44 protein-coding genes, 3 tRNA genes and 1 pseudogene (1 of these 48 running past the window's edge) are annotated in these 57,671 nt (G+C 40.6%); 18 read left to right on the forward strand and 30 right to left on the reverse strand.

The features are described from left to right. Positions 1–929: 929 nt before the first annotated feature. From MSG37_RS10890 to MSG37_RS10905, 4 genes are all read right to left on the reverse strand, one after another. A tRNA-Leu gene (locus MSG37_RS10890) sits at positions 930–1,015 on the reverse strand. Positions 1,016–1,136: 121 nt separating this feature from the next. Beyond that, positions 1,137–1,210, reverse strand: a tRNA-Cys gene (locus tag MSG37_RS10895). A 12-nt stretch (positions 1,211–1,222) separates the two neighbouring features. Beyond that, a tRNA-Gly gene (locus MSG37_RS10900) sits at positions 1,223–1,298 on the reverse strand. Positions 1,299–1,741: 443 nt separating this feature from the next. Further along, complete coding sequence (locus MSG37_RS10905; protein WP_248470702.1) at positions 1,742–3,178, reverse strand: glyceraldehyde-3-phosphate dehydrogenase; 1,437 nt, start codon at positions 3,176–3,178, stop codon at positions 1,742–1,744. A gap of 203 nt (positions 3,179–3,381) precedes the next feature. On the opposite strand from MSG37_RS10905, the gene MSG37_RS10910 reads away from it, so the two are divergent. After that, positions 3,382–4,233, forward strand: a complete 852-nt coding sequence (locus tag MSG37_RS10910) for a DUF2989 domain-containing protein (protein WP_248470703.1) — start codon at positions 3,382–3,384, stop codon at positions 4,231–4,233. A gap of 207 nt (positions 4,234–4,440) precedes the next feature. Next, positions 4,441–5,451, forward strand: coding sequence for a type I glyceraldehyde-3-phosphate dehydrogenase (gene gap / locus MSG37_RS10915; RefSeq protein WP_248470704.1), 1,011 nt, complete (start codon positions 4,441–4,443; stop codon positions 5,449–5,451). A gap of 60 nt (positions 5,452–5,511) precedes the next feature. Here the strand turns inward: gap and MSG37_RS10920 are convergent, their stop codons facing one another. The 5 genes and pseudogenes from MSG37_RS10920 to MSG37_RS10940 all read right to left on the reverse strand — a co-directional run bounded on the left by MSG37_RS10920 (position 5,512) and on the right by MSG37_RS10940 (position 9,985). Beyond that, positions 5,512–6,981 carry a sensor domain-containing diguanylate cyclase gene (locus tag MSG37_RS10920; protein WP_248470705.1) on the reverse strand — a complete coding sequence of 490 codons (1,470 nt, stop codon included), beginning with the start codon at positions 6,979–6,981 and terminating at the stop codon, positions 5,512–5,514. Between the two features lie 169 nt (positions 6,982–7,150). Next, entirely contained in the window at positions 7,151–7,426 is a 276-nt protein-coding gene (locus tag MSG37_RS10925; RefSeq protein WP_248470706.1) for a hypothetical protein, read from the reverse strand. Between the two features lie 169 nt (positions 7,427–7,595). Further along, positions 7,596–8,483 (reverse strand): 30S ribosomal protein S6--L-glutamate ligase, encoded by an 888-nt coding sequence (gene rimK, locus MSG37_RS10930; protein WP_248470872.1) that lies wholly within the window; start codon positions 8,481–8,483, stop codon positions 7,596–7,598. An 84-nt stretch (positions 8,484–8,567) separates the two neighbouring features. Beyond that, positions 8,568–8,975: pseudogene (locus MSG37_RS10935) on the reverse strand (ATP-dependent zinc protease); the annotation flags it as partial. A 314-nt stretch (positions 8,976–9,289) separates the two neighbouring features. Continuing rightward, on the reverse strand, positions 9,290–9,985 hold the full coding sequence (locus MSG37_RS10940; protein ID WP_248470707.1) for an SDR family oxidoreductase: 696 nt from the start codon (positions 9,983–9,985) through the stop codon (positions 9,290–9,292). Positions 9,986–10,688: 703 nt separating this feature from the next. Between MSG37_RS10940 and MSG37_RS10945 the strand changes: the two genes are divergently transcribed. Continuing rightward, entirely contained in the window at positions 10,689–11,738 is a 1,050-nt protein-coding gene (locus tag MSG37_RS10945; protein WP_248470708.1) for an ecdysteroid 22-kinase family protein, read from the forward strand. Between the two features lie 257 nt (positions 11,739–11,995). Here the strand turns inward: MSG37_RS10945 and MSG37_RS10950 are convergent, their stop codons facing one another. Further along, a complete protein-coding gene (locus tag MSG37_RS10950) occupies positions 11,996–12,559 on the reverse strand; it encodes a hypothetical protein (RefSeq protein ID WP_248470709.1) in 564 nt (187 codons plus the stop codon). A 1,923-nt stretch (positions 12,560–14,482) separates the two neighbouring features. Between MSG37_RS10950 and MSG37_RS10955 the strand changes: the two genes are divergently transcribed. Next, the gene (locus MSG37_RS10955) at positions 14,483–15,499 is read left to right on the forward strand and encodes a tyrosine-type recombinase/integrase (protein WP_248470873.1); all 1,017 of its coding nucleotides are present in this window, start codon (positions 14,483–14,485) and stop codon (positions 15,497–15,499) included. 145 nt (positions 15,500–15,644) lie between these two features. Here MSG37_RS10955 and MSG37_RS10960 read toward each other — a convergent pair whose 3' ends face one another. From MSG37_RS10960 to MSG37_RS10970, 3 genes are all read right to left on the reverse strand, one after another. Next, a complete protein-coding gene (locus tag MSG37_RS10960) occupies positions 15,645–16,418 on the reverse strand; it encodes an RluA family pseudouridine synthase (RefSeq protein ID WP_248470710.1) in 774 nt (257 codons plus the stop codon). 410 nt (positions 16,419–16,828) lie between these two features. After that, entirely contained in the window at positions 16,829–17,869 is a 1,041-nt protein-coding gene (locus MSG37_RS10965) for a porin (RefSeq protein ID WP_248470711.1), read from the reverse strand. Positions 17,870–17,949: 80 nt separating this feature from the next. After that, the gene (locus MSG37_RS10970) at positions 17,950–19,293 is read right to left on the reverse strand and encodes an FMN-binding protein (protein ID WP_248470712.1); all 1,344 of its coding nucleotides are present in this window, start codon (positions 19,291–19,293) and stop codon (positions 17,950–17,952) included. A gap of 194 nt (positions 19,294–19,487) precedes the next feature. On the opposite strand from MSG37_RS10970, the gene MSG37_RS10975 reads away from it, so the two are divergent. From MSG37_RS10975 to MSG37_RS10985, 3 genes are all read left to right on the forward strand, one after another. Further along, the gene (locus MSG37_RS10975; protein ID WP_248470713.1) at positions 19,488–20,675 is read left to right on the forward strand and encodes an FAD:protein FMN transferase; all 1,188 of its coding nucleotides are present in this window, start codon (positions 19,488–19,490) and stop codon (positions 20,673–20,675) included. 276 nt (positions 20,676–20,951) lie between these two features. Continuing rightward, positions 20,952–22,724, forward strand: a complete 1,773-nt coding sequence (locus MSG37_RS10980; protein WP_248470714.1) for a PhnD/SsuA/transferrin family substrate-binding protein — start codon at positions 20,952–20,954, stop codon at positions 22,722–22,724. Between the two features lies 1 nt (position 22,725). Further along, a complete protein-coding gene (locus tag MSG37_RS10985; RefSeq protein WP_248470715.1) occupies positions 22,726–23,325 on the forward strand; it encodes a response regulator in 600 nt (199 codons plus the stop codon). Positions 23,326–23,521: 196 nt separating this feature from the next. On the opposite strand, the gene MSG37_RS10990 is transcribed toward MSG37_RS10985, so the two are convergent. From MSG37_RS10990 to MSG37_RS11005, 4 genes are all read right to left on the reverse strand, one after another. Then, positions 23,522–23,884: a hypothetical protein gene (locus MSG37_RS10990; protein WP_248470716.1), complete on the reverse strand. Its 363-nt coding sequence runs from the start codon at positions 23,882–23,884 to the stop codon at positions 23,522–23,524. Positions 23,885–24,056: 172 nt separating this feature from the next. Further along, complete coding sequence (locus MSG37_RS10995; protein WP_248470717.1) at positions 24,057–24,812, reverse strand: tRNA-uridine aminocarboxypropyltransferase; 756 nt, start codon at positions 24,810–24,812, stop codon at positions 24,057–24,059. Positions 24,813–24,943: 131 nt separating this feature from the next. Further along, the gene (gene pssA, locus MSG37_RS11000) at positions 24,944–26,257 is read right to left on the reverse strand and encodes a CDP-diacylglycerol--serine O-phosphatidyltransferase (RefSeq protein WP_248470718.1); all 1,314 of its coding nucleotides are present in this window, start codon (positions 26,255–26,257) and stop codon (positions 24,944–24,946) included. 11 nt (positions 26,258–26,268) lie between these two features. Next, the gene (locus MSG37_RS11005) at positions 26,269–26,601 is read right to left on the reverse strand and encodes a DUF1904 family protein (RefSeq protein ID WP_248470719.1); all 333 of its coding nucleotides are present in this window, start codon (positions 26,599–26,601) and stop codon (positions 26,269–26,271) included. 255 nt (positions 26,602–26,856) lie between these two features. Here MSG37_RS11005 and MSG37_RS11010 point away from each other — a divergent pair, with 255 nt between their 5' ends. Both MSG37_RS11010 and dacB read left to right on the forward strand, forming a co-directional pair. Then, complete coding sequence (locus MSG37_RS11010) at positions 26,857–27,036, forward strand: hypothetical protein (RefSeq protein WP_248470720.1); 180 nt, start codon at positions 26,857–26,859, stop codon at positions 27,034–27,036. A gap of 62 nt (positions 27,037–27,098) precedes the next feature. After that, positions 27,099–28,508 (forward strand): D-alanyl-D-alanine carboxypeptidase/D-alanyl-D-alanine-endopeptidase, encoded by a 1,410-nt coding sequence (gene dacB, locus MSG37_RS11015; protein ID WP_248470721.1) that lies wholly within the window; start codon positions 27,099–27,101, stop codon positions 28,506–28,508. Positions 28,509–28,634: 126 nt separating this feature from the next. Here dacB and MSG37_RS11020 read toward each other — a convergent pair whose 3' ends face one another. From MSG37_RS11020 to aroA, 10 genes are all read right to left on the reverse strand, one after another. Next, positions 28,635–30,395 (reverse strand): acyl-CoA dehydrogenase C-terminal domain-containing protein, encoded by a 1,761-nt coding sequence (locus tag MSG37_RS11020; RefSeq protein WP_248470722.1) that lies wholly within the window; start codon positions 30,393–30,395, stop codon positions 28,635–28,637. A gap of 523 nt (positions 30,396–30,918) precedes the next feature. Beyond that, on the reverse strand, positions 30,919–31,461 hold the full coding sequence (locus MSG37_RS11025) for a DUF2058 domain-containing protein (protein WP_248470723.1): 543 nt from the start codon (positions 31,459–31,461) through the stop codon (positions 30,919–30,921). 32 nt (positions 31,462–31,493) lie between these two features. Then, positions 31,494–32,306, reverse strand: a complete 813-nt coding sequence (locus MSG37_RS11030) for an SDR family oxidoreductase (protein ID WP_248470724.1) — start codon at positions 32,304–32,306, stop codon at positions 31,494–31,496. A 128-nt stretch (positions 32,307–32,434) separates the two neighbouring features. Further along, positions 32,435–33,130 (reverse strand): orotidine-5'-phosphate decarboxylase, encoded by a 696-nt coding sequence (gene pyrF, locus MSG37_RS11035; RefSeq protein WP_248470725.1) that lies wholly within the window; start codon positions 33,128–33,130, stop codon positions 32,435–32,437. Positions 33,131–33,187: 57 nt separating this feature from the next. Beyond that, positions 33,188–34,348: a lipopolysaccharide assembly protein LapB gene (lapB, locus tag MSG37_RS11040; protein WP_248470726.1), complete on the reverse strand. Its 1,161-nt coding sequence runs from the start codon at positions 34,346–34,348 to the stop codon at positions 33,188–33,190. A 1-nt stretch (position 34,349) separates the two neighbouring features. Further along, positions 34,350–34,682, reverse strand: a complete 333-nt coding sequence (locus MSG37_RS11045) for a lipopolysaccharide assembly protein LapA domain-containing protein (protein ID WP_248470727.1) — start codon at positions 34,680–34,682, stop codon at positions 34,350–34,352. A gap of 123 nt (positions 34,683–34,805) precedes the next feature. Further along, positions 34,806–35,093 carry an integration host factor subunit beta gene (gene ihfB, locus MSG37_RS11050; RefSeq protein WP_248470728.1) on the reverse strand — a complete coding sequence of 96 codons (288 nt, stop codon included), beginning with the start codon at positions 35,091–35,093 and terminating at the stop codon, positions 34,806–34,808. A 73-nt stretch (positions 35,094–35,166) separates the two neighbouring features. Continuing rightward, positions 35,167–36,834, reverse strand: coding sequence for a 30S ribosomal protein S1 (rpsA, locus tag MSG37_RS11055; RefSeq protein ID WP_028769030.1), 1,668 nt, complete (start codon positions 36,832–36,834; stop codon positions 35,167–35,169). A gap of 97 nt (positions 36,835–36,931) precedes the next feature. Beyond that, positions 36,932–37,624, reverse strand: a complete 693-nt coding sequence (gene cmk, locus MSG37_RS11060) for a (d)CMP kinase (RefSeq protein ID WP_248470729.1) — start codon at positions 37,622–37,624, stop codon at positions 36,932–36,934. A 174-nt stretch (positions 37,625–37,798) separates the two neighbouring features. After that, on the reverse strand, positions 37,799–39,085 hold the full coding sequence (aroA, locus tag MSG37_RS11065; protein WP_248470730.1) for a 3-phosphoshikimate 1-carboxyvinyltransferase: 1,287 nt from the start codon (positions 39,083–39,085) through the stop codon (positions 37,799–37,801). A gap of 436 nt (positions 39,086–39,521) precedes the next feature. On the opposite strand from aroA, the gene MSG37_RS11070 reads away from it, so the two are divergent. Further along, the gene (locus MSG37_RS11070; RefSeq protein ID WP_248470731.1) at positions 39,522–40,715 is read left to right on the forward strand and encodes an amino acid aminotransferase; all 1,194 of its coding nucleotides are present in this window, start codon (positions 39,522–39,524) and stop codon (positions 40,713–40,715) included. A gap of 104 nt (positions 40,716–40,819) precedes the next feature. On the opposite strand, the gene serC is transcribed toward MSG37_RS11070, so the two are convergent. Beyond that, complete coding sequence (serC, locus tag MSG37_RS11075) at positions 40,820–41,911, reverse strand: 3-phosphoserine/phosphohydroxythreonine transaminase (RefSeq protein WP_248470732.1); 1,092 nt, start codon at positions 41,909–41,911, stop codon at positions 40,820–40,822. 352 nt (positions 41,912–42,263) lie between these two features. Between serC and MSG37_RS11080 the strand changes: the two genes are divergently transcribed. After that, positions 42,264–43,415 (forward strand): serine hydrolase domain-containing protein, encoded by a 1,152-nt coding sequence (locus tag MSG37_RS11080; protein ID WP_248470733.1) that lies wholly within the window; start codon positions 42,264–42,266, stop codon positions 43,413–43,415. 82 nt (positions 43,416–43,497) lie between these two features. On the opposite strand, the gene gyrA is transcribed toward MSG37_RS11080, so the two are convergent. Then, positions 43,498–46,215: a DNA gyrase subunit A gene (gene gyrA, locus MSG37_RS11085; RefSeq protein WP_248470734.1), complete on the reverse strand. Its 2,718-nt coding sequence runs from the start codon at positions 46,213–46,215 to the stop codon at positions 43,498–43,500. A 291-nt stretch (positions 46,216–46,506) separates the two neighbouring features. Here gyrA and ubiG point away from each other — a divergent pair, with 291 nt between their 5' ends. The 6 genes from ubiG (at position 46,507) to MSG37_RS11115 (ending at position 53,553) form a co-directional block, all read left to right on the forward strand. After that, complete coding sequence (gene ubiG, locus MSG37_RS11090; RefSeq protein WP_248470735.1) at positions 46,507–47,217, forward strand: bifunctional 2-polyprenyl-6-hydroxyphenol methylase/3-demethylubiquinol 3-O-methyltransferase UbiG; 711 nt, start codon at positions 46,507–46,509, stop codon at positions 47,215–47,217. Then, positions 47,210–47,878 carry an HAD-IA family hydrolase gene (locus MSG37_RS11095; RefSeq protein ID WP_248470736.1) on the forward strand — a complete coding sequence of 223 codons (669 nt, stop codon included), beginning with the start codon at positions 47,210–47,212 and terminating at the stop codon, positions 47,876–47,878. The genes ubiG and MSG37_RS11095 overlap by 8 nt, the downstream gene beginning before the upstream one ends. Before the next feature lie 511 nt (positions 47,879–48,389). Next, on the forward strand, positions 48,390–50,678 hold the full coding sequence (nrdA, locus tag MSG37_RS11100; protein ID WP_248470737.1) for a class 1a ribonucleoside-diphosphate reductase subunit alpha: 2,289 nt from the start codon (positions 48,390–48,392) through the stop codon (positions 50,676–50,678). A 72-nt stretch (positions 50,679–50,750) separates the two neighbouring features. Further along, positions 50,751–51,881, forward strand: coding sequence for a class Ia ribonucleoside-diphosphate reductase subunit beta (gene nrdB, locus MSG37_RS11105; RefSeq protein WP_248470738.1), 1,131 nt, complete (start codon positions 50,751–50,753; stop codon positions 51,879–51,881). Next, positions 51,856–52,260 (forward strand): class I ribonucleotide reductase maintenance protein YfaE, encoded by a 405-nt coding sequence (gene yfaE, locus MSG37_RS11110; RefSeq protein ID WP_248470739.1) that lies wholly within the window; start codon positions 51,856–51,858, stop codon positions 52,258–52,260. Before nrdB ends, yfaE begins: the two co-directional genes overlap by 26 nt. 462 nt (positions 52,261–52,722) lie before the next feature. Further along, the gene (locus MSG37_RS11115; RefSeq protein ID WP_248470740.1) at positions 52,723–53,553 is read left to right on the forward strand and encodes a DUF4437 domain-containing protein; all 831 of its coding nucleotides are present in this window, start codon (positions 52,723–52,725) and stop codon (positions 53,551–53,553) included. A 196-nt stretch (positions 53,554–53,749) separates the two neighbouring features. Here the strand turns inward: MSG37_RS11115 and MSG37_RS11120 are convergent, their stop codons facing one another. After that, positions 53,750–55,765, reverse strand: coding sequence for an NADPH-dependent 2,4-dienoyl-CoA reductase (locus tag MSG37_RS11120; protein ID WP_248470741.1), 2,016 nt, complete (start codon positions 55,763–55,765; stop codon positions 53,750–53,752). A gap of 155 nt (positions 55,766–55,920) precedes the next feature. Between MSG37_RS11120 and sppA the strand changes: the two genes are divergently transcribed. Beyond that, positions 55,921–57,671 carry the 5' portion of a signal peptide peptidase SppA gene (gene sppA / locus MSG37_RS11125; protein ID WP_248470742.1) on the forward strand. The gene runs 91 nt beyond the window's last position, so 1,751 of the gene's 1,842 nt are visible here — the first part of the coding sequence; it begins with the start codon at positions 55,921–55,923; the stop codon falls past the right edge of the window.

The following is a 57,671-nucleotide window of genomic DNA, read 5'->3' on the forward strand; positions in this document are numbered from 1 at the left end:
CACACTTTACCTGAATTAAAATCTCAGTCAATAATAAATTAAATGATTTTATTCAACTGGTTAAAACGCGATCTAACAAGGCGATATATAGCCAATTGCCGCTCGAATAACGCACTAGTTACACTGAATGGGAGAAAAAGGCCTTAGCGAAAATTTTTCCAGTATTAACGATAATCCGGACTAACCGAGCTTTCCGCTACTTACTCTGGCGAAAAATTCTATTGAGCCTTATGAAATTAGTTTGAACAATTTTTAATATGCTAAATATCAATCTGAGAATCAAATTACAACAGCGTTAGATTTTTATAAGCGGGACTATTTTTAGGTAACCTTTTTCACCGCGCCCTGCAAATCTAATTTTCTTTTACACTAGCTTTTAACACTAGCCTCTAGCAATAGACGGTTAAGCATGGCTCAATAGATAACCTGAGTTCGGCAAGGTATCTATCGAGCCTATATGATACAAACTTGAATACAAAAACGCCCCGCATATGCGGAGGCTTTCGTGATGGTACCCGTGGCCTGATTTCAACTGGCACGCACTATTTCAATAACGAGTGCGAGGGATTTACGTTAACTCAAATTTAAAACGTAAAAAAACCAGCTCGATGGCTGGTTTGATTGTATCTTCTAGATGAAGATGTTACCTGTGGCAGATTTGAACTTATTTGAACTTGGATGCCTTATTTAACGAGGTCGATCTTATTAAAAGTAATCCTGCGTACTTTTGTCATAGGCGTAAATACAAAAAAGCCCCCGCTTATGCGGAGGCTTTAATGATGGTACCCGTGGCCCGACTTGTACTAACACACTTATTTCAGCGAGGCAGATCTTATTAAAAATAATCCCTTGTAGCTTACCGCAACTCAAATTTCAGACGTAAAAAAACCAGCACGATGGCTGGTTTGATTACATCTACTAGTTGAAGATGGTACCCGTGGCCAGACTTGAACTGGCACGCTTATTCAGCGAGGGATTTTAAATCCCTTGTGTCTACCGATTCCACCACACGGGCAAACTCTTTGATTTTGATGATACGCATTGTCGGTATCAATACTGCTTACTCACTTGTTATTTAAACTAAAGAGTAAACTCACCAAATTCTTGTTCTTTTCATCATAACTCTTAAAGAGTTATGGAGGCGCGACCCGGAGTCGAACCGAGATCGACGGATTTGCAATCCGCAGCATAGCCATTCTGCCATCGCGCCATCTTATTAAATTGGAGCGACATATCGGGTTCGAACCGATGACCTATACCTTGGCAAGGTATCGCTCTACCAACTGAGCTAATGTCGCATTTCAATCTAATCGGTATTCAAGTTGATGCGTAATTCGCTTCCCCTTGACTACGGAATGGCATTCTACCGATTTACCCATCATAGTCAATCGCAGAAAAACATTTTTATGACTGTTTGATGTTAAATTCATCAAAAACAATAATATTGGCTTACTTTGCTTATATCTTGTTCTAATCTGGTGCTCATTTAGGCTAGCTTTCCTTATAGAACGTTTTAAACCCCCGATTACAGCATGAATAACTGTAACCCAAAATGCCACAAGTTAAGCTATCTCAACGTCCTCAACGTCACAGCCTTATTTTTATATATTGATACTTTAGCTTTGTTCGCGATTGAAGGCTGTTTTGTGGCTGCCCTTACCTATTTATCAACATAAAAAAACGCCTCTTGATTTAAGAGGCGTTTAGCGTAATTGTTTACCTACTGCAATTACCTAAGCAATTAGCCAATAGGTAATGATTGGTAGTTTAGGTTAAGCATTTTCTGCATAACACCAACAACCTGACAGCTATATCCGAACTCGTTGTCATACCAAACATAAAGAATAGTACGGTTACCTTCAGCAATAGTTGCTTGTGAATCAAGTACACCCGCGTAACGAGAACCAACTAAGTCGCTAGATACAATTTCAGTAGAGTCAGTGTAATCAATCTGGTTTTGCAGATCTGACTGAAGCGCCATATCTTTTAGGTATTCGTTCATCTCGTGTTTATTGGTTTCACCATTTAGGTTTAGGCTGATAATAGCCATAGACACATTTGGTGTAGGCACACGGATTGCGTTACCTGTTAGCTTACCTTCAAGTACTGGTAATGCTTTTGATACAGCTTTTGCTGCGCCAGTCTCAGTAATAACCATGTTCAATGGTGCACTGCGACCACGACGGTCAGCACTATGGTAGTTATCAATTAGGTTCTGGTCATTGGTATATGAGTGAATTGTTTCTACGTGACCGTTGACGATACCGTACTTATCATTAACTGCCTTTAGAATTGGCGTGATAGCGTTTGTAGTGCAGCTTGCTGCAGAGACAATTTTATCTTCGTCTAAAATGTCAGACTCGTTTACACCGTAAACAACGTTCTTAATCGCGCCTTTAGCTGGTGCAGTAAGTAGTACTTTGCTTGCACCTGGTGATTTAAGGTGTAGACCTAAACCATCTTCGTCTTTCCAAATACCCGTGTTATCTACAACAAGCGCATTTGAAATGCCAAACTTAGTGTAATCGACTTCATCAGGAGAATTGGCGTAGATCACCTGGATATAAGTACCGTTTGCGATAATTGCATTGTTTTCTTCATCAACTTCAACAGAGCCGTTGAATGGACCATGGACAGAGTCACGACGCAATAAACTTGCACGTTTTTCTAAATCACCTTTGCGGCCACCGCGTAATACAATCGCGCGCAGTCTTAATTTGTTGCTTACGCCTGTTCTTTCAATAAGAAGGCGAGCTAAAAGACGTCCAATACGGCCAAAACCGTATAACACTACATCTCTTGCTTCTTCGGTATCTTCATGGCTGATTGCATCAGCAAGCTCACGGCTCATATAAGCTTCGATTTGGCTTGCATCTTGGTATTCGCGCCAGTAATTAACAGCTAATTTGCCGATATCGACTTTACACTGTTTTACCGCTAACTTACTCAAAGCCTCTACAAATGGGAAGCTTTCACGTAATCTCAGTTTTTCACCAACATGGCGACGCACTAAACGGTGCGATTTAATGATTTCGATAGTAGAAGCATTTAGCAGAGGCTTGCCATAGACGACGACTTCTACACCTTGGTTACGGTATAATTTACCAAGTAACGGCTGCATTGCTTCAGCCATTTCGAAACGTTCTTGCCAACTTTGTAGGTGTTTATCAGCGCTCATTAACAGATCCTTTATCTCACTTTTCTGATTTAAATACAGAAATGTTTGAGTAACAAAAAGAAAAGACCAATAATCTAACGTTATGTAGGGTGTCTTTCCCCGTTTGGTCGGCGCCATTGTAATGAAAAGTTTGCTGTCAGGCTAGTCAGAAATTTTCTGTAACGATGTAATTTTATTAGAGAAAATCGCGTCAGGAGTCATGTTTGAATAAAAATTTTGTAATGTTTACATCATTTTTAGGATTTGTCGGTTTTTTTGGCCTTTTAGGCTGCGAAGGCCCTTCAAATACTCAGGTTATTTGTAACAAAAATCCTGAACTTTGTGCCGATTTGCATAAAGATAGTTGGTGTAGATTTGAAAAAGGCGACTTAATACGCAATCGCTATAAGCTAAAAACGACTCCAACACCTTCCGGCAAGTTAATATTTGACCAGCTGGTGTATTTGGAAGATTACAATAAGTGTGTCGAACTCGCCGCGGGTGTTCAGCACATCTTACATCCAGAGCGTACTAATGACAGAGCAAGAGCTTTTGGCCTTAGTTCACAGTCATTATTTGAACTTCAGCAAACCACGAAAAATAGTCAAGATCCTCACCTCGCCTATTATCATTGGTCACGCTTTAATGATGTCAACGCCGGCGATGTATTGTTTGCAGCAGAAAAAGCGGGTCTGATTAACGATGTTGAACTATTAGCGCAACTTGCAGCTTATTACCTTAGAACTAATCCAGAAAAGGCCAAGTCTCTTTATGCGCAAGTGCTTAATGGCAGTAATAAAGAAAACTTCCAGCCTGATTGGCTACTGGCACTTGCCACACTCTACCGTAACGAAAACAACCCAGAAGTTGAATACTGGCTATCCATGACCAATATAGTGATAACCGATGCGAAATACACACAGTCGCATATGTTAGCGTTACTAAAGGGTAATAAAGCATTACAGTTAAATCTTGATAAAGACGCGAATGAGCTTGCTCAGTTATTGGTTTCTGGAAATTATCAGCAAAGTAAGCTAAAAATGTTGCTGGATAAAGAAACAAACCACGCAGGATAAATTAAAACTGTTTTACCCAAATATTTGGTAAGCAGTAGTTGTTTTATGAAAATTGCGAATATTTGCGTAAATTCGCGATATGTGTAAAAAAATTACTTAATTTATTGCAGTAAATAGGCTTTTATCACCGATAAAACTTGACGAAGGCTGTCAATTTGGTAATTTTACTACCAGATTCTATTTAAACATTTACCAGAGGGATATGAGATGACTATCCGAGTTGCAATTAACGGCTATGGCCGTATCGGCCGCAATGTTCTACGTGCTCTATATGAAAGCGAAAAGAACTATCCTATCAAGATTGTTGCACTTAACGATTTAGGTGACGCATCAATCAATGCACACTTAACCAAATATGACTCTGTACATGGCCGCTTCAACGCTAAAGTTGAACACGCTGATGACGCAATTTTTGTTAATGAAGATAAAATCCTAACCTTCCAAGAGCGTGATCCTTCTAAATTACCTTGGAAAGAGCTAGAAGTTGATATCGTATTTGAATGTACTGGTATTTTCACTTCTAAAGAATCTGTGCAATCGCATTTAGACGCAGGTGCTAAGAAAGTTATTATTTCTGCTCCTGGTAAAAATGTTGATGCAACCATTGTATACGGTGTAAACAACGATCTAATCACTAGTGACATGACTGTTATCTCTAACGCGTCTTGTACTACTAACTGTCTAGCGCCTTTCGCTAAGCCACTAAACGATGAAATCGGTATCGAATCTGGTCTTATGACCACGATCCACGCATACACTAACGATCAGCGTTTATCTGACGTATACCACACTGACCTACGCCGCGCTCGCGCAGCTGCAATGTCAATGATCCCAACTCAAACTGGTGCAGCTGCTGCTGTTGGTTTAGTTGTTCCTGAGTTAGCGGGTAAATTTGACGGTTTAGCAGTTCGCGTTCCAACAGTAAACGTTTCTCTCGTGGATTTATCGTTTGTTGCGGCACGTGACACTAGCGTTGAAGAAATTAACGCTATTATCGAAAAAGCAGCATCTGTTGCGCCACTAAGCGAAGTGTTAGCTGTAAACCACGAGCCTCTAGTATCTATCGATTTTAACCACAATGCCTTCTCTTCTAACTTCGACGCGACACAAACTCGTGTAAATGGTCGTCTAGTTAAAGTGATGGCTTGGTATGACAACGAATGGGGCTTCAGTAACCGTATGCTTGATAACGCGGTTGCATTAATGAACGCTAAGTAATTAGCACCATTTGTAGAAGCCCAGTTTATACTGGGCTTTTTTGTGGATGTGCTTTAATGATTATTGTGCAGTTTTAACTATTTCAAACTCACAACGGTTACGTCCCTGCTGTTTTGCTTTATACATCAGCAGATCTGCTTGCTGCATTAATGTAGAGCTACCTACACATAAAGCTTCACTATGTACCCCACCAAGACTGACGCTAATCGCTATTTCGCCAATATCAGTTTGAAATTTCGTTGCTGAAATATGGTTTTGAATTTGCGTCGCTAAACATTTAGCTTGACTAAGGCTAAGGCCAACATCAAATATACTAAACTCCTCGCCACCAATACGGCCAAACGTCGCGCGACTATTTAATACGCTGTTTACTCGATAAACCACGGCTTGTAATACTTGATCGCCTATATGGTGTCCATACTCATCATTTACAGCTTTAAATTTATCGACGTCAAATATCAGCAAGGTAAGACTGCCTTTTTTAGAGGGCATTTGTTGTTCCAATTCATTCATATAGAAACGACGATTAGCAATTCCGGTTAACGGATCACTGCCAGCAAGCAGTTTTAGCTCTTCATTGGCTTTATTTAGTTCGCGGGTTCTATGTGAAACTGTGCGTTTTAGCTGAAAAACGTAGAAAGACACCATGCTTAGCGCTGTCAGCACCATCAAAGGTAATAGGTAATTTGGATAAACAGTCTCTACATGTAGCCATTTACGTTGGACTCTATCAAAAGTTGCACTATCAACTTTGTTAAAACCAGACTTTATAAAGTCCAATAGATGCGAGTTACCTTTTGCAACCGCGGGCTTTACCGATGCTGTGTATAGATGTTGAATGGGCGAAAATGCATTTTGTTGTTTTGCTGTGTAAAGGTAAAAATTAGCAACTTGAAAGTCAGCAATAAACACATTGATTTTATTTTTGAGTGCGGCACTAACCATTTGTTCATTGTTGTCAAAGCGTTCGAGCTTGGCATCTGGGTACGCAGCTTGGATAAAAGTATCTTCATAACTGCCTTTTATTACGCCTAGAGTTTCTGTTTCTATGATAGTGCTTACATCAAGGTTTAGAAGCGACTTATTTACAAAAAGCTGGCCATCTAGTTTGGCTAAATTATTACCAAAATCAAAAAACGCAGACCGCTGGCTAGACCATAATAAACCGGCGTGAACATCGGCTTTGCCCTGTCTCACTAGATCAATAGATTCTTCCCAATCTGTGAGTAAAAAGGTAATTTGAATATGGTTTGCGTTACCGAATTCATTCCACAAATCGATAAGCAACCCACTAGGCTGTCCGTTATCATCGATATATGAAAAAGGCTTCCACGCCTTAGAGTTAGCCACAACCAAAGACAGCGAGGTATTGGAAAGATTTGAATTAGATTCATCTGCCTGGGCAAATGTACTGATAGAGATTAAGATGAAACTGCACAAAAAGCTTAAATTAATCATTAAGCGGATGCATTGATTAGGACCCGTAAAGCTAACATTAAAACTATGTTGATCTTCGCTAATTGAAGCCACGAAATACAGATCCTTTGTGAATTCGTTGAATGGCTAAAAATACCATTATTCACAAAACTGAGCCATCGAAAGCCACGATTTGCAGTTCGGTTCAACCAAAGGTATTAATTTAAATTAAAAAGTTGACAGTACAAAGTATAGAAGTTTTTACGGTCAATTCTGAGTATCATTAACTGCGCTTGATCCTCACAACTTTAAAGATATCCATTTCAAATCCAGCAATACCCTGTTTATCTGCGTAATATGTCATATTGACGCTAGCCCCTGACAAGCTTTTATATTTTTTGGTTCGTTTAAAGGTAAATGGCGTATCGCAGTTATCTATCATAATGGTATGAAGCACCCAATCATCTTTCATTCTTTGGGTATGTGAGCAGACTTTGACTCCTTCAGAATGGATCAGTTGGTCGTGTTTAACTAACATTTTATCGACGTTGCTTTTCACTCTTCCCTCCAAGGCACCAAAAAAACTAAGCCTTAAAAATAGCACATCAGCGCTTTTGAGTAAAAATGATCACTCGTAATTATGCTCGACCGATATTTTCGGCATAAAAAAAGCGCTTGGTTATGAATAAGACCAAGCGCTTTTTATTTATAGAAGTTACCTATTAGGTTTAAGCTTCAGCTGTCCAGCCTAATTTCTTTTCAATTGATTCGATCATCGCGCCCGCAATGTCGATACCAGTAGCTGACTCGATACCTTCTAATCCAGGAGAAGAGTTGATCTCGAGTAACAATGGACCACGGCTTGAACGAATAATGTCGACACCAGCAACACGTAAACCCATAGTTTTTGCAGCTTTTATCGCCAACTGTCTTTCAGCAGCACTTACAGACACAATAGATGCGCTACCGCCCATGTGAATGTTTGCTCTAAACTCACCAGGAGCCGCTGTACGCTCGATTGAGGCAACAACCTTACCGTCAATCACAAAACAGCGTAAGTCTTTACCTTGGGCTTCTTTAATGAACTCTTGCACAAGTAGGTTAACGCGTAATGATTTAAATGCGTTAATAACACTTTCAGCAGCTTTAGTTGTCTCTGCAAGAACAACACCTTTACCTTGAGTACCTTCAAGTAACTTAACGATAAGTGGCGCGCCGCCAACCATATCAATTAGATCTTTAGTATCAACAGGTGAGTTAGCAAAACCACTTGTTGGAATATCAAGGTTGTTCTTTTGCAATAACTGTAAAGAGAACAATTTATCTCTTGAGCGAGTGATTGCATCAGAAGTGTTTAACGCTTCAATGTTTAGGCTTTCAAAGTGACGTGTTAACGCACAGCCGTAGAAAGTCATACTTGGTCGAATACGTGGGATTACCGCATCAACGTCGTTCAACACGGTACCGCCACGGTAATGAACTTCCGGAGAAGACGCATCTAACTTTAAGTAACACTGGCTGATATTTAAAAATACCATTTCATGGCCACGCTGTTCACCGGCTTCGATGATACGTTGGTTACTGTATAAGTCTGGGTTACTTGCTAGTAGACCGATCTTAAGACCGCTCTTCTTCGCTTTTTTAACGCCATATAGAGCTTCAACTTCATTATCGTTTTGCTCACCTAAACAGAAAGACTCTGATGGATCGACTAAGGTCTTGTTGCTCATCGCTTCACGACCAAGAAGCATACGGTATCCCATGCTATCGCGATTAGTCAGCGTAAGTTCAACTTCCCAAGCATGACCACCTAATTGAATAACAGAGGCAATCACATAACGCTTTTCAGACTCACCGTTTGAGCTCTTAACACTACGGCGGTCAACAACCTTGCTTTCACATTTTAGAATGATCTTGCGACTGTTTTGTATCGGGTGAAGTTCAAATGAAACCCATGGCTCCCCTTCTCTTTTAAAAGGACGGATATTGACGGCATGGATTGATGATGTTCTGGCGCCAGAGTCTACTCTAGCTTTAATTGCAGGAACACCAAGAGCAGGGAATGCACACCACTCTTCACTTCCGATAATAAACTTATTGTCGCTCATTACAATTCTTCCAGTTAAGTTAAATTAAGGAGCGCGAAAGTACTCCTTTTTTCAGCAGATGCAAACTAAATTTTAGTTATTTTCTACAAACGGATAGGATTTTGCCTAAAATCCTGAAAACTGAGACCTCTGTCGCCATTTTTTAGACGTATAAACGTCTGACAGCACAATGAAAACAGCTTGAGATTTAGCCTACCAAAAATATTGAAACTACAAAAGTTTGCGCAAAAATAAGCCAAACATTCAAGGTAAAAGTCTATTTGGTAGTGCTAAGTGTTGTTTAACAAAAATCAGGTCTAATAATACTAGTACAGTTACCAAGGGATCGTCTTACCTTGATAGTCGATAAAGTTGCCGCTTTGTTCAAAAGATAGCCTATCTATGACTTGCATCATTCCTTGTACCGATGTTTCTGTATCAACAAGGGCATGAGGTCCGCCCATGTCTGTTAATACCCACCCAGGATGCAAAGCAACCGATTTTACGCCATCAGCGGCTAAATCAATTGATAAACTTTTCACCACGGAGTTTAACGCAGCTTTAGAGGAACGGTAGTAATATCCACCACCGCTGCCATTATCCGCCATGCTCCCGACTTTAGATGAGATGAATGCTAACGTGCAACCTTGTGCAAGATTGAGTTGTGGATAAAGTAAGTTAGTGATAAACAAAGGCCCGAGTGTATTTATCTCTAATACTTTGCGCCACTCCACAAGATTTACCTCACCAAAACTAACACCTTTAGGGCCATAGTAACCTGCGTTATGAATAACAAGATCAAATGATTCTTCGGGCAGGTTTAGTGAATCGAGACTAATTTCATCAAGCTTATTTAAATCCAACTTAACAATGCTAAGCTTTTGATAAATAGTTTTAAGTGATACTAGCTCATTGGCTTCATTTGGCGTTCGGCAGCAGGCTGTTACTTGCCATCTGGCCGCTAAATAGGCTTTTACAAAAGCAAGACCAATGCCTCTATTGGCCCCGGTAATTAAAAGGTGGTTTGTCAAAACTAAACTCCTTTTTTACTCGAACATCAATTGATATCAAGTCCGTTTCGATTCTACTAACAAGATATAGCGCTAGACTTTATCTTATTTAAATTAATGTTACCTAGGTTTACTGTTACAAGATTTTTAACTTTGCCAATATCTTATGAAGTGTGTTGGGAAACGTAGGAATATGACGCCAAGTTCTAGCACATACCCTCATTCAATTAATAGATTGAGACCCTGTTTCGACTATGTTGGTTAAGAGCTCAAACAGAGTGATAAAACATTAGTTGCAACCTAATAAGTTTCTGATATTGCAAGCATAAAAAACTTGGTAACATCCTTGCGTTCAATACCTATAACCGAAACATAAACCACTTAGTAGTTTTAATGAATAGATTGTATTCATTTATAAAACTTTTTAAGAAAGGACTGAGCGCTAAAACTGATTGAGACTTGCGCCATTTCACTTGCTGAATTTTGATGTTGGCTTCAAATGAAAACATTAATTAAGATAAAGCGCATATTTAACGATAGCCCAAATGAACTGGATCATATGATAAAACAAAACAGTGCTTAAATGGTGTTGAAAACGGTGCAGGGAAAACCATAGTGTGGAAAACTCCGTAAACTGTATTTGGTTGATTTGCTTTTTATATCCTATATAGTAAGCAGCTATCGGTAGGTAATAAAAATAATTTTGTAAGGCATTGTTATCGCGATGAAAAAATTCGACATGGACGCCACAATCACAGATATAATTGGGTCAGGTATTTGTCGTAGGTCCGAGAAAATCCAAACGCTTTGGTCTGGATACGGAGAAATATCTCGTTATATCTGGGAGCCAAAACCAAGCTCATCGCCCTCTTCCACTCAATCATTCATCGTTAAAACGATTGCTCCTCCAGCGAACATTAATCATCCACGCGGTTGGGCTAATGAAATTTCTCATAAACGCAAACTACGCTCCTATGAAGTAGAGGCGAACTTTTATCGAAATTGGGCTCAGCAGTGTGATACTCACTGCCCCGTACCAAAGCTTCTTGGAGAATATGGTTTTAGTGTGGCCACACAGGAGAGACCTCCCTCTAAAAATACCAAATTGATAATAATGAGTGATCTAGATGCTGATGGATTTTCTAACAGAGCTGATACATTATCCGTCAAACAGACCAAGGTTGTTTTAAGTTGGCTTGCGCATTTTCATGCAAAGTTTATCGAATGTGACGATACCAAGGAACAGCATGATTTGTGGCCTATTGGTAGCTATTGGCATCTCGATACCAGAAAACAAGAATTCGATGCGATGCCTGATTCAGATTTAAAACTTTTAGCGATTAAAATCGATAAGTTACTGAATAGATGTAAGTATAAAACAATTATTCATGGTGACGCTAAGGTTGCTAACTTCTGTTTTAGTCGCGATTACACCCGTGTAGCTGCGGTCGACTTCCAGTATGTTGGCAGTGGCATTGGCGTTAAAGATGTTATTTATCTACTTGGTAGCTGTTTAACTGAAAATCAATTAGTGAATAATTTTGACACGTTAATGAATGAATATTTTAATTTTCTCACCCTGGCGATTCAGTTATATCATCCGGATCTCAACACAAATAATGTTGTAGATGAATGGCGTGGGCTTGTTGATATAGCATGGGCAGACTTCGAAAGGTTCTTGGTTGGCTGGGCGCCATCGCACCCCAAAAGAAATTGTTTTAGCCAAACCATTACCAACAGGGCATTAGCCCAAATAGCAGATAACCATCTTTAAACCTGAGTGGCTTTCATTCAATTCAGCCTAAAGAAAGTCATACAATCTATACGATTAAAAGAGTTGTATTATTTGATTCGCTAGTATAAACAATTGATTTCCCAGCATAGCTTTAACAAGTTCGCTAACTTAGGTAATCAAATGCTTAACTTAACCCTTATTTAGCTTTATAAGGCGCATTAAGCCAAAAAAGTTTAAAATAAAATCATTACTATCTGTTAGATAACACGTAAACCTTTATTGTTTACATAGTAACGTTATGAGTCGTACATATCAGCAGCATAACCGGCTTGATCACTTAACAAGCTATCGATAGCTTGGTCAAAAGTATCGATTTGGTTAATGGCCATATACTCCTTTAAACGGATTACTAAATCATTACTGATCTCAATGTGGGATTTTTTCTTTCTCTTTTTTATTTGAGAAAGCTCCTTCCTCACCATTCGCCAACCATAGTCGCTAAAATATAAATTCAATAGTTTGTTGGTATCGTTAAGTTCTGTTGCAACTGGTGAGCTGTGTTTTCTTTTTTTATTTAAAACTGAAAGGCTTTCACTTAGGCTAATGTAAAGCTGACTACGCTGCTCTTCACTTGGCAAATCCACAAACCAATCACGTCTAACTGAAATTTCAGTCAATGGGATCAATCGATAAATTAATGGTAACGCCAAAACCAATTCTTCAGTTTCGAGCAGTTTCAGCTTTCGCCCAGCCTTTGGCGCTGATAAATGGTAACACCAGTTATTATCGAACTCCTTGCAAGTAGCGTTTTCATTATTTAATTGTGCAAGTTCTACATCTGAAGTATCTACCTGGTCCATTAGCGTGTTCTACTCTTATTTTGTTTAAATGGTTACACCATATATATTCGGTATTATTTCAAAATTAAATTGAATAGTCTAGCTAAGCGTTTAAAAGTTAACAGTTTTAATTGAAAAGGGATTTTTCGAATTTTCACTTATATAAAATGGTTTAACCATTTATCTAGCTACACGATCAAATACTGATACCGCTAACCAATTCACACGCTAATTTCATATTGTGGTTTATAACTATCAGAGTCAAATTTCCTGATTACTTTGGAACAAGTTAAAGCTTTTTAAGATAGCGAGTTCTTATATAAAAGTAATTTTTGATGACGTCATCCTTCGCTGTGGATGTTTGGGTGCTTACTAATACGCTAAGTTTGATAAACTGCTAATGTCTAAACCGGTTCTCAGCTCTCAGTTCTTTTCTGTATGCCCATTTTAATCCTAGCTTTCACAATTGATTTAGCTCTGGATTTACCCTGCCCTTTTTTAGAGTTTTGACCTTCTTAGATTTAATTATTAGTCTTTAAAGATCTAGATAGAACATCACACTCAGTCAGGTTATTGCGGACCGACCTTTACCATGGTTAAACCATAGTTAAATAGTTTAATTTTATAAGTACCAATGACACCAACTAGGAAAATAAACTGTGATACTTTAAGTACGAATATCAAGCACATTTATACAATAATGTTTGTAACAACAGTAATGACTCGCACTAAGGCTAGCAAATTATTATTGCAGGAATTGCGATTACCAATTAGCTTGTGATCTATACAGTAACTTTATCCATTGAGTTAACGTAAAACGCTGTTCAACATTATTACTCTAAACATTTTGAAATAACTTTTTTGTTAAATTGATATGTACGCGGGCCATAATATTTTGGGTGTAAGTTCTTACTTAACAACTATGTCTAGTGCTATAACAGTCTTAATACGATAGTTTTAAATAGACTAAAAATGCGCTTGGATTATCCAATGCAAACGATGATCATCAAAGTTAAATTAACACTCATAAAACTCAATCGCGCTAGGGTTTTATTTGACAGCTGCTCTTATAGTAGAGATATGCTTCCTTCGCTAAAGTTTGCATGAAAAACGTCCAACCACCCACTTTAAAATGGTATAACCATAATTAAATTATTTGCAGTTAATGCGAGTATTACCCTGAATATCCTCATAGTAACGCATTTAAAAATAATTTAAACGTCAAAATTCCGATGAAAAAATAAGCAAATTCTTTTCATCGACTCTAAAGTACAGATTAGTATGGTATAACCATTTTACTTTGATTGTTGTTTGAGACTCAATCTTATTCCCAATTAGGAGGAATAACCAACTAAACAATTCCCAAATTTGTCGATAAAACCATCTCACTTTAAAGATTTAAATGAAGACTGATTTGGTTCAATAAATCCGACAAGCCAAATTTTTAATCGGCAGCGCGTCTAGCAACTCATATTTTGTATGAATATCACTCGAAAAGAGTCGTATTTATTAAATAGCGGCCTCTACCAGTGATAATGACGGTTATCACTGGTAGGAATAGGCCATTTTAAGTAAAATATCGGCTAGCGATAAGCAACTTACCGCCGAGTTTTACTAAAAATTTGGGGATTTTGCCCGTCAAAAAATAACCATCCTATATAAGAGTGGCTATTCGAATAAGCTCAGATCGTAAAAAACCAATTATCTGTAGATTTATCGCGTTCTTGTTCAGTGTTAAAAACGCCAAGTCTTAGTTTAAGTGGCAAGATCTAACGAAAGTATTCAGTGCTATTTTCAATGTATATGCAGGTAGCTTGATTGTCCTAAACGACTGAAATAGGCCATTTAACTTTGTTTCACACATTGGTGAAAAGCTAGTAGAGCAAAATTGTAAATAGAAAAGGCAATATGAACGAACTGACTCAATTTAATAGTGCATTAGTCATGAAGCAAGAATCAACACATGACGCTAATGAAAAGTTTTTCCAAGAAAATCAGTTACCCGTATCTATTCTTGATGATTACAAAAGTGCTGCCAGTGAAACTCAATATGAGATCTCGGCAAATACGCGTCGAGCCTACCAATCTAGTTTTGCTATTTTTAAGAACTATTGTGACCAACATAACCTGAGTGCCCTACCCGCTGATCCTCGAAGTGTTATTTCTTTCATCGGTCATCAAAAAGAGATTTATCAAGAGAAAAACGGCCACCAGCTTTCAAAGCAAACAATCAACTCGCGATTAGCAGCGATAAGATTTTTCCATATTCAAGCGGCGCATCATTCACCGACTGAACACCCGTTAGTGGTCAGGGTGATGCGTGGTCTAATGCGTAATCAATATCGACATACATCTGATTATGATCAGCAGCCGATCACTTATGATGAATTAGAAATGTTGCTCGCGATAATCGATCAGCAACCACAAGAGCTAACCCGATTAAGAGATAAAGCAATTTTACAGTTAGGTTTGCAAGGTGGCTTTAGACGTTCAGAGTTAGCAGAAGTAAAAATTGAACATATTAGTTTTCTAAGGGATAAGTTAAAAGTTCGGGTTCCCTACTCAAAAAGTAATCAACAAGGTCAGCGCGAATGGAAAGATCTTCCCAAGCATGAACTTTTTTCAGCCTATGATGCGGTACAACTTTGGTTAGATGCGACCAAATTAAAGCAAGGACATCTTTTTAGATCCCTTAGTCGCGATGGTAATTCCATTCGCGATTATCAAATTACTCAAGCTAGAAACGGTAAGGGATTTTTGAAAGGCGACGATATTTATCAATTGATTAAAAAGTATTGTGACAAAGCTGGGTTAAACTCCCGATTTTTTGGAGCCCATAGTTTACGAAGTGGCTGTGTTACCCAGCTACATGAAAATGATAAAGACCACTTATATATCATGGCAAGAACTGGCCATACTGATCCACGTTCCTTACGTCACTACTTAAAACCAAAAGACTAAATCATTAATATTAATGATTTAGTTATGCGCGGCCTCAGCCGATGATTACAAAAAACGAAAAAAACATAACTTTATTCGCGTGCATGTTTGTCTTACCAGCTAGATTAATGCTTACATTAGTGATGCAAATAAGTCTTGCCATAGCTTAAAAGGGACAAGGACTATTTCCAAAAAAACGTTCGCCAGTAATGGGATGGTCAAACTCTAATCGCGTAGCATGTAGCATTAGTCGAGGTGCAAGTTGATAAGAATAAGCGTCACCATATAAGTCACAACCAATAATTGGATGACCAATACTGTGAGCGTGGATCCTAAGTTGGTGAGTACGGCCAGTTTCAGGGATCAACTCAACCCGGCTTATAGTTGCTAACTTGTTATCCCCTAGCCTTTTTTCATAATGATTTTCTGGTAGATTATTCAATTTATTTTCAGAATTTTGGTTAGCATAAACCTCTTCACCAATTAGCCGATAAATGGATTTGGCAGGTTTTCCCTCCAAAGGACAGATCTTCATCTTCGGAAAATTAGGCTTATCTTTAGCAATTGGGGCCTCGATAACTCCTTGTTGTTTTATAAGTTTACCTAGCAAGAGTGCGGTATAACTTTTATCAACGCTTCGCTGGCTGAACTGTTTACTCAATAACGCATTGATCTGTTTATTTAAGGCAATCACCATGATCCCCGAGGTCCCCAGATCTAACCTATGCACTAAAGTGCAACTAGGAAAGATTTTTACCAGGCGGTGATGAACAGAATCTATGTTTGCTGGGTGCTTACCTGAGAGTGACAACAGACCAGAAGGCTTATTGATTAATAAAATATGTTCATCTTGGAACAAGATTTTTATTTCTTCAAAGCAAGAAGGCGCAATAAAGTCATCTGCCACTGAAGGAAAATAGGATTGATTAGAGATAGACACGAATACAAGCTCAAGCGAATAAGACTGCGTATCATACCTGAAATTGGTAATTTCAACGAGTCACAGCAAAGATAAACTAATGGGATAATGATGAAAAGTTCACTTAATAATTTCCACACAACGACTGAGATTATAGCTTTCAGATTAATTAAAACGGGGATTATCACACTCAACTAGACCTGTCTTGTTCGACTGGTGCTATTCATTGATATTGCATAAAAACTTAGAAATAAAAATGTAATCCCGAGATATTTCTAATCAAACTGCATACCTAGTTTAAAGTATGAATAAATAGGTGGAGGAAATTCAAGTTGTATAATAACAATTACAATGGATAACGTACTTCCGTGTACGCTCCATGGGGGCAAATCTTGAAACTAGAAATGAAAAGTCACAAGAAATTTTAATGCTTAAAAATCAATTCTAAAACCAATGCTGGCGATAGTGTCATCAAAGTCAGAGTATTGCTTAACATCAAACTGACCAATTTCGGTATGCACACGAGTTGACTTTGATAAGCGATATTCTGCACCAACAGCCCAAGTAGACACTTCTGGAACTTCAGTTGCTGCAGCACCTAACTTGTCATAAATACGATTGGCAATGACACCAGTACCCGAGTCATCTTGTCCGTATTGCGCTTTTAAGGTCAATTTATCTATTTGATATTTAGCGCTAATGATAAAGCCATCGCCATCACGTTGCTGCCAATTATCTTTATTTGGATTTACGATTTCAGAAGTTTGGTACATAGTACCAAGCATCAGGTTGTTATATTTGTATTGTGCAACAAGACGAGTACCTTTGATGTCTTCAACACCATCGGTATAAGCAGCAGCTAAATATAAGTCTCCGGTTTTGAATAACTTATCGCCATAGGTTAATGCAACTTGATAGTTACCATTATCACGACGAACATCATCTTCACCATAGTAGTTATCTTCTAGAATGTAGCTAGCACCGAATTGCAGCTTATTCCATTTTACTGTTTTATATTCTAGCGAGTCGCCCCAACGCTTATCGCCAGCAAACAAACGGTCATGCTTTAACGAATACATGTCCATCGCATCAGATGTACCTTTAGCCATCTTAAATACTGGATCGATTCGACCTGCCGCAAGTTGACCTACAGTTGAATGCTTTATCCCTAAAAATGTTGGTCGTGCAGAAAAAGGATTATTGTTCTTACCTTCGCTAGCTCCGTTAACACCCACTTCGATTTGGTAAAAAACGGTAAAATCTTGATTAAGTGCTGCGTTGCCTTTAACACCTAGACGACTCCAGTTATTTTCTAGAATCGTGCCGCTCTTACCACTATGAGTTGCACTGCCACTATCTGAATTGGTAACTGAGTAATCAATACGACCATAAAACTTATAAGCATCAGCCATAACACTTGGTGAGGCCATAATTGCAGCAGCAAGCAAAGTTAGTTTAACTGTTTTCATCATCTATTCTCTTAATATATAAAACTTAAAAGTAAGACGACTCCCTAATACTTCGACATCTGGGAGTCGTGCATTAGGGCTATTTATTGTTTTTTATGTTCTAGGATCATGCCGTCCTGGCGCATTTCTTTATACAAAACCTCAGCTAAATTTAGGTAGTTATCCCAAGAGTTTGAGCGTTTTGTAAAACCTGTTGCGGCGTAACTGCCAGTGTCGCCAGTTGCAGGTAGATCATCAATCATGAAAAGTGAGCCACCTTGTTGAAGGTGCGCATTTAGCCCATCGATCATCACGTTAAAACCGATACGAGCTGGCTCTACATAATTAATAGATTCGTACTTTGATTGACGATAGAATTTCTTTTGTGATGCATCTTTAATTTGAGCCTTTTCATCAGCGAAGATTTCATCATAATGCGCTTTGGTGATTTGCTTAGTGTCGGTATCAACAACAATACGTAGCATCGCGGTTACACCGGTCCACTTGCCTTTAGCATCCATTAACTTTTCAGCTTGTTGATAGAATCTTTGATTGCTACCTTCTCCATTAATTTTTGCATGGATCTTTGCAGTTAATGGAACCATCGATTGTTGAATGCTGTTTGATGCACCAGCCACAACATCAATACCTAAATACTTAAGGCGATTTGGCTCTTTAAGCTTGTTGCCTAACTTAGCGTCGTATTCTGGATTTAGGTCAAAAGTTAACTTGTCCTGCTCAACCATTAACTTTTCCATGGTTAACGCTGACTGAACCCAGGCCGTTCCCTTTTTCTTACCCATTGAAAAATTGTATTCAGACATACGCTTAGGCACGTTTTGGTATAAACGCGTGTAATAATTTGGACGACCGCTTTCGTTAAACTCAGCAAAAATCACGTTTTTAGCATTGTTAAGTTCAGTAACTATTGCGACACTGCCCATGTGGCCTTGGCGGAAGCGCGCTTCTTCGTAGTAGTAGTCGCCTTTGATTAAGCCTAGATCCGGTTGAATAGACCACTTAAGTTTAAAGTTATCGTCAGCACTTTCTTCTTTAGCACCAACCGCAACGTATTCTGGTTGACTACCATTTGCTCTTGGTAAAGAGTTAATAGCTTCTAAAATACCGTTTGAAGAATAGGTTGCGCCAGATACCGCATCAATTCCCTCATGGCCATTTTTTGCAACGACCTGAGACAATAAACGCTCTGCGTTTAAATACAGTGATTCTGTTTCGTTATGAGATTTGGTTTTTATATCTACGATATGACCATTTTCAACTTCAACGGTTAAGGTGATCAGGCCTTTCTTGCCCTTAGCTGACACATCGTGAGTACCATCAGCATACTTGCCCTGCTCCATTGTTGTTGAACAACCAGCCAGAGTCATGGTGGCAAAAAGTACAGCGCCACTAATTATGGATTTATTGAATGTTTTTAAGCTTTTCATTTTGTCAGCCTTAATGGGTTATTTCATTAAGGCCAGAATATAAGGATTAAATTTCTCCACAATTGCGGAAATCCGCAACTGGCATATCTAAGTTGCAGTTTTTTGACTTGGTTAACAATTATTAATACCGCAGATTATAATTTTAGATAATTATGTTATTCATCTAACCCATAATGTCATTGTTAACTTTTATTATGAAGCTTACCTCCATATTCATTTTAGTATCTAGTTTGTCTTGTGGGTTTATCTACAACGCTCAGGCTTTAGAAAATAAAGATTTACCTGTAGCACCAGACTTTGAAGTTATCAAAGTCGATACCAATGGGCAGCCGTACCAATGTAACAGCAATGCTATAGTTAGCACTAAGAATGGTGTATCTAATTTAACAACGCTGAAGTACTTTGGTACATCGATTACGATTGATATCTATGACAATAATATTGATAACCTTGATAAGGTATTTTGCAATAGCTTAAATGTTATTCAGGAATATCACTACTTAGCATCTAATTATAGTACTTACCCTCATGTTACAAATATAAAGTCGATTAATAATGCGCCAGAAAAATTACATCATATCGACCCTAAGTTAACCGAGCTAATTGAAGCAAGTATAGATTGGCATGCCAAGTCTGATGGTTATTTTAATATCGCACTTTCCCCTGTTATTGATATTTGGCGTAGTTATCGAGCTCAGTGCAAGGGGCAACGCAAGCTAGATGATAAGTGCGAAATTCCAACTAAAACTGAATTAAGCTCAGTCAAGCATTTAATAAATATAGATAATATAAAGTTAGATACAGTTAACAACACCATACAAATGCAAGCAGGAATGAGTATCGATTTAGGCGGTGTGGCTAAAGGCTGGATGGCTGAAATGGTATATCGTCAGCTAAAAGCTGATGGTATTAACAACTTTATGATCAACGCTGGCGGCAATATTCGCCATTTTGGAGTACACCCTGAAGGCCGAAATTTTACAACAGCTATCGAAGATCCAATCTGCAAGAAGTTTAATAACTCTTTAAGCCAATGTTTAGATTTTAATGGCCAATACCATGAAGTAGTGACAGGACGAGATATAAGCTTGGTCTCTAGTGGTAATTACTTACGCTATTATCGAGTACAAGGAAAAGAATATCACCATATAATCAATCCAAAAACGCTTTTTCCGAAAGCAACTGGTGTTGCAACAACGGTTGTAATGAATAGCAACCATATTTATGCAGATATTATTTCTACAATGCTATTTTTAATGCCACTCGAAAGCGCCGTTAAATATGTTAACGAACATGATGAAGTTGAAGCTATTTGGTATTTGAATGATGATGGTGACAAAGTCATTAGTAATAACTTCAATAAATATAAACTTGAACTGTAAATGCCTTATTATTTTTATATTTAACTTTCCACCACGGCTGATTAATACAAATCAGCCGTGAAATATAAAACAAAATTATATCTATCACGATTAACAGCAAGTAATAAGAAATATAAAATCTGCTGTAAGATTATAATTAACATTAAATATTTATCCTGTAGCGGTTTTCCGCAACACTTTCAATTTTGTGACTCGCTTCACTTAGCACGCTGTTTATTTCTACAAACTTCTATAATGAAGTCATAATACACAGGTATTTTCTCGATAAAGCCACAAATGATAAAAACTTATCCTAAATCTATCGCTATCGCATGCCTTTCGTTATTTGCATTCAATAGCTACGCCTTAGCTCAGAGCGATCCTATTCGAGTGGGCGTATTGGCTTTTACCCATACAGACAGCGTAACTCAGCGCTGGCTTCCTACAGTTGCTAGAATAGAAAAAGATCTTAATAGACCATTTGAGTTAGTTGCATTAACGCCAAGCGAATTAGACTCTAGCGTCGCTGAAGGAAAACTCGATTTTTTAATCACCAATGCTTTGACAGGTGTAAGCTATAAAAAGGATTTTGGCACCACGAGTTTGCTGACATTAGTCCCGCAAGGAAATAACGAGCCAACACGCTCGGTTGGCTCTGCGCTTATCACACGCGTTGATGAGCAAGTAAACAGTTTTACCGATCTAAAATCATTAACCGCAGTTTCTACTGACAAACAAGCTTTTGGTGGCTTTCAAATCATGGCCGGTGAAATGGCGCACAATCAGCTCAACCCATTTAAAGATTTTAAGAGTCTTGAATTTGTCGGTTTTCCACAACAAAAATTATTACAACTGGTTATTAGTGGCAAAGCTGATATGGCGATTTTACCAACATGTGTATTAGAGCAAGCACTAAGCAGTGGATATATTCCAGCTAATAGCCTCAAGGTAGTACTCACTAAACCGACTACGAGTTTTCACTGCCAAACTTCTAGTGAATTATACCCCTATTATTCATTTTCTAAGTTAGGCAAAACCGACCACCGCCTAGCCACTGAGGTTATTAAGTCACTGTTAAATATAAAACCTAGCGACCAAGCTGCGGTAATTGGCCGTTATGAAGCCTGGTCTGCTACCGTAAATGATAGCCATGTATTTACACTGTTAAAGCAATTACAACAGTGGCCTTTTGTGACCAATTGGACCTCTATATTCAGAAGCGCCATGCCTTGGGCAATCGTCATTTCAATTTTGCTGTTTTTCGGCTACGTCCACCACCTACGCGTGAAAAGAATGGTGGTTATTCGTACTCGCGATCTACAGCAAGAAATCACTCAACATACACAAACCCAAAAAGCATTACTTGAGCAAACCAAGCAGTTTTATAAAGCTCAACGTGTTTTGTTAACCGGGGAAATGGCTTCAGGCATTGCTCACGAGTTAAATCAGCCTTTAGCTGGGATCCGCTATCTCACTCAAGGATGCATTTACCGTTTATCTGACGAGCAAACAGAGCTTAAAGAAGCGATGAACAAGGCAATACAACAAGTAGATAGAGCCCAGTCAACGATAAAGCGCTTTAGGCATTTTTGTCAGCAACCTAGTGTTATGACTGAGTGCAACTTAAACCTAGTGTTAGAAGAAACACTTAGTTTGATGGCACCCGAGTTTCTTAGAATGCATTTGACGCCCAAGCTTGTCAGTGAGCCGGTGGATTTAATTGCCGACCCTAGCCTGTTACAGCAAGTATTTGTCAATATCATCCGTAATGCATTAGATGCTATGGCTGACGCAGAACAACCTTATCTTGCAATAAGTCTGATAAAGCATCCTCACAAGGTCACTATCGCTTTTGAAGACCATGGTACTGGTTTAAGTGAAACCGCGTTAGAAAGGCTCTTTTTTCCGTTTGAAACCTCAAAAGAGAATGGCTTAGGTCTCGGCATGATAATTTGTAAACGGATTATTGAAGAGCATGATGGTGAAATCTACGCAGTAAACAACCTAGATGAACACCAGCAGGTTACAGGGTTAACCATCTCTATTTCTTTACCGATCAAGGAGTCTTAAATTGACCCAACTGTATCTTGTTGATGACGATCAAGCAGTGCTAGATTCTTTAACTTGGATGTTAAACGGCCTCGGCTATCAACCTCAAGGTTTTTTATCTGCCGATAATTTTTTAAAGCAGGTTGATATTCATAGCGAAGGTATTGCAATACTTGATGTGCAAATGCCAGGTATGGACGGTAGCGCTCTACTCAGTCATTTGACTAAGTCACAAAGCCCTATCGCAGTGATCATGTTAAGCGGTCACGGCAATATCGCCATGGCAGTACAAGCGATTCAAAAAGGTGCGTTAGATTTTTTAGAAAAGCCGGTTGATGGTGACAAACTAGTCAATTTACTTGAACAAGCAAACTTGCAAACCAAACTTAATGTACAGCGCAAAACCGAGCGAGATCTCCTCAGTTGCAAATTGGCTACGCTAACAGCCAGAGAACTTGAGGTGATGGAGAAAGTACTTGAAGGCAAGCTTAATAAAGTGATTGCTGCAGAGCTGAATATTGCCCAAAGAACATTAGAGTTACACCGTCAAAAAGTGATGCAAAAGATGCAGGTCAGCAACGTAGCTGAACTTGCCTTTTTAATGGGTAAAAATGTCGAATAAAAAGCAGTGCCTACTTTAATAATGCAATCGATTTGTGTATAAAAAATACATTTGAGGCCGAGATTTAGTGCTTTAGTTTTAATAACTTAGATTTAGTCGCTTAGATTTAGTAGCTTAGTTTTAAAGGGCGAATTTGAGAACTAAATTCAAAAACAGTAAATCAAACCGACCAATTTAAATAAGCACATACGTTAAATTAAGCAATACGACTGCCTGGGCTACGAACTAAGTTGGCCCAGGAAGCACAAAACTCCCAACCTTTATCCTTGCATACTAAACCCGCTTTATAACGACTCTTCGCGTAAGTAGCATCACTTAGGTTAATGGGCTGCACCTCATGGCTTAATTGGGCTATATGCGTATCTTGGTGTTCTGAGGTCGATGCTTGCAGCCAGCTATAAATGCCGGCGATAAGTGCAAACGACATAGTCAATGTAGGCAAAATTAAGCGATAAAAACTCGGCTTTGCGTGATTTGGTTCAGCCAACCGCATGTTAAGGCTTACAAATATTTTGCCTTGCATCCATTCGTTGAGCATTTTCGCAGTCATTGACGGCATTAAACATCCTTTTATTCGCCTAATTAACAACCATAATAGCGTAAATTCGAGCGAACTCAACTTGTTACACTAATTGATAATGTTATCGTGCCTCCTAGGTGAACCAATAACTTAGCTTTGTATAAAGAAGGATGGCTCCCTCATATACATTTTATTTGGTTTTTAAGGGCGACTAGTCGTTTTTCAGCGCCTTTAGCATTGCATCATTATACACAGAGGTTAATTGCTCTATTGCGCCAGCTTCTCGCACATTACGGCTCCGGCCTTTCAATGAAGATTCAACAAACAAGGCAAACCATGCTTCAAGCGCTGCACCGTTGTGTGGCTCTCCTGCAGCGCTCAAGGCAAGTGCTGCAACCTCTGCTGTACCAAGTTGAAAATCACGTGCACCTTTTCTTAATGCATAAGAAGCGGTGGTTTCAGGTGAAAAGGAAAACAACGGCAAATGGTGTAGATATTCGCTTTTTCTAAACATTTTAATGGCTTCACGCCAACTGCCATCTAAGATAATAAAAAGCGGCTTTTTTCCACCAAGACAATCATCTTTTGAAACCTTGTTAAATACCGCTTGGCCATCAACAGCATATTCAGCCGGAAAAATCACAAAAGGCTGATACTGTGGATCGTTAATAATTGACAGCATCTTTCGGTTTGGATCGTTTCTTGACCAAATAAAAGCATGGGTATCAGGCACTAGATCAGCAATAAGTCTGCCGCTGTTGCTTGGCTTTAACACTTCATCGTCATACATCACCAATAAAAACGCCAGTTCACTATTAACTTGCTTACGCTTACTGCAGGTACAAAGGTGTTCTGCTAATAAGCAAGATTGACAACGAATGACGTTTTTACCTCTTGCCGTAAAAGGCCTAGAGGAAATCGCTTTTCTGTATTCATACAAGTTATGTACTGCATGTTTTGGCAACATCTTTGGGAACCTAAATTTTAATGCTTAAGTAAAACATTAACCTATAGCAAATTAAATTTGCCCGGCTATCGTTAGTGTTTGTAAAGCAAAAAGCCTGCACGAGGGCAGGCTTTAAATTGTAAACATTAAAGCTACAAGATCCGGCGAAGCAAAAAGTCTGCTTTTAAACGTTTAATCCGTTTCATCAATTTACGAACCGGAGCTGGATAATTGTGTAATGTTTCTATTTGGCTGTAATGGAACAAGCGCTCTGTGTGCTCAAGAATATGTTCTTGTTCATCTTCAAATGGCTTCTTCCAGCACTCGCTCTCATCTTGCAATAATAAACCATTTTCTAGATCAAGCGCCCAAGCTCTAGGGTTTAAGTTACTACCAGTAATTAAGTGCTTTTTACCGTCAGCGCTTATACCTTTGAGGTGGAAACTGTTACGGCCATCTTTCCATAAATGAATATTCAATTGTCCGTTTTCAATCGCCCATTGTTGACGTTTAGCAAACTTACGCAATGATTGCTCATACATATATGGCAAAGCACCAATGGTGGAAAACTCTTCTTCTGGCGGAATATAGAAATCATTGGAGGTCTTATCGCCCACTACTATATCTATTTTCTTGCCTTTACGAAGATGTTTAGCCAATGCCCGAACTAAAATATATGGCGGGTTAAAATAAGGCGTACAAATAAACAGCGCGTCTTCAGACCCTTCAACTAAAGAAACGATAACCTTATTTAACTTGTTCTTTTTACGGCCAAGACCTACGAGCGGTGTCACACGATTGCCAATCTTGGTTTGGCTGTATGTGTATTCAGCTTTAGACAATCTATGCTTAAGGCTGCTCACTTCCGCTTTTGACGGTAAGTGTTCCGATTCTTTTGGCTGAGTTAACGAACTCACCGCTACATCATGAGCCAAATACTTTTGGATCATCTCGCGCATACTACGTGCAAGTTCAGCAGACTCAAGTACATGGTAACGGTCGAAACGGTATCTATCCGCTTGGTGTAAGTAGATATTATTGATGCTAGCGCCGCTATAAATCACTGCATCATCAATGATAAAGCCTTTAAGGTGTAACACGCCCATAAACTCACGAGACTTTACAGGAACACCTAAAATATCAATTGGGTACTCAGCTTCTTCATTGACCTTGCGATACATGAAGTAGTTACCGCTATCACCTTTGTGACCGATTAGGCCTCGGCGAGCACGGTGGAAATCAACAAGCACTTTAATATCAAGCTCTGGATTGCGTTGTTTAGCATCCATTAACGCCGCTAAGATCTCTCTGCCCGCTTCATCATCTTCTAAATAAAGTGCTGCGATATAAATCGAGTGCGTCGCATTTGTGATTCGAGATAACAATTCAGTTTTTAACGCTTTTGGCGTTAACAGCCATGAAAGCGAGTCTGGTTGTAGCGGTATGCCACCTAGCTTATTCAGCAAGGCTTCTCTCCTTAATAGTGCTGACCATCTTTATAATATGTGCTCGGTGCTAACTGCCTAAACATAATAATGACTTGTTTAGCATTCGGATAAGCTTTTAATACAGCTTCACGAATAACCTTTTCGGCACGATGGTGTGTTTCAGGATCTTTGGGAAACCATAATACTTCGACTTGTGCAATATCGTCGATTTTGACACCGTGACGATATTGGCTAGTGCTGATCCAGTCGAGTATAAAAGAGTCTGGTTTTGCCTGACAAACGTCAGCTAATGCCTCGAGTAAACTCTCACTGAGTTTCGCGACTACTAACTCCGGTAATCCGCTGACTCTTATATGTGGCATTAAAGATCCTCCTAGATAAGGGCATAGAAATTACCGATTTAAGCGCCTTTGGGCAAGGTTTTTCTATCAATATCGCTCTCTAGCGCTAGTTTTAGCTGGGTTCTTGCGCTGTTAGGCAGTTATTTGTCCATATACTAAGGCAAATAACACCGGTAAATTTTGTGATCTAGCGCTAATTGTTTACCCTAACTTGCAAAGATCACCGCGCTGTTGTTTGCTAATATAAGAGTTTATTTTTACGAGTGTGAGACATTCATGAATTTCAAAATACTCCTGACTCTTGCCGCTGTCTTATTGAGTGCTTGGGCTATTTTTCACTTTAAAACTCAGCTTGGCATTTTTGTTGTGCCACTATTTTTTGGTTTAGTATTTTTTGTCACTTTACGCCTATACAGACTAATGGAAAAAGACGAGCCTAGCGATAATCGCGACTAAGGTTTGTGCAACGATTATTACGCCCTACTCTAGATAACATAAATATAAACAAGGACGAACTTTTGGGAATACGCTCAATCACTCCACGTATTTTTTCCGCCCTACTCGCAGTTTGTCTTGCTCCATCAATATCGGCTAATGAATATTTAACCAATATGATGGCGGCGATAGCACCTAAAACCTCTCAAACCGCCGTTATCCTAAGCACTGAACTAGACGGCACTTTTCGAGTAAATGATCAGCAACTGTTTACTCCTGCAAGTACAATGAAGCTTTTAACCGCGGTAGCTGCGACACAAGCTTTAGGTGAAAACTACACGTTCAAAACCCAAATAGACTCCTACGTGAGTATTGCCAACAATCGAATTGAAGGTGATCTGTTTATCCGCTTTGATGGCGACCCGACACTGTCATCTCGTGATTTAAATCGACTTTTAAAACAACTTAAAAGCCAAGGTTTAGATCATATCGATGGCAATGTTTATCTCGTTGGTAATCAACAAGAAGCAGTAAAAGCACCAGGTTGGGTTTGGGATGACTTAGGGATTTGCTACGCGGCGCCAGTTTCACGTTACGTCATTAATAATAATTGTATTAAGGCCAAACTAGAGCCAAGACTGGCAGATGATTTAGGTAAGCTGTCTTACGACAAGAGTCAACCGGTTACCATTACTAGTACGGCTGTTTTTGACAAAACCGCTACTAAAGAGTTTTGCGAGTTAGCGCTTAATAGAAGCGATGATAATCAATTTAGCCTATCAGGCTGCTTCCCAAGCAAAAAGCCGCTTAAACTGGCTATTGCTATTTCAGATCCTGCGCTTTACGCGCAAAACATCATTAGCGAGCTGCTTGAACTCAACCAGATCTCGATTAAGGGTGAGGTGTTGCTGACAAACAAAAGGCCTGCCAATACCCTACTAATAGGCGAGCACCAATCTAAACCGCTCAATAGTCTAGTGGGTAGTATGTTATTGCATTCAGATAATCTGATAGCAGATAGCCTGTTAAAACGGATGGGCCAAGTGAAGTATGGCGTTGCAGGATCATTTACTAACGGCAGTAAAGCGATGATATCCATATTAACTGAGCTTGGTATAGATCTCGAGTCTGCCAATATTGTTGATGGTTCCGGTTTGTCACGCTATAACCTGTTAAGCGCAAATCAGCTTTACCAGGTATTACAGCTTATTGAATCTGAAAAGCGATTTAATCACCTTATCGAGCTACTGCCTATTGCAGGTGAAACTGGTACGCTGCAATACCGTAAAGGATATCGTTCAGCGCCACTTAAAGGCCATATTTTTGCAAAAACAGGCTCTATGCTTGGTGCAGTTAATCTAGCAGGCTTTATTAAGGACAAGGATGCTGACTACCGTCCGTTTGTGATCTTAGAAAACGGCCATAGCCCAGCAGTGAAACAAAATGAGGTAGCACCATTTAGCGTACTACTTTTGCAAGCTATCGTTAATTAATGTCACTAAAACTCAGGTTAGCCATTCGCTATTTATCCGACATAAAAAACGCCACTTAATGTGGCGTTTTTCGTTTGTGCAGATGCATAGTGAGCTAAGACTTTAAGCCTCTTGCAAATTCTAATCTTAGAATAAGTTTGCATCCATTTGCATAATAGAGCTGTCACCTTTGCTTACTTGAGATAAATGATACTCAGCTTTAGCAAGTAACTTATCCATATAAAAACGGTTAAGCTGAGCTTTTTGCAGTGCAAACATAGGATCGTCATGGTCTTGAGCCGCATCAGCCATTGCCAACCAGAAACAACCATAAAGTGTGTAACCAAAGGCATCAAGATAATCAACCGCACATGCGTTTATCAACGCAGGTTGCTTCAGCTTATTATCATTAACATCGCTTGCAACTTCTAGCAACTGCTCTAATAAAGCCAAAACCTTAGCTTTATCTGCATCATCAACCTTGCTATAGCGATTAATATTTGTAACTTGCTCAGCAACTAATTCGTGCAGTGCAGTCAGATTGTCTCCGGTAACCTTACGGCCTAAGAAGTCAATGGCTTGAATACCGTTAGTGCCTTCATATATTTGCGCAATACGAGTATCACGAACTAACTGTTCAATCCCGGTTTCTCGAATATAACCGTGACCGCCAAATACCTGCTGCGCCATAATAGCGGCGTCTAAGCCGCGATCACTTAAAAATGCTTTTGACACGGGTGTTAATAAACCCACATAGCGCGCCGCTTTAGCTTTCACATCTGCATCATCAGCGTATTTGGCTAAATCAAGTTGTTGTCCTGTATACACAGACAGCGCGCGACCCGCTTCAGTTAAGGTTCGAATAGTTAACAGCATTCTTCTCACATCGCCGTGAACCAGGATAGGATCGCTTGTAGCACCGGTTGGCGAGCCACCTGCTGCCACGCCTTGTATACGCTCTTTAGCATAATCAGCAGCCATTTGATAAGCGGCTTGTGACGTGCCTAAGCCTTGTATACCAATCGCTAAGCGCTCGTAGTTCATCATAGTAAACATACACACTAAACCGCGATTTGGTTTGCCTATCAGGTAACCCTCAGCCTCATCGAAGTTCATTACGCATGTAGCTGAACCTTTCAGACCCATTTTGTGTTCAATTGAGCCAACAGTAACACCATTTGCTTCGCCTAAGCTGTTATCGTCATTTACCTTAATCTTAGGGACTAAGAATAGTGAAATGCCACTGGTATTGGGCAATTTAGCCAGCACTAAGTGAATAACGTTTTCAGTGAGATCGTGATCGCCACCAGTAATAAAGATTTTACTGCCAGTAATGTTGTAGCTGCCATTGTCGTTAGGCACAGCTTTAGTACGAATGTTACGTAAGTCTGAACCTGCTTGTGGCTCAGTCATATCCATCGCACCAGACCATTCACCGCTATAAAGCATTGGCAAGTATTGCTGCTTTATCTCTTCAGTACCGTGGGCGTGAATTGCTAACGCAGCGCCAGCGGTTAATGAGCCATATAAAGTAAAAGCATTACATGCACTATATGCCATCTCATCAACGAGTACGCCTAGCATTTTAGGCATACCCATACCACCAAGATCAGGATCGCCACACAAGCCAACCCAGCCACCTTCAGCATACTGGTTGTATACCTCTTTATAACCGTCAGGTGTGATCACAGTATCAGCTTCGAGACGAACACCTTGCTCATCACCATTGCGGTTTATAGGATGGATCAGCTCACGGCATATTTTATCTGCTTCATCTAAAATAGCCGCTGCAGTATCTATATCTACCGATTCTGCCATTGCAGGCATTTCAGACCATGTTTTAGGGGCGTCAAATACTTTTTCAAGTAGAAAGCGCATCTCAGCTAACGGGGCGTTATACGGGTTCATACAGGACTCTTAAACAATAGATTAAAACAGTTGTTTCAATTTATCAGAAGTTACTTCAAAAGACACCCCCTATAGAGCAAAACTTTTAACACTATTTACTTAAGTCGCGCCCTAGAACGCGCCTTATACCAATGAGTATAAACATTTGGTCACTCAGCGAGAGTTTAGCGGTTCTCAGGCAAGTTCATGAAGTGCTCCTCGGTAACGGATCTTGCGTTACTCTGCCTCCTAATCCGTATAGTGGTGCTTTAAGAACATTCACCACATCTGACCTAAAGGATGGAGGAAATGGCTTATGTATCTCTGGAACAAGTTTGCAGCGGGTCAAGTGCATATTAAACTAGGTTTAAGCTACTTCTGCGTTGAATAGCTTTATAAGCGTATAACCATTATTAACTTCATATCGCGATCGTTTCTACACAAGTAAAAGATCCATTTGCTGAAGAAGGTGCTTTAGGGCTAAAAATAAAAAAGCCGCACTGAACATGTCAGTGCGGCTTGCAATTTTAAAGTGGCTAGATATTTACCACATTAGATCATCAGGAATGACGTAATCAGCGTACGGATCATCTTCCTCAACGACCTGAGTATTATCTTCTTGAGTCCAAAGGTATCCAATCCAGGCTGGCACAAGTAGGTTTATACGCTCAGCTAGCTTGTGTGGTACTAAATAGCTTTGCTCTTCATGACGGACAATACCTAAATGACCATTAAGCAGCTCACTTTGCATTTTATCGTCGACATAAATCGAATAGATCTTATTCTCGAAGGTAAAGTTGAACTTAATTTCTGCGTCTTTGGGTGCAGTAATTGCAAACTTTTTAAACTCAGTAACAAGACCCCGTACTAAGCCTTTTTCAGATGCTTCTGCAAAACGCTGTTCATTTAGCTGTTTGTCTTTATCAATCTGTGCTTGCTTCTTAGCGGCAATTTCTTGCTTTAACGCTTCAGAGCCATCATCAACTTTAGCTTTTCTATCACGACGCTTTTGCGTTTTAGTGTCTTTTACTTTCTGTTTACTGACTAAGCCTGCTTTTAACAGCTGCTCTTGAAATGGGTTTGCCATACTTAATTCTCTAATTTTCCAATTTATCTACTTTAGCTTTTTCGCTGCGTTGCTAATTGGCCTATTTCAGCCATTGCTGCACCAGCGCCGCCAAGTGACCAACCACCGTCAACCGGTAAGACTGTACCGGTAATGTAAGATGCCATATCAGATGCTAAAAATAGCGCGGCATTGGCGATATCATCGCAGTCGCCATTACGTTTTAACGGTACACTTTCAGCGACACGAGCTTGTAATTCTGCACTAGGCGCAAGTCTATCAAAACCCTCAGTACCTGCAATAGGTCCTGGCACTATTGAGTTGATCCGGATCCCTATTCTGCCCCACTCAATTGCTAAGGTCTTTGTGAGCATATCCACACCTGCTTTTGCTGCACAAACATGAACCTGCATTGGCATGGGGACGTAAGCTTGAGGAGCTGAAATTTGAATGATTGCTCCGCCGCGCTCTTTAATCAATGGATAAGCCTGCTTTAGCACCTGAAAGCTACCAAGTAAGTCGATATCCATTACTGACTTAAAGCCATTTTCAGAAAGGTTTTCAGCTGATGATGGGAAATTACCTGCAGCGCCACTGACTAAAACATCTATGTGGGCAAAGGTGTTTTTAATGCTTAAAAAACCTTGTTTTAATGCATCTAAGTCTCTTACATCAAAACAAACACCAAAGTGGTTTCCACTCGAGTTAGCTAGTTGAAGCTCTGCTACTGCGGCGTTGACTTTATCTTCACTACGGCTGGCGACGGCAACGTTGGCACCCGCTTGGGAGAAACGCTTTGCAATACCTAAGTTAATCCCACTGGTACCACCGACTACAACAACATTCTTTCCTTGATAGCTAAACATAGTAACAATTATCCTTATAGGTTAGAGCTGATTAAGACTGACATCTAAAACAGCCAGTCGTAAACTAACAATCTTGAACTAACAATCTTTAAAATTTGTTTAGCTCTAACCTACTTGGCAAAAATGTATTAAGCAATCGTTTGGTGAATTGCTTGAAGTGCTTTTAATGGATCGGCAGCTTTAGTGATAGGACGACCGATAACTAGATAGTCAGAGCCTGCCGCTAGCGCTTGAGGTGGCGTCATCACGCGATGTTGATCGCCATTATCGCTACCAACAGGGCGAATGCCTGGGGTAATTAACTTAAAATCTTGACCAAACTGAGCTTTTAGCAAGCTTGACTCATGTGCAGAACAAACCACACCATCAAGACCAGCCTGTTTAGTTAATGCTGCTAAACGTAAAACATGCTCAGAAGCTGGTACGTTGATCCCTAATAGCTTTAGCTCATCATCGCTCATTGACGTTAACACTGTTACAGCAATCAACAGTGGCGCTTTATCACCATATGGCTCCAGTGCGCGTTTAGCGGCTTCCATCATAGCTAAACCACCAGTGGCATGAATGTTAGTCATCCATACACCCAATTCAGCTGCAGCAGCTACGGCTTTAGCGACTGTGTTAGGGATATCATGAAACTTTAAATCTAGAAATAATTCAAATCCGCGGCTATGAATGTCTGTTACGAGCTGCGGTCCAAATAAGGTAAACATCTCTTTGCCGACTTTAAGACGACACATGTTCGGATCTAATTGATCGATAAGCTGCAAAGCATCATTTTTATTATCATAGTCTAGGGCAACTAAAATAGGCTTGTCAGTCATTGTTTCTCCAATCGCTTTGCGGGGTAATATAAGGTTTTTTAATATAGCGGTTTACGGTTATTCTCCGTCTAAACCTCTAATTCTTTTTATGCTGCCCCACTGCTTGCAGGAGGGGCAATGCCAATACAGCCTGTGTGATGGGAAACCGCACTCTCGACAGCGGTAACCAGGTCTGTATTTAATTTGTTGCTCTACTAATTGCTCAAGCATGGTTAAGCTTTTTTTCGCTTGCCCTTCTTCAGCTTGTAGCAGATGCATTTTCATTAAATGCTGGAAGCTCTTCATGGTTGGGTGCCTAATAAGGCCTTCCATTATTAGTTTTTCAGCATCTTTGATATCGCCTTGATCAATCATATGTTGGGCAAGCGTAATAGTGACGCTAGCACCTGCACCTTTTTCAATAGCTTGACGCAGTAATTCTTGATAACCAATACAATCGTTAGACAGCAAATACGCTTGTTTTGCAGTCGCTAAAATATCGGTAAACAAGTCGACATCTGTAGCTAATAGTTTTTCTATTGTTTGTTTACAAGATTTAAAATCTTCTTGCTTGAGATATTGCTCTGCAAGCGTGAGTAACGCACGCCCGCACTGGTTATCTTGTTTGATCGCCGCTTGTAGGTGTTTTAATTTAAGCGAAACGTCTTCGGTTTCATTAGCCAATTCACAATAAAAATGCGCCGTCTCATGTTTGAGTTCGCTTTGGCGTTTACGCTTAAGTTTTTTAATAATATCGATGGCTTTTTGCCAGTCTTTAGTAACCTGATAAATCGCAATAAGCTGAGTTTCAGCCTCTTCGCTGTGATCTTCTTGGCTGACTAAATTGATAAATATTTCTTCCGCGCGATCGTAAAAACCAGCTGCCAGATAGTCTTTACCCAACTCCATCATGGCAATATCTCTTTGCTCAGTGGTTAGGCTTGGTCTAGCAATAAGGTTTTGATGGATACGGATTGAGCGGTCAACTTCGCCACGTTTGCGAAATAACGATCCTAAGGAAAGATGGGTGTCAATCGTATCATCATCGACATCTAACATAGAGATAAAAAGATCGACGGCTTTATCGGATTCGTTAGATAGTAGAAAGTTAAGCCCTGTGAAATAATCACGGCTCAACTGTTTACGTTGATTAGTTTGTTTTTGCCTGACACTTCTGCGGCCCATATACCAACCATAACCGGCTGCTATTGGAAGAAGCAGAAAGAGGATCTCTAACATATTAAGCGTCTACTTCTTTTTCGTTACTTTGCTTAGTCATTAAGGCTTTAGATGGTTCGTCAGTAACCGCAGTCTCATCAAGCTTAGCTTCTGTTAATGCCAATCTCTTTTTGGTACGGCGTAATGCCAATTTTAATCCTGCAATATGGTACATAGCGAATATCCAGCTCACTAAGAAACCACCTAGAAAAACAGTCGCTAATACCACTGGAAGTCTGAACTCCCCTTGAGCAACAAAGTAGCTAATCGTAACTACCTGCTCATTTCGGGCTCCGAATATGAGTGCCAAAATAAAAAATGCAGCGACAAAAAAGGCAATGATAAATGACTTCACGTTAAGCTCCATTGAACGCGTGGGTAAGCTTTGATTATCTAAGAAAATGAGTGAACTAGCTAGCTATACCTAAGTTTTAGATATAAAAAAGCCTCCTAATGGAGGCTTTTAATACAATGTAAATTACGCGTTAACAGCGTCAACACGTTCGCGCAGTTCTTTGCCTGGCTTAAAGTGCGGTACGTACTTGCCTTCCAATTCAACTGATGTACCAGTCTTTGGGTTACGGCCAGTGCGTGGTGCACGATAATGAAGTGAGAAACTACCAAATCCACGGATCTCGATACGATCTCCAGTTTCTAATGTCTCGGCCATTTGCTCTAACATTTCTTTGATAGCGGCTTCCACTTCTTTCGCAGACAGCTGCGACTGCCTAGTGGCAAGTTTTTCGATTAGCTCGGATTTAGTCATCCTATACCCTCTATTTATCAAGCCAAACACAGTCACCTTTTAGGGGCGCAAGCACCCCTGAACTTCAAGGCGATTATTTACGAGCTGCTTTGAACGCTTCAGCCATTGCGCTGCTCATAGCAACGTCATCTTGCTTGTTCAAGCTAGCCATTGCTTCTTTCTCTTCAGCTTCATCCTTAGCACGGATAGATAGGCTGATGGTGCGGTTCTTACGATCTACACCCATGAACTTAGATTCAACTTTGTCACCTACAGAGTAAACTGTAGATGCATCTTCGATGCGCTCACGAGAGATATCTGAAACGCGAAGGTAACCTTCAACAGTCTCAGCTAGTTCAATTGTAACACCTTTTGCGTCAACTGCAGTAACAACACCATTTACTACAACACCTTTCTTCTTGTCAGCAAGGTATGCATTGAATGGATCGTCTTCAGTTTGCTTAACGCCTAAGCTGATACGCTCACGCTCTGGGTCTACTGAAAGAACTACAGCGTGGATTTCGTCGCCTTTCTTGTATTCAGCAACTGCGTCTTCGCCAGTACCGTTCCAAGAAATGTCAGAAAGGTGAACTAGACCGTCGATGCCGCCGTCAAGACCGATGAAGATACCGAAGTCAGTGATTGACTTGATCTTACCAGAAACCTTGTCGCCCTTGTTGAAACGCTCTGCGAAGTCATCCCATGGGTTAGTCTTACATTGCTTAAGACCTAGAGAAATACGACGACGCTCTTCATCGATGTCTAGAACTAGAACTTCAACTTCATCACCTAGGTTAACAACCTTAGATGGGTGGATGTTCTTGTTAGTCCAATCCATTTCAGAAACGTGAACAAGACCTTCAACGCCTTCTTCGATTTCAACGAAACAACCGTAGTCAGTTAGGTTAGTTACGCGACCAGTTAAACGTGTGTTTTCTGGGTAGCGCTTGCTGATTTCTAACCATGGATCTTCGCCAAGTTGCTTAAGACCTAGTGATACGCGTGTACGCTCACGGTCATACTTAAGAACTTTAACGTTGATTTCGTCACCAACATTAACGATTTCAGATGGGTGCTTAACACGCTTCCAAGCCATATCAGTGATATGTAGAAGACCGTCAACACCACCAAGATCAACGAATGCACCGTAGTCAGTAAGGTTCTTAACGATACCTTTAACTGATTGACCTTCTTGAAGGTTCTCAAGAAGAGCATCACGCTCTGCGCTGCTTTCAGATTCGATAACTGCACGACGAGAAACAACAACGTTGTTACGCTTCTGGTCAAGCTTGATAACTTTGAATTCTAATTCTTTGTTTTCTAGGTGAGCTGTGTCGCGAACTGGGCGAACGTCAACTAGAGAACCTGGTAGGAATGCACGGATACCGTTTAATTCAACAGTGAAACCGCCTTTAACCTTACCATTGATGATACCGATTACAGTTTCAGCATCTTCGTACGCTTTTTCTAGAACGATCCAAGCTTCGTGACGCTTAGCTTTCTCACGAGAAAGTTGAGTTTCACCGAAACCATCTTCAACAGAGTCAAGAGCTACGTCAACTTCGTCGCCAACTGCGATTTCTAGAGCGCCTTGAGCGTTCTTGAACTGTTCAGCTGGGATTGGGCTTTCAGACTTAAGACCTGCGTCAACTAGTACCATACCGTTTTCGATGGCTACAACTACACCACGTACGATAGAACCAGGACGGAATTCAAGTTCATTAAGGGATTGTTCAAATAGATCAGCAAAAGATTCAGTCATGTTTAAGTTACTTTCTTTAATAAACCACGGACCATCCTGGACGTGGAGTCAGATTAATAATTCGTCTCATCCTTGAAACGAATAGTTAAGTACCTGCTTACGCCTGTACTTGGAGCTTTTTGTGAATATGTGCTATCGCGATTTCAAGCACATCTTCAATATTTATATTAGTCGTATCGATAACTAAAGCGTCTTCGGCAGGCACCAAAGGAGCGACACTACGATTCATATCGCGGTCGTCACGCTCTTTAATCTCAGACAAAAGTTGATCGATATTAACATCGAAGCCCTTGTCCTGCAACTGATTATAGCGTCTTTGGGCTCTTTCTTCCGCCGATGCGGTTAAATAAAGTTTTGCCGGTGTGGTTGGAAATACAACCGTGCCCATATCGCGTCCATCAGCAATCAAACCAGGTGCTTCGGCAAAAGCACGCTGACGACGTAATAAGGCTTCTCTCACACGAGGAAATGCTGCCACCTTAGAGGCCGCATTTGAGCATTCTTGGCTACGTATCGTTAATGATACATCTTCGCCTTCTAGTACAACTTTAATCCCTTTGCCTTCACTGCTTGTAATAAATTGCACATCTAAATGCGCTGCAAGTAAAGTTAATGATTCTTCATTATCTAGCTCTACATTATGGTGAATAGCAGCTAAGGCTAATACACGGTAGATCGCACCACTGTCTAATAACTTGTAGCCTAAACGCTCAGCAAGTAATTGACTAATAGTACCTTTTCCCGCACCGCTTGGGCCGTCAACAGTGACAACAGGCGCCCTTTCTGACATAAAATCCTCCACAAGAAATTCCATCTTCCTTGATATAACCGAAAAATGAGCGCGCGCATTATAAACCATGTAACGCAAGAAAGCGGCAAAAACTTCAAATAAACGGGAACTTGGTTCAGTAATTCGTCAGGTTGTTAGACCCAACCTGACGAAGATGACACGCGAATAAAAGATTTAGGCTGGTTGCGACAGTGCACTAAATTGATTGAAATAATCGGGGAAAGTCTTAGAAGTGCACTCAGGTTCATTAATCGTAATACCGCAATCTGCAAAGGCCATCATTGAGAAGCACATCGCCATGCGGTGGTCATTGTAGGTGTCAATCGCCGCAGTATTGAGGACTTCAGGTGGCGTAACGCTAATGTAGTCATGACCTTCATCAACAATTGCACCGACTTTTCTAAGTTCTGTTGCCATTGCAGCTAAGCGGTCAGTCTCTTTAATACGCCAGTTATAGATATTACGAATGTGGGTGGTGCCAGTTGCAAATAGTGCCGCTGTTGCAATGGTCATTGCTGCGTCGGGGATATGGTTCATATCTAAATCAACTGCGGTTAACTTGGCTTTACGAGCAATAATGTAATCATCGCCCCACTCTATCTCGGCGCCCATTTGTTCAAGTACATCGGCAAATTTCACATCACCTTGGATAGAAAGCTTACCAACGCCAGTTACTTTAACTTCACCGCCTTGAATGGCACCTGCCGCAAGAAAGTAAGAAGCAGATGATGCATCACCTTCTACAAGGACTTTGCCCGGAGAAACATAACTTTGACCTGCTTTAATGACAAAAGACTGATAATCGTTATTTTGAACCTTTACACCAAATTGGTTCATTAACGCCAAAGTAATATCAATATAAGGCTTAGAAACCAACTCACCTTTGATTTTTATATTCACATCGCCTTGAGCAAGTGGCGCAACCATCAATAAAGCGGTGAGAAATTGACTAGACAAATCTCCTGCAATTTCAACATCACCACCACTGAGACCCGTAGAAGTAATACTTAATGGAGGAAACCCCTCATTTTTAAGGTAAGTGACCTCTGCACCTAGTTGGCGCAGTGCATCGACTAAATCGCCAATTGGTCTTTCTTCCATGCGCGGTTCACCTGTTAACGTGAATTCGCCTTGGCCTAACGTTAGCGCCGCGCATAATGGACGCATTGCGGTACCCGCATTACCCAAAAATAAAGTCTGCGGCTCGAGGGCATTTAGTGGCCCTGCAAGTCCATCTAACTCACATACCGTATTATTTTCTGATAAACGATAATTTACACCTAGCTGCTTTAATGACGCTAACATGTAGCGGATGTCATCAGAATCCAGCAGGTTGGTTAGTGTCGTGGTACCTTTTGCAAGGGTTGCCAATAATAACGCTCGATTTGAAATACTTTTCGAACCAGGGATATTGATGGTTCCAGATACTTTACTTATTGGCTCTATGCGTAATTGATTCATTGCGTACTTCTTATTATGTCTGCAGGAGTCAAACTCGCCCGCGGGTTAACAGTAGATGTTCATGCTCGATGACTTGGCTAATTTGATGCTTTGAGCGTCAAACGTTAGATCACCACGACAAAGTGATCGTCATTTCGCGTTTGTTTGAACTTCGTAGTAATAAAATTACTCATTGACGCGCAGGATTCAACACTTTTTTACTAAAACAGGCCTTTAATACACAAATTATGCTCAAGTTACGAAAATAACCAGTTCCGCCTTATGCATTGGTGAAGGTATTTCTAATGGCTTAGCGAGGTGGAATGATTCATTTCCAAAAAAATTCACAAGGAATATCCTCTGCAATGCTGTTCTTTATACGCTTTTTTACGTTACTCTAACTCAATAAAGATAAACGGCTAAACTATAGCCGAATACAAAAAAGGTAAATGGAGCCATGTTCAACAAATTGACCGCTATGCCTGCCGATCCCATCCTAGGGTTGCTTACAAAATACCGCGAAGATCCTCATTCTCAAAAAGTTGACCTTGGTGTTGGCGTTTATAAAGATGAGTCAGGACATACGCCGATTCTCTCTTGTGTTAAGAAAGCAGAAAAATTTAGATTAGACACAGAGTCAACCAAAGTTTACATCGGGCCTACTGGTTCAGCTGATTTTAATAGATTAATGTCTGAGCTTGCATTTAGTCCTCAGCACCCTGCACTGCTAGCGAATAGAGTACGCACTGTATCAACCCCTGGTGGAACAGGTGCATTAAGAGTCGCAGCTGATTTCATTAAACGTTGTAACCCTAACGCAACGCTTTGGGTGAGCGACCCAACTTGGGCTAATCACACAGGGTTATTTGAAGCGGCAGGTATTAACGTTAAAACCTACCCTTATTATGATTACGACAGTAAATCATTAAAGTTTGATGAAATGAAAGCTGCGCTAGCTTCAATCAGTGCAGATGACGTTGTATTACTGCACGCTTGTTGTCACAACCCGAGTGGAATGGACTTAACCAATGAACAATGGGACGAAATCATTGCCATAACTGCTGCCCAAGGTTTTACGCCGTTAATAGACATGGCCTATCAAGGTTTTGGTGATGGCGTAGATGAAGACGCTTATGGCGTTCGCAATATGGCTGCTGCTGTAGAAACCATGATTTTATGTAGCTCATGCTCGAAAAACTTCGGTTTGTATCGTGAACGTATCGGCGCCTGTACCATTATTGGTAAAGATGAAGCTCGTGCAGATATCGCATTTTCAGTATTGTTATATGTTGTACGTTGTATTTACTCTATGCCGCCAGCCCATGGCGCCGCTATTGTTGAAACCATTTTAGGCTCAGAAACATTAAAGCAAGAATGGTTAGCGGAGCTAAAAGAGATGCGAGAACGCATTAACGGCAACCGTGCCATGCTAGTAGCTAAACTTAAAGAAAAAGGTGTTCAGCAGAATTTTGACTTCATAGCTGAGCAAAAAGGCATGTTCTCATTCCTTGGAATAACCCCTACACAAGTTGCAGAGCTACAAGAGCATTATAGTGTGTATATGGTTGACTCTAGTCGAATTAGTATCGCAGGTATCGGCAATGGCAATGTTGATTATCTAGCAGAGTCTATCGCTAAAGTTATTTGTTAACTACGCTTCAAAACAGCCTATTTGAGTAAATAAAAAGCCGATACATCAAGTATCGGCTTTTTTATCAGCTTCTTTTTGCGATAAGCCTTTAAGACTCAAAAAGCTTAGGCGTTTTTAGCAGCAAACTCGGTCATAAATGTAACCAGCGCATCAACACCTTCTAACGGCATAGCGTTATAAATACTTGCACGCATACCACCAACCATACGGTGGCCTTTTAACGCCACTAACCCCGCGGCTTGAGCTTCTGCCAAGAACTTGCCATCAAGTTCTGAATTGGTCAGTTGAAACGTCACATTCATGCGGCTTCGATTTTGAGCAGCAACGCCGCTAACATAAAAATCTAATTCATCAATGCATGCATAAAGGCGCTTTGCTTTCTCGATGTTGCGCTGTTCCATTTCTGCCACACCGCCAACACTTTTCAGCCAGCTAAACACTTCAGCGGCTAAATACCAAGCGAATGTTGGTGGCGTGTTGTACATAGAGTCATTTTTAACCGCAAGACGGTAGTCCATAATCGAAGATTGCGGTAAACATGGCAAAGCCAATAAATCATCACGTACAATTACGATACTTAAACCTGAAGGACCAATGTTTTTTTGTGCCCCGGCGTAGATTAAACCAAATTGGCTTACGTCTATTTGACGCGACAAAATATTGGAAGACATATCGGCGATAACAGGCCAAGGGCTGTTTAAGTTGTCAAAAATTTCAATGCCATCAACCGTCTCGTTTGGACAGTAATGCACATAGCGATAGTCTTTATCGATTTGGCTCAGTTCAGGAATAGTAACTTGGCGCTTACCTGCTATGGTTTCAACGATGTTAATCGTGTCGATGTTATCCTTACCAGCTAATTTTTCAGCTTCTTCAACTGCAGCTTGGGACCAACTTCCATCAACTAAGTACAAAGCTTTACCATTATCACCGAGAAAGTTATTTACAACGGCAGAAAATTGGCCTCGACCGCCACCATGCATAAACAAAACATGATAATTGTCAGGAATTTCCATCAACTGACGTAAATTCGATTCAGCTTCCTCGGTTAGCGCGATAAACTCTTTACTGCGATGACTAATTTCCATCACGGAAACACCTTGGTCATTCCAGTTTAATAATTCTTGCTGAGCCTTTTGCATTACAGCTTGGGGCAACATCGCAGGGCCGGCACAGAAATTAAAAATCGCGCTCACATTATTGTCCTTCTATTGTTATTAGTAGAAACACTAGGTTCTTATACTCTGTTTAGCAGTATATCCTAACTTCGCAGCTGTAAAAATAAAAAAATCAACCGAATGTTCTTAGACATCATCATGGTTAATAACATCTTTTTTATTTTTATATTAGCGATTGTTTTTGTTAAAATCCTGAAGTCTACGGCATATGTAATACTTAAAACATATGTTCAGAATACTTGTTTAATTGAATCAATGATGGTTCGATTAAAGTAAAACAAATGACAGCAGATCTAAAATGGATTTGTTGCTACGCGCAAAGCGTAAAATACTCTAAACAGACCGTTTTAACGGCACATTGGATCTGTACATGTTTTTAAAACCTATGTTTGTGATCGGCGCATTATCAATTAGCACTTGTTTATCCATTCATTCTGCCTTTGCTTCGCCTTATAAGCCCCTTGCCGACAACTTCAAACAGCAATTTCATCGCGAATTAAAAAACAACAAAGTGCCCGGCGGCGCATTTGTTATTGTTGATGCTGATCAAGTGATTAAACTAAGTAGTTACGGTAAGCGCAGCAAAGGTAGCAGTAAAAATATTAATGCTGATACTGTTTTTAGACTAGCTTCGGTTTCCAAGACATTTGCAGGAACCTTAGCGTCAATGTTAGTTGAAGAAAATAAGCTAGATTGGCAACAACCAATTGTAAGATACTTACCAGAGTTTACGTTAGCAACAGAACGCCCCGCTAAGAGCATCAACCTTGGACATATTATTGGCCATAGCACGGGTTTAATGCCAAACAGCTATGACAATCTAATTAATAGCAACGTAAAAATGGCAAAGATCATTGACAAATTTGACGAGCTTACACCTATCTGTAAACCAGGGGTTTGTTATGGCTATCAAAACGTTGCGTTTTCTTTTATTCAAACAGCCATTGAAAAGCAATCGCAGCAGAGTTATCCGCAGCTACTTGAAGAGCGGATCTTCGCCCCTCTGAACATGAACACAGCCTCGATTGGTTATGATGCTTTTCAGCAAACTAAAAATCGTGCTGAGCCCCATGTAAAAACTAAACATGGATTTAAACAAGTTAAAGTAAAACCTAACTACTATCAATTGGGCCCTGCCGCCGGTGTCAATGCCAGTATCAGAGACATGTCTAAATGGCTTATAGCAAACTTAGGCCAACACCCTGACGTATTGCCGCTGAGTGTCATTAGCGATGTCACGACACCTGGGGTTAAAACCACTAGAGAGTTGCGCCGCCGAGACTGGCGTCCGTATTTAGATAGTGCTCATTATGGCAAAGGCTGGCGAGTGTACGAGTTTAACGGCAGGCCGTTAATCTATCATGCTGGTTGGGTTGCGGGTTACGTTGCTGAGATCTCTTATTCACCTGAGCTAAACATCGGTATGGCAATGCTACTCAATGGCGAGTCTAGAGTGATAGCTGAACTCAGCGCTAAATTTTGGCGTGATACATTTAAGCATGCAGATAAGCTGGGCCAATAATTCCACCATATTCTCGGTAATAAAAAAGGATGCCATTTGGCATCCTTTTTTATGTACTGGTTAATCAGTAAGTTAGTTACGATTAATCTTCAGTTTTAGGCGTTTCTTCGTTGTTAGCTTCTGTGCTATCAACATCAGTCGCTGCAACTGTAGCTGCAGTTTCTGCACCTTCAGTAATAATTGGATTACCATCAGCATCTAATTCAGCTTCAGGAACCTGAATTTCATCGATACGTTGTAGTCCAACGACTTTCTCGTCTTCTGCGGTACGAATAATTGTCACACCTTGAGTGTTACGGCCAATCGTTGATACACCTTCAGCAGGAGTACGAACTAGCGTGCCCTTGTTGCTGATAAGCATGATTTCGTCGTTTGAACCAACTTGAACAGCACCAACTACCGCGCCGTTACGCTCACTCACTTTAATTGATACCACACCTTTAGTACCACGGCTCTTCGCTGGGTACTCAGAAAGTTCTGTACGCTTACCGTAACCGTTTTCAGTCACGGTCAGGATTGCGCCTTCACCTTTAGGAACGATTAGCGAAACAACTGTTTGACCATCTTCTAGCTTGATACCACGAACACCAGTAGCTGTACGTCCCATTGCGCGAAGTGCAATCACTTCTTCGCCAGTTTCAGGATCAATCTTAACTTCACCTGTTTCTGAGCTACGTGCTTTCTCGTTAAAGCGGACAACTTTACCTTCATTAGAGAACAGCATGATGTCGTCGTTACCATCGGTAATATCAACACCAATCAACTGATCGCCATCTTTCAGGTTAACCGCAATAATACCGTTTGCACGTGGGTTGCTATACGCAGTTAGTGCTGTTTTCTTAACCGTACCGTGTGATGTTGCCATGATAATGTACTTATCTTCAGCATATTCACGTACAGGAAGAATCGCAGTAATACGCTCACCTTCTGCAAGAGGTAACAAGTTAACAATTGGACGACCACGAGCTGTGCGGCTAGCCAATGGTAACTGGTACACTTTAAGCCAGTACATCTTACCGAAGTCAGAGAAACACAAAATGGTATCGTGAGTATTCGCAACCAGTAGTTTTTCAACGAAATCTTCGTCTTTAACTTTAGTCGCTGCTTTACCTTTACCACCACGACGCTGCGCTTGGTAATCACTTAATGCTTGGTACTTAGCGTAACCTAGGTGCGACAATGTCACTACAACGTCTTCTTCGTTGATCAGATCTTCAAGACTCATATCAACTTCGTTGGCGTTAATAACTGTACGACGCTCGTCACCGAAATTAGCTAGAACTTCTTCAAGTTCTTCTTTAATTACTTCCATCAAACGCTGTGGGCTGCCCAAGATGTGGAGTAGTTCAGCAATGATTTGTAGAAGTTCTTCGTATTCTGCAATGATCTTATCGTGTTCTAAACCGGTTAAACGGTGTAGACGAAGTTCAAGAATTGCTTGTGCTTGCTGCTCAGTTAAGAAGTACTGCCCGTCACGAATACCGTATTCTGGCTCTAACCACTCAGGACGCGCTGCGTCATCACCTGCTTTTTCAAGCATGCCTTTAACGTGGCCGAGTTCCCAACCTTGTGCAACAAGTTTAACTTTTGCTTCAGCTGGGGTTGGAGAAGCTTTAATCAATGCAATAATTGGATCGATGTTAGCCAGTGCCACTGCTAATGCTTCAAGAATATGCGCACGTTCGCGAGCTTTACGTAGTTCAAATACGGTACGGCGAGTCACAACTTCACGACGGTGAAGAATAAAGCACTCTAGCATCTCTTTTAGGTTAAATAGTTTTGGCTGACCGTTAGTCAGAGCAACCATGTTAATACCAAAAGAACACTGCATTTGCGTTTGAGCATATAAATTGTTTAGAACAACTTCACCCACTTCGCCGCGCTTAATCTCGACCACGATACGCATACCGTCTTTATCAGACTCGTCGCGCAGGCCGCTAATACCTTCGATCTTTTTATCTTTAACAAGCTCAGCGATTTTTTCAATCAAACGCGCCTTGTTAACTTGATATGGAATTTCGTGAACAATAATACGCTCACGGCCATTTTCTTCCTCGATCTCAGCGCGAGCACGCATTACAGCGCGACCACGGCCCGTCTTGTAAGCGTCAATAATGCCTTTACGGCCATTGATGATTGCTGCTGTTGGGAAGTCAGGACCTGGAATGTGTTCCATTAACTGTTCAATAGAAAGCGCTGGTTCTTCAATCAACGCTAAACAACCAGCAATCACTTCGCTTAAATTGTGCGGAGGAATGTTAGTTGCCATACCAACAGCGATACCTGACGAGCCATTCACTAAAAGTGCTGGAATACGGGTCGGTAATACTGCAGGAATAAATTCAGTACCATCATAGTTAGGTACAAAATCTACTGTTTCTTTTTCTAAGTCAGCAAGTAATTGATGCGCCACCTTGTCCATACGGATTTCGGTATAACGCATTGCCGCTGCCGCGTCGCCGTCAACAGAACCAAAGTTTCCTTGACCGTCGATTAATGGATAGCGCATTGAGAATGGCTGAGCCAAACGAACAATAGTGTCATATACAGCAGTATCACCATGTGGGTGATATTTACCGATTACGTCACCAACAACACGAGCAGACTTTTTATAAGGCTTGTTCCAGTCGTTTTTTAATTCGCTCATGGCGAATAGTACGCGGCGGTGAACCGGCTTTAGACCGTCACGAACGTCCGGTAGCGCACGGCCAACGATTACGCTCATCGCGTAATCTAAGTATGAATTTTTTAATTCGTCTTCAATATTAATTGGTGTTATAGATGAAGCCAGATCAGTCATAAACTGCTCGATCCCCTGAAATTTAGCGAGCTATTCCTATTTCCTAGAATAGCGAAGCTTGAAAACGTGATTTGGCATTCTAACACAGTTATTTGATGGCGCTAGACCCAAATATCGATTCATTTTAAATAAGCTAAAAAAGCCAAATCACTTGATTAAAATCAAGGCATAGGCGCATTAATTGTCCACTTTGTTCAATAAGTAACAAACGGCTACATAACTGCTTTGTTTCTTAGCGCTAATCATTATAATGTGGCCAAAAGACGGATTTGTCGCTCAGAGGTAATTTACGTGCAAACACAGAATAATGTTGATCCACAAGAGATCGCCAAGTTTGAGAAAATGGCCGCTACATGGTGGGACCCGAATGGCGAATTTAAACCGCTACATAACCTAAATCCACTGCGCCTTAACTATATTGACCAAACCGCAGGTGGAATATTTGGCAAACAAGTTTTAGACGTAGGCTGCGGTGGCGGTATTTTGTCAGAAAGCATGGCAAAGATTGGCGCGAATGTCACTGGCCTTGATATGGGCGATGAACCACTTGATGTGGCAAGACTTCATGCACTGGAAGCCGGTGTAACGATTGACTACGTCAAAAACACCGCAGAAGCACATCGTGACGAACATCGCGGCCAATACGATGTCGTTACTTGCATGGAAATGCTTGAACACGTACCCGATCCAAGTTCTGTCATTCAAGCTTGTGCCGATATGGTTAAGCCTGGCGGTTATGTATTCTTTTCAACTATTAACCGCAATATTCGTGCTTATATAGAAACCATATTAGGCGCAGAATACATGTTAAAGATGTTACCGGTTGGCACGCATGATCATAACAAGTTTATTCGTCCGTCAGAGTTGATTGGACTTGCCGATCAAGCAGAGCTTATCTGTAAAGATGCTATTGGTATCACTTATAATCCTATTACTGACATTTTTAAATATACTAAAAGCTTAGAAGTTAACTACATGATAGCCACGGTTAAAAATGACTAAGGTTATTGCTAGCCAAGTAAAAGGTGTGCTGTTTGATCTAGACGGCACCCTTGCTGATACCGCCCCGGATATGATTGCAGCGCTTAATATGACTCTACAAGCGAATGGCTATCCGCAAGTTACATTTGAGGCGCTACGTGCAAGCGCGTCTCATGGCAGCATTGCCATGATTAAAACTGCCCTTCCCGATGTAAAGGATGAGCAGCTACCGGATTTGCAACAATCATTATTTGACCATTACCAGCAAATTAACGGTGATAATAGCCAGTTATTCTCAGGACTAGAACTGTTACTTGAACGGTTAACTCAGCAAGCAATTCCCTATGGAGTTATCACAAACAAGCCCGCAAGATTTAGTCGGCCATTACTTAATAAACTTGAATTGACCGCGAATATGCCTGCGATTGTAAGTGGTGACACGACCTTGCATTCCAAACCACATACTGCACCTATGTTTTTAGGCGCACAGCAGCTTGATATCGCTCCTGAGCATATTCTGTATCTTGGTGATGCCGAACGTGATTTAGTTGCCGCTAAGGCTGCTGGCATGCTTTCTGGTCTAGCGCTATGGGGTTATATAAGCTCTACTGATACACCTGATACTTGGCCTGCTGATATTTGTTTTACGACTGGCCACGAACTCGCTGACTTTTTTAAATAAAGCAGCAACTAATAGCGTTAATGTTAAGCAAATTAAGACTACTGTACTTGTTGTTTTTAATGAGACTTAGCACACATTTACAACAACAGTTTTGAAGCCTGTCATTTATCATACAAACGGATTAGAAAAGATCGTTTCGGATCGCTCAACTAAACTGCGATCTAAACGATCTTTTTATTTGATTAAATAATCCTCACCAACGAGGAAATCAAATCAAAACAAGCTTTAACGGTTAGCCATTACTAACAGGCTCGATTATCCTCAAGATATCCACAACTTGTCCCCTAAATTCCCACTTGCAAAAAACTGATAACCTCACTATCTTGTAGCTATTAAATCTAAAAACACCATATATTGTGTGTGAGAGACTTAAACAGGCACTATTTAGTCGTTTGTGTCAACAAAAAGGAACTCTCCGTTTTTACGGTTAAAACTGTTTGTTTACAGGGAAACGTACGGTGAACCTGAACAGGTCACTTTCATAAATATAAAAACCAAGGTCTAATCTTTAATGAATAGCAATATGACAGTCACAAAACGTAGTGGCGAACGTGAGACGATCGATCTCGACAAAATCCATCGCGTTATTGAATGGGCGGCAAAGGGGCTAAACAATGTCTCCGTTTCAGAAGTTGAGCTACGTTCTCACCTGCAATTTTTTGATGGCATTGCCACTGAAGCCATCCATGAGACTATCATTAAAGCCGCTGCAGACTTAATTTCTCCTGAATCACCAGATTACCAGTTTTTGTCTGCGCGCCTTGCTGTTTTCCATTTACGTAAAAAAGCTTTCGGCCAATTTGAGCCGCCTAAGCTTTACGATCATGTAGTGAAATTAGTAGAGCTTGGTAAGTACGACCAACACATTCTAGAAGACTACACCGAAGAAGAGATCGATATTTTAGATAGTTATATCGATCATTGGCGTGATATGAACTTCTCTTACGCTGCAGTTAAGCAGTTAGAGGGTAAATATCTTGTTCAAAATCGCGTAAGTCACGAAATTTATGAAAGCGCGCAATTCCTGTATATCTTAGTTGCGGCTTGTCTGTTTGCTAAGTATCCAAAAGACACGCGTCTTCAGTATGTTAAAGACTTCTACGATGCGACATCGACATTTAAGATCTCACTACCTACTCCAATCATGGCAGGTGTGCGTACGCCTACGCGTCAGTTCAGCTCATGTGTATTGATTGAGTGTGGTGACAGCTTAGATTCGATTAATGCGACATCATCATCAATCGTAAAATACGTATCACAGCGTGCCGGCATTGGTGTCAATGCCGGTCGTATTCGCGCACTAGGTAGCCCTATTCGTGGCGGTGAAGCATTCCATACGGGTTGTTTGCCATTTTATAAGTACTTCCAAACGGCGGTTAAGTCTTGTTCACAAGGCGGCGTTCGTGGCGGTGCTGCGACTCTTTTCTACCCAATGTGGCATCTTGAAGTTGAATCGCTATTAGTACTTAAGAATAACCGTGGTGTAGATGACAACCGTATTCGTCACTTAGATTACGGCGTACAAATCAACAAGGTTATGTACCAGCGCTTGATCCAAGGCGGCATGATTAGCTTGTTCAGCCCATCAGACGTACCAGGTATGTATGATGCATTCTTCGAAGATCAGGAAGAGTTTGAACGTCTATATCTTAAGTATGAAGCTGACCCTAGCATCCGTAAAAAGCAGATCAAAGCGGTTGAGTTATTCTCGTTAATGATGCAAGAGCGCGCTTCTACAGGTCGTATCTATATTCAAAACGTTGATCACTGTAATACTCACAGCCCATTTGATTCTAAGGTTGCACCAGTTCGCCAGTCTAACTTGTGTCTTGAGATTGCGTTGCCAACTAAGCCGTTAAACAACATTAACGATCCGGATGGCGAAATTGCACTTTGTACGCTATCAGCGCTTAACTTAGGTGCAATTAAAAAGCTAGAAGAACTTGAGCCATTAGCCGATCTAGCAGTACGTGCGCTTGATAACCTACTTGATTATCAAGACTACCCTATCATCTCTGCTAAGAAAGCATCGATGAACCGCCGCACGTTAGGTATCGGCGTGATTAACTTTGCTAACTACTTAGCAAAAGAAGGTGTGCGTTACTCAGATGGTTCTGCAAACGGCATTACTCATAAAACATTTGAAGCGATTCAGTTCTACCTATTGAAAGCTTCTATGAAACTGGCTCAAGAGCAAGGCGCTTGTCCATCGTTCCATGAGACAACTTACGCCAAAGGTATTTTACCAATTGATACCTACAAGCGTGATCTAGACAAGATTTGTGATGAGCCATTACATCTTGACTGGGAAACACTACGTGAAGAGATCAAAACTCATGGTTTACGTAACTCAACGCTTTCAGCCCTAATGCCATCAGAGACCTCTTCACAGATCTCTAACGCGACTAACGGTATTGAGCCTCCACGCGGTTTAATCAGTGTTAAAGCGAGTAAAGATGGTCAGCTAAAGCAAGTTGTACCTGATTTTGAAAAATACCAGTATAGCTACGAGTTGTTATGGCAAATGCCGAATAACGATGGTTACTTGCAATTAGTCGGTCTGATGCAAAAATTCGTCGATCAGTCGATTTCAGCTAATACCAACTACGACCCGACTCGTTTTGAAGGTGGTCGCGTACCAATGAAGGTGCTGTTAAAAGACTTATTAACCGCTTACAAATATGGTGTGAAGACACTTTACTATCACAATACTCGTGATGGAGCTTCAGATAGTCATGACGATATCACTGCCATTGAGAAAGAAGATGACAGTTGCGCTGGTGGCGCATGTAAGATCTAACCCAAGATTTTAATCATTAGTATTAAACGTTAATTTAAGGGGGCATAGCCCCCATTATCGGAAGATAGAAAAATGGCCTATTCAACATTTTGTCAAACTCCAAACAACGCAATGCTAGAGCCTATGTTTCTTGGGCAGTCAGTTAACGTAGCGCGTTATGATCAACAAAAATATGAAGTTTTTGAAAAGCTAATTGAAAAGCAACTTTCGTTCTTTTGGCGTCCAGAAGAAGTCGACGTTAGCCGAGATAAAATCGATTACGCTGCACTGCCTGAGCATGAAAAACATATCTTCATCTCAAACCTAAAATATCAAACGCTACTTGATTCAATTCAAGGCCGTTCACCAAACGTAGCATTCTTACCGCTAGTATCTCTGCCAGAGCTTGAGACTTGGATTGAAACTTGGTCTTTCTCTGAGACAATCCACTCGCGTTCTTACACGCATATTATTCGTAATATCGTTAACGATCCGTCTATTGTGTTTGATGATATTGTAGAGAACGAAGAGATCTTAAAGCGTGCAAGCGATATCGCTAACTATTACGATGACTTGATCAAGTTAAGCCAAGCGTATCACCTACATGGTGAAGGCAATCATGAAATTGAAGGCGAAGTGATTGAAGTCACTAAGCGCGCGATCAAGAAAGCGCTGTATTTATGTATGGTATCGGTTAACGTACTAGAAGCGATTCGTTTCTACGTCAGCTTTGCTTGTTCATTTGCTTTTGCTGAGCGTAAAGTGATGGAAGGTAACGCAAAAATCATCCGCCTTATCGCCCGTGATGAAGCATTGCACCTTAACAGCACCCAACATATATTAAAGATCATGCATGGCGGCAAAGACGATCCTGAAATGGCTGAAATCGCTAAAGAGTGTGAGCAAACAGCAATAGATATCTTTGTTAAAGCTGCAGAGCAAGAAAAAGAATGGGCGAAATACTTATTCAAAAATGGCTCAATGATTGGTCTAAATGAACACATTCTTTGCCAATACGTTGAATACATCACGAATGAGCGTATGAAAGCGGTTAATCTTGCATCTCCTTATGAAGAAAAAAGTAATCCACTACCTTGGATGAAAAACTGGTTAGAAAGTGATTCAGTTCAAGTAGCGCCGCAAGAAGTAGAAGTATCTTCTTACCTTGTAGGCCAAATTGATTCTTCAATCGACGAAGATGAGTTCTCTGACTTTGACCTTTAAACCAGTCAACTTTAGTCAAGCAAGCTTTAAGAAGGCTCCAATTGTGAGCCTTCAAGGCATGCCGGTGTTGCTGTTTAATCAGCAGCACCTAACTTTGCTGGAAGCACTTGAGCAGAAAAAAGTAAAGATATTCTCTGAATGTCGCAGCGGCTTTTGCGGCCAATGTAAAACCAAAGTCAAAAGCGGTAGTGTTGCTTATATTAAAGAGCCTTTAGTCGAACTAGAAGCCGATGAGTGTCTACCCTGCTGCTGCGTACCAGATGGTGACATTGATTTAGCGCTTTCAGCCGAAGGTGCTGAGGTTGTAGTGCGTGTAGCCAGCCCAAAATCACAAGTCAACAATGACTCTTTAAGCGATAACCCTGCAACTCAAAACTGATTACTGATTACTGATTACTAGGGTTGCTTTCAGATTTCAAAAGCAACCTAATCACAAAGTAATCCGTCTGCCTCACTAGCAGCCAATCGATTATCAAATATTTATTAATATACCTTCTTTGCTTTCGCTATTTTTTCTATATTTATAAACAATTACCCTAAGCTTATACCAATCAGTATAAACATTTAGTCACTCAGCGAGAGTTTAGCGGCTCTGAGGCAAGGCAACGAGTGAAGAGCATAGTGATTCTACGTTCAAGGTCGTTAAAAAAGCATCAGAATCGCTAAAACTCGCCATTCTGGAGCGTTTTTGGCTGCCTACTTCTGCGTTGATTAGCTTTATAAGGGAATAACCATTATTGCAGCTATTCGCCTTGAATTAGTTGGCCAAAAACCTCTCTGAGTTGATCAAATTCTTATACTGATTGGTATTACATATTGTTCCCCTATATAGAGAATTAAAATGTCATTAAACAAAACTGCATTAATCATCGCCCTTACCTCAGTGTTTACGACTTCTTTAGCAATTGCAGATGAGGGCAAATCAGTTGTTATCAGCGCTAATGAAGATAACTGGGGGTACCTTAATCCACTTAGAGGTGAAAATAGTCCGGGAGCAGCGGATCTTTGGGGGGACCGCACCACAAACAGCGCGACCGGTATGTTAGTAAAGTTTAAAAAAGGTTTTCAATCACCACCGCATATCCACAACATTAGCTATCGCGGTATTGTTATCGAAGGGCTGATGCATAACGACACGCCCCTAAAAAAGCCAATGTGGATGCCAGCGGGATCATTTTGGACTCAACCTGCAGGTCACGACCACATAACGGCTGCGAATGCGATAGACAATCTAATCTATCTAGAAATCGATAGCGGGCCTTATTTAGTCCAGCCATCAAATGAGCATTTTGATAATGGTGAGACTCCCCTAAACCTAAAGCAGTCAGACATCCATTGGTCTGCCATTAAAAATGCCGACAATACTTCATCACAACAGGTATTAATCACCGACTTATGGGGAAGCAACGACAAGGGTAAGTTAGGCGGCGTAATGATAAAAATTCCAGCCGGCTATAAAGCCAATATTGCGGTGGATGCAGAAGAGTTTCGAAGCGTGATTATTGAAGGTGATATAAGCTATCAATCTAATACCGTAACCGATAAAAAGTTAACGCCAGGTAGCTATTTTGCATCTGATGGAAAATTTAATCATCAAGTCACATCATCACAAGGCGCGACGCTATACATTCGTACCAATGGAATATTTTCGATAAATGAAACAATAAAGTGAAAAGGTTGAGTTCAGCTATTAGAGTCATAAACCATTAAACTTGCCAAAACCTATGTATAAAGAATAAAAAAGCCTGCTTAGCAAAGTGCTACGCAGGCTTTATGTTTTTGAGCTTACAAAAATATAAACGTAGAAAAATTCTATTTTTCTGTTTAGCTAGCTTTTATAAAAGCGCTAAATTACACGTTAATAGCGATTACAAAGCTATCGCTAGCTCAGCGCCTTGTCTGATAGCGCGCTTAGCATCAAGCTCAGCCGCAACATCAACGCCACCGATAAGATGAACAGGCAATCCAGTTGCTTTCATTTCATCTACAAGCTCAGTATTAGACACTTGACCCGCACATAAAATCACATTATCGACATCCAATACTTCTGCATTTCCGTCAACATTAATGTGTAAACCTTGTTCATCAAACTTTTTGTAGCTAACGCCTATTTTAGTCTCCACTTGATGCAGCTTAAGCACTGTACGATGGATCCAGCCTGTCGTTTTACCTAAGCCCTTGCCTATCTTAGTGGTTTTACGCTGTAGTAGATAAACTTGGCGATGTTTATCTTCAGGTACTTGCTCAGTTAAGCCGCCCGCTTCTTTGTAGTCTTTATCAATGCCCCATTGCTTCAACCAACGCTCTAAATCCAAAGTGGAAGATTCAGATTCACACAGAAAATGCGCCATATCAAAGCCAATACCACCCGCACCGATTAACGCAACTTTTTGACCAATTTGAACTTCACCATTGAGCACCTTTTGATAATCGACGACTTTAGGGTTATCAAAGCCTGGCAAATCAATTGCTCTAGGCTTTACACCACTGGACATAACGATTTCATCAAACTTTTCATCACGTACCACGCTGGCATCTAAACGGGTATTTAATCGTAACTCAACCTTATGTAGCTTAATTTGGTTAAGGAAATAACGGATGGTTTCGTCAAACTCTTCTTTGCCCGGAATTTTACGCGCTAGATTAAACTGACCACCCACTTCTGATTTAGCTTCAAACAAGACGACCTCATGACCTCGCGTGGCTGCATAAATAGAAAACGCCATACCAGCAGGACCTGCGCCCATAACCGCTATACGTTTTTTGGTCGTAGCTTGAGTAAAATTAATTTCGGTTTCATAACATGCTCTAGGGTTAACTAAGCACGTTGCTCGCTTTAGCGCAAAGGTATGATCTAAGCAGGCCTGGTTACAACCTATACAAGTGTTAATAAGTTCTGGGGTATTAGCAGCCGCTTTATTGACAAACTCAGGATCGGCAAGGAATGGTCTTGCCATTGACACCATATCAGCCTGACCTGATGCGATAATATGCTCACCAATTTCCGGTGTATTAATTCTGTTTGTCGCAATCAGTGGAATCGACATTTCCTTCATTAAACGCTCAGTCACCCAAGCAAATGCGCCGCGAGGCACACTGGTGGAAATTGTTGGCACACGCGCCTCATGCCAACCAATACCGGTGTTGATAATCGTTACACCAGCTTGCTCAAGCCATTTAGCAAGTTGTACCACTTCTTCCCAAGTTGATCCGTTATCAACCAGATCAAGCATAGATAGCCTGAAAATAATGATGAAATCAGAGCCAACCTTGGCGCGGATCTGCTTAACGATTTCGATAGGAAATTGAGCGCGGTTTTTAAATTCACCGCCCCATTTATCATCACGCTTATTGGTACGAGAACTCACAAACTGGTTAATGAGGTAACCTTCACTGCCCATCACCTCAACGCCGTCATAGCCAGCTTTCTTAGCCAACGCGGCGCTGGTTGCATAATCTTTAATTGTGCCGTTAACTTGTCTTGCGGACATCGCTGACGGGGTAAATGGGGTGATAGGTGATTTGATTTTACTTGGGGCACTTGAAAAAGGGTGATAACCATAACGACCTGCGTGCAAGAGTTGCATGCAGATCTTGCCGCCAGCTTCATGTACCGCTTGAGTCACTTGAGTGTGTTTTTTTACTTGCCATGGAAAACTTAACTGACAAGCATTTGGCGCTAAACGACCACGTAAGTTTGGCGAAATACCACCCGTAACAATCAAGCCCACACCACCTAATGCACGTTCTTTATAAAACGCTGCCAGTTTCTCAAAACCGCCCTTTTCTTCTTCCAAACCTGTATGCATTGAGCCCATCAACACACGGTTTTTTAACTGGGTGAACCCCAGATCTAAGGGTTCTAATAAATGCGGAAACGACATTCAAACATCCTTTTTAAACAAGTGATTTAATCCAGCATACCTTGTGTAAAGAATAAGCTCAACAAAGCTGTTAATAGATTCGTTTACAATTGAGTTTTCCTTTCCAACTAGATTTCAGTTAGCATTGTGATATCTAAGCGACAAAGGAGTGGCTAATGTCCACTAAACCCTCAATTTTCAAACGGATATTCCTACTCAGTTGGAATATCATTAATGGTTTTAGAAAGCTATTTCTTAACCTTATTTTCTTTGGTTTGATTGCGATTATCATTGTAAGTTTAGCCAGTGAAGACACCATTCAAGTTGAAGATGGTTCTGCTCTAGTCTTAAACTTGGCAGGGGTTATAGTTGATCAAAAACGTCAAGTTGACCCGATAGAAGCAGCAATGAAAAGTGGCAACGAGGCCGATGGTAGTGCAGAAATCCTGCTTGCAGATGTGATTAGTGTAATTAATAACGCAGCTGCAGACGACAGGATCAGCCAGATTGTACTGGATTTAGCCCTGCTGAATGGTACAGGCATGAGCAAGCTGCAATCAATTGGCGACGCACTAGAAGCATTTAAAGCAACAGGCAAAACAGTCGTGGCGAATGGCGATTGGTATGGTCAAAACCAATATTTCCTTGCCAGTTTCGCAGATAAAATCTACCTAAACCCACAAGGCAGTGTGCAAATTGAAGGCCTAAGTCGTTATCGCCTTTACTTTAAATCAGCCTTTGAAAAATTAAAGATTAATGCACATGTTTTCCGAGTAGGCACCTTTAAGTCAGCCGTAGAGCCGTTTATTCGTGATGATATGTCTGATGCTGCAAAAGAAGCAAATCTGACATTACTCAATGATTTATGGCAAAGCTACGCTGATACCGTTGCAGCAAACCGCGATATCAAAACAAGCAACCTATCACTCAGTGCTGAACAATACCTTGCAGAGCTCGATAAAACAGATGGTCAATCAGCAGAAATGGCTGTCAATATGAAATGGGTTGATGGCCTTAAATCAGCTGAAGAGTTCAGACTAACTATGGTTAATGCCGTTGGTAAATCGGCTGATGGAGAGTCTTACAAGCATGTTGATTTTTATGATTACCTATCAGTAACCCAAACTCATCCGGTACTGAGCTTAAATGACAAAGTCGGTATTGTTGTAGCTAAAGGTAACATCTTAAATGGCTCACAACCAGCTGGACAAATTGGCGGTGAAAGTACTTCTCAGTTACTAAGAAAGGCCCGTTTCGATGACTCTGTAAAAGCCGTTGTTCTGCGCGTTGATAGCCCAGGCGGTAGTGCGTTTGCGTCAGAGCAAATTAGACAAGAAGTATTAGCGCTAAAAGCTGCCAATAAACCCGTTATTGTAAGCATGGGCAGCTACGCTGCCTCTGGCGGATACTGGATCTCAGCCAGTGCTGATTATATCTATGCAACTCCAACGACCTTAACGGGGTCAATTGGAATATTTGGTATGATCACCACTTTTGAAGACTCTCTTGCAAGCATAGGTGTAAATACCGATGGTGTAAGTACTTCTGATTGGGCTGGCTTTTCAGTGACTAAAGGACTTTCACCGCAAATTAAAGCTGTTATACAACGTCATATCGAACGTGGTTACCATGACTTTATCTCTCTTGTTGCCAATGAGCGCGACATGACACTTGAGCAAGTAGATAATATTGCTCAAGGGCGTGTCTGGACAGGCCGCAAAGCGCTTGAACTGGGTTTAGTCGATGGTTTGGGCGAATTACAGGACGCAGTAACAAAAGCTGCAGAAATGGCCTCTCTTGAACAATATGATACCGACGTCATTGAAAGAGAACTGACACCACAAGAACAATTTGTGCAAGAGATGTTTGCATCAGCTGCGAGTTATATGCCGCAAACATTAACTCAATCGAGTGCTGTAGATGCCTT

This window comes from Shewanella sp. 1CM18E (assembly GCF_023161665.1).
Taxonomy (GTDB): Bacteria; Pseudomonadota; Gammaproteobacteria; order Enterobacterales; family Shewanellaceae; genus Shewanella.

Coding starts and splice junctions, on each gene's coding strand:
- MSG37_RS10905 (WP_248470702.1), bottom strand. CDS start 3,178: ATGAGCGCTGATAAACACCTACAAAGTTGGCAAGAACGTTTCGAAATG.
- gap (WP_248470704.1), top strand. CDS start 4,441: ATGACTATCCGAGTTGCAATTAACGGCTATGGCCGTATCGGCCGCAAT.
- MSG37_RS10945 (WP_248470708.1), top strand. CDS start 10,689: ATGAAAAAATTCGACATGGACGCCACAATCACAGATATAATTGGGTCA.
- MSG37_RS10950 (WP_248470709.1), bottom strand. CDS start 12,559: ATGGACCAGGTAGATACTTCAGATGTAGAACTTGCACAATTAAATAAT.
- MSG37_RS10955 (WP_248470873.1), top strand. CDS start 14,483: ATGAAGCAAGAATCAACACATGACGCTAATGAAAAGTTTTTCCAAGAA.
- MSG37_RS10965 (WP_248470711.1), bottom strand. CDS start 17,869: ATGATGAAAACAGTTAAACTAACTTTGCTTGCTGCTGCAATTATGGCC.
- MSG37_RS10970 (WP_248470712.1), bottom strand. CDS start 19,293: ATGAAAAGCTTAAAAACATTCAATAAATCCATAATTAGTGGCGCTGTA.
- MSG37_RS10975 (WP_248470713.1), top strand. CDS start 19,488: ATGAAGCTTACCTCCATATTCATTTTAGTATCTAGTTTGTCTTGTGGG.
- MSG37_RS10980 (WP_248470714.1), top strand. CDS start 20,952: ATGATAAAAACTTATCCTAAATCTATCGCTATCGCATGCCTTTCGTTA.
- MSG37_RS10990 (WP_248470716.1), bottom strand. CDS start 23,884: ATGCCGTCAATGACTGCGAAAATGCTCAACGAATGGATGCAAGGCAAA.
- MSG37_RS10995 (WP_248470717.1), bottom strand. CDS start 24,812: ATGTTGCCAAAACATGCAGTACATAACTTGTATGAATACAGAAAAGCG.
- MSG37_RS11005 (WP_248470719.1), bottom strand. CDS start 26,601: ATGCCACATATAAGAGTCAGCGGATTACCGGAGTTAGTAGTCGCGAAA.
- MSG37_RS11010 (WP_248470720.1), top strand. CDS start 26,857: ATGAATTTCAAAATACTCCTGACTCTTGCCGCTGTCTTATTGAGTGCT.
- MSG37_RS11020 (WP_248470722.1), bottom strand. CDS start 30,395: ATGAACCCGTATAACGCCCCGTTAGCTGAGATGCGCTTTCTACTTGAA.
- MSG37_RS11025 (WP_248470723.1), bottom strand. CDS start 31,461: ATGGCAAACCCATTTCAAGAGCAGCTGTTAAAAGCAGGCTTAGTCAGT.
- MSG37_RS11030 (WP_248470724.1), bottom strand. CDS start 32,306: ATGTTTAGCTATCAAGGAAAGAATGTTGTTGTAGTCGGTGGTACCAGT.
- pyrF (WP_248470725.1), bottom strand. CDS start 33,130: ATGACTGACAAGCCTATTTTAGTTGCCCTAGACTATGATAATAAAAAT.
- lapB (WP_248470726.1), bottom strand. CDS start 34,348: ATGTTAGAGATCCTCTTTCTGCTTCTTCCAATAGCAGCCGGTTATGGT.
- ihfB (WP_248470728.1), bottom strand. CDS start 35,093: ATGACTAAATCCGAGCTAATCGAAAAACTTGCCACTAGGCAGTCGCAG.
- rpsA (WP_028769030.1), bottom strand. CDS start 36,834: ATGACTGAATCTTTTGCTGATCTATTTGAACAATCCCTTAATGAACTT.
- cmk (WP_248470729.1), bottom strand. CDS start 37,624: ATGTCAGAAAGGGCGCCTGTTGTCACTGTTGACGGCCCAAGCGGTGCG.
- aroA (WP_248470730.1), bottom strand. CDS start 39,085: ATGAATCAATTACGCATAGAGCCAATAAGTAAAGTATCTGGAACCATC.
- MSG37_RS11070 (WP_248470731.1), top strand. CDS start 39,522: ATGTTCAACAAATTGACCGCTATGCCTGCCGATCCCATCCTAGGGTTG.
- MSG37_RS11080 (WP_248470733.1), top strand. CDS start 42,264: ATGTTTTTAAAACCTATGTTTGTGATCGGCGCATTATCAATTAGCACT.
- gyrA (WP_248470734.1), bottom strand. CDS start 46,215: ATGACTGATCTGGCTTCATCTATAACACCAATTAATATTGAAGACGAA.
- MSG37_RS11095 (WP_248470736.1), top strand. CDS start 47,210: ATGACTAAGGTTATTGCTAGCCAAGTAAAAGGTGTGCTGTTTGATCTA.
- nrdA (WP_248470737.1), top strand. CDS start 48,390: ATGAATAGCAATATGACAGTCACAAAACGTAGTGGCGAACGTGAGACG.
- nrdB (WP_248470738.1), top strand. CDS start 50,751: ATGGCCTATTCAACATTTTGTCAAACTCCAAACAACGCAATGCTAGAG.
- yfaE (WP_248470739.1), top strand. CDS start 51,856: ATGAGTTCTCTGACTTTGACCTTTAAACCAGTCAACTTTAGTCAAGCA.
- MSG37_RS11115 (WP_248470740.1), top strand. CDS start 52,723: ATGTCATTAAACAAAACTGCATTAATCATCGCCCTTACCTCAGTGTTT.
- MSG37_RS11120 (WP_248470741.1), bottom strand. CDS start 55,765: ATGTCGTTTCCGCATTTATTAGAACCCTTAGATCTGGGGTTCACCCAG.